60 protein-coding genes and 1 pseudogene are annotated in these 54381 nt (G+C 68.7%); 30 read left to right on the top strand and 31 right to left on the bottom strand.

The genetic code is table 11. The features are described 5' to 3' along the window. Positions 1-134: 134 nt before the first annotated feature. The 3 genes from ACYVIO_RS41540 to ACYVIO_RS41530 all read right to left on the bottom strand — a co-directional run bounded on the left by ACYVIO_RS41540 (position 135) and on the right by ACYVIO_RS41530 (position 1393). On the bottom strand, positions 135-434 hold the full coding sequence (locus tag ACYVIO_RS41540; protein WP_460656526.1) for a hypothetical protein: 300 nt from the start codon (positions 432-434) through the stop codon (positions 135-137). Between the two features lie 82 nt (positions 435-516). Further along, positions 517-771: a hypothetical protein gene (locus ACYVIO_RS41535; protein ID WP_460656525.1), complete on the bottom strand. Its 255-nt coding sequence runs from the start codon at positions 769-771 to the stop codon at positions 517-519. 163 nt (positions 772-934) lie between these two features. Continuing rightward, positions 935-1393: an SRPBCC family protein gene (locus ACYVIO_RS41530; RefSeq protein WP_460656524.1), complete on the bottom strand. Its 459-nt coding sequence runs from the start codon at positions 1391-1393 to the stop codon at positions 935-937. Positions 1394-1561: 168 nt separating this feature from the next. Between ACYVIO_RS41530 and ACYVIO_RS41525 the strand changes: the two genes are divergently transcribed. The 4 genes from ACYVIO_RS41525 (at position 1562) to ACYVIO_RS41510 (ending at position 5889) form a co-directional block, all read left to right on the top strand. Then, positions 1562-3763, top strand: coding sequence for an MMPL family transporter (locus ACYVIO_RS41525; protein WP_460656523.1), 2202 nt, complete (start codon positions 1562-1564; stop codon positions 3761-3763). 63 nt (positions 3764-3826) lie between these two features. Then, entirely contained in the window at positions 3827-4081 is a 255-nt protein-coding gene (locus tag ACYVIO_RS41520) for an alpha/beta hydrolase (protein ID WP_460656522.1), read from the top strand. Between the two features lie 1202 nt (positions 4082-5283). Beyond that, on the top strand, positions 5284-5631 hold the full coding sequence (locus ACYVIO_RS41515; protein WP_460656521.1) for a MerR family transcriptional regulator: 348 nt from the start codon (positions 5284-5286) through the stop codon (positions 5629-5631). A gap of 81 nt (positions 5632-5712) precedes the next feature. Further along, on the top strand, positions 5713-5889 hold the full coding sequence (locus ACYVIO_RS41510) for an ANTAR domain-containing protein (protein WP_460656520.1): 177 nt from the start codon (positions 5713-5715) through the stop codon (positions 5887-5889). Here the strand turns inward: ACYVIO_RS41510 and ACYVIO_RS41505 are convergent. From ACYVIO_RS41505 to ACYVIO_RS41495, 3 genes are all read right to left on the bottom strand, one after another. After that, positions 5867-6091 carry a hypothetical protein gene (locus tag ACYVIO_RS41505; RefSeq protein ID WP_460656519.1) on the bottom strand — a complete coding sequence of 75 codons (225 nt, stop codon included), beginning with the start codon at positions 6089-6091 and terminating at the stop codon, positions 5867-5869. The genes ACYVIO_RS41510 and ACYVIO_RS41505 overlap by 23 nt on opposite strands. Positions 6092-6125: 34 nt before the next feature. Further along, the gene (locus ACYVIO_RS41500; protein ID WP_460656518.1) at positions 6126-6323 is read right to left on the bottom strand and encodes a recombinase family protein; all 198 of its coding nucleotides are present in this window, start codon (positions 6321-6323) and stop codon (positions 6126-6128) included. 564 nt (positions 6324-6887) lie between these two features. Beyond that, complete coding sequence (locus tag ACYVIO_RS41495; protein ID WP_460656517.1) at positions 6888-7373, bottom strand: DUF7144 family membrane protein; 486 nt, start codon at positions 7371-7373, stop codon at positions 6888-6890. A 215-nt stretch (positions 7374-7588) separates the two neighbouring features. Here ACYVIO_RS41495 and ACYVIO_RS41490 point away from each other — a divergent pair, with 215 nt between their 5' ends. The 3 genes from ACYVIO_RS41490 to ACYVIO_RS41480 all read left to right on the top strand — a co-directional run bounded on the left by ACYVIO_RS41490 (position 7589) and on the right by ACYVIO_RS41480 (position 11714). Beyond that, on the top strand, positions 7589-8083 hold the full coding sequence (locus ACYVIO_RS41490) for a hypothetical protein (RefSeq protein WP_460656516.1): 495 nt from the start codon (positions 7589-7591) through the stop codon (positions 8081-8083). Positions 8084-8218: 135 nt separating this feature from the next. Then, positions 8219-8740: a c-type cytochrome gene (locus ACYVIO_RS41485; protein ID WP_460656515.1), complete on the top strand. Its 522-nt coding sequence runs from the start codon at positions 8219-8221 to the stop codon at positions 8738-8740. Between the two features lie 271 nt (positions 8741-9011). Continuing rightward, the gene (locus tag ACYVIO_RS41480) at positions 9012-11714 is read left to right on the top strand and encodes a LuxR C-terminal-related transcriptional regulator (RefSeq protein WP_460656514.1); all 2703 of its coding nucleotides are present in this window, start codon (positions 9012-9014) and stop codon (positions 11712-11714) included. Positions 11715-11726: 12 nt separating this feature from the next. Here ACYVIO_RS41480 and ACYVIO_RS41475 read toward each other — a convergent pair whose 3' ends face one another. After that, the gene (locus tag ACYVIO_RS41475) at positions 11727-12014 is read right to left on the bottom strand and encodes a DUF6069 family protein (protein WP_460656513.1); all 288 of its coding nucleotides are present in this window, start codon (positions 12012-12014) and stop codon (positions 11727-11729) included. 47 nt (positions 12015-12061) lie between these two features. Between ACYVIO_RS41475 and ACYVIO_RS41470 the strand changes: the two genes are divergently transcribed. Further along, a complete protein-coding gene (locus tag ACYVIO_RS41470; RefSeq protein WP_460656512.1) occupies positions 12062-12943 on the top strand; it encodes a PPC domain-containing DNA-binding protein in 882 nt (293 codons plus the stop codon). A gap of 1819 nt (positions 12944-14762) precedes the next feature. Here ACYVIO_RS41470 and ACYVIO_RS41465 read toward each other — a convergent pair. From ACYVIO_RS41465 to ACYVIO_RS41420, 10 genes are all read right to left on the bottom strand, one after another. Beyond that, on the bottom strand, positions 14763-15587 hold the full coding sequence (locus ACYVIO_RS41465) for an undecaprenyl-diphosphate phosphatase (protein WP_460656511.1): 825 nt from the start codon (positions 15585-15587) through the stop codon (positions 14763-14765). Positions 15588-15988: 401 nt separating this feature from the next. Next, positions 15989-17242, bottom strand: a complete 1254-nt coding sequence (locus tag ACYVIO_RS41460; RefSeq protein ID WP_460656510.1) for a COG4705 family protein — start codon at positions 17240-17242, stop codon at positions 15989-15991. A gap of 48 nt (positions 17243-17290) precedes the next feature. Continuing rightward, the gene (locus ACYVIO_RS41455) at positions 17291-18547 is read right to left on the bottom strand and encodes a sensor histidine kinase (protein ID WP_460656509.1); all 1257 of its coding nucleotides are present in this window, start codon (positions 18545-18547) and stop codon (positions 17291-17293) included. Then, positions 18538-19194 carry a response regulator transcription factor gene (locus ACYVIO_RS41450; RefSeq protein ID WP_460656508.1) on the bottom strand — a complete coding sequence of 219 codons (657 nt, stop codon included), beginning with the start codon at positions 19192-19194 and terminating at the stop codon, positions 18538-18540. The genes ACYVIO_RS41455 and ACYVIO_RS41450 overlap by 10 nt, the downstream gene beginning before the upstream one ends. Positions 19195-19241: 47 nt before the next feature. Continuing rightward, positions 19242-20024, bottom strand: coding sequence for a GntR family transcriptional regulator (locus ACYVIO_RS41445; RefSeq protein ID WP_460656507.1), 783 nt, complete (start codon positions 20022-20024; stop codon positions 19242-19244). A 101-nt stretch (positions 20025-20125) separates the two neighbouring features. Further along, positions 20126-20767, bottom strand: a complete 642-nt coding sequence (locus tag ACYVIO_RS41440) for a DedA family protein (protein ID WP_460656506.1) — start codon at positions 20765-20767, stop codon at positions 20126-20128. Positions 20768-20809: 42 nt separating this feature from the next. Then, a complete protein-coding gene (locus tag ACYVIO_RS41435; protein WP_460656505.1) occupies positions 20810-21208 on the bottom strand; it encodes a universal stress protein in 399 nt (132 codons plus the stop codon). 2 nt (positions 21209-21210) lie between these two features. Next, the gene (locus ACYVIO_RS41430; protein WP_460656504.1) at positions 21211-22740 is read right to left on the bottom strand and encodes a tripartite tricarboxylate transporter permease; all 1530 of its coding nucleotides are present in this window, start codon (positions 22738-22740) and stop codon (positions 21211-21213) included. After that, positions 22740-23231: a tripartite tricarboxylate transporter TctB family protein gene (locus tag ACYVIO_RS41425; protein WP_460656503.1), complete on the bottom strand. Its 492-nt coding sequence runs from the start codon at positions 23229-23231 to the stop codon at positions 22740-22742. The genes ACYVIO_RS41430 and ACYVIO_RS41425 overlap by 1 nt, the downstream gene beginning before the upstream one ends. Further along, positions 23231-24235 carry a Bug family tripartite tricarboxylate transporter substrate binding protein gene (locus tag ACYVIO_RS41420; protein ID WP_460656502.1) on the bottom strand — a complete coding sequence of 335 codons (1005 nt, stop codon included), beginning with the start codon at positions 24233-24235 and terminating at the stop codon, positions 23231-23233. Before ACYVIO_RS41420 ends, ACYVIO_RS41425 begins: the two co-directional genes overlap by 1 nt. A gap of 148 nt (positions 24236-24383) precedes the next feature. Between ACYVIO_RS41420 and ACYVIO_RS41415 the strand changes: the two genes are divergently transcribed. The 5 genes from ACYVIO_RS41415 to ACYVIO_RS41395 all read left to right on the top strand — a co-directional run bounded on the left by ACYVIO_RS41415 (position 24384) and on the right by ACYVIO_RS41395 (position 29543). Next, positions 24384-26000 (top strand): sensor histidine kinase, encoded by a 1617-nt coding sequence (locus tag ACYVIO_RS41415; protein ID WP_460656501.1) that lies wholly within the window; start codon positions 24384-24386, stop codon positions 25998-26000. Further along, the gene (locus tag ACYVIO_RS41410) at positions 25997-26674 is read left to right on the top strand and encodes a response regulator (RefSeq protein ID WP_460656500.1); all 678 of its coding nucleotides are present in this window, start codon (positions 25997-25999) and stop codon (positions 26672-26674) included. Before ACYVIO_RS41415 ends, ACYVIO_RS41410 begins: the two co-directional genes overlap by 4 nt. A gap of 10 nt (positions 26675-26684) precedes the next feature. Continuing rightward, positions 26685-27722: an Ldh family oxidoreductase gene (locus ACYVIO_RS41405; RefSeq protein ID WP_460656499.1), complete on the top strand. Its 1038-nt coding sequence runs from the start codon at positions 26685-26687 to the stop codon at positions 27720-27722. Further along, positions 27719-28024, top strand: a complete 306-nt coding sequence (locus ACYVIO_RS41400; protein ID WP_460656498.1) for a putative quinol monooxygenase — start codon at positions 27719-27721, stop codon at positions 28022-28024. Before ACYVIO_RS41405 ends, ACYVIO_RS41400 begins: the two co-directional genes overlap by 4 nt. A gap of 121 nt (positions 28025-28145) precedes the next feature. Further along, positions 28146-29543, top strand: coding sequence for a sensor histidine kinase (locus ACYVIO_RS41395; RefSeq protein ID WP_460656497.1), 1398 nt, complete (start codon positions 28146-28148; stop codon positions 29541-29543). Here ACYVIO_RS41395 and ACYVIO_RS41390 read toward each other — a convergent pair. Genes ACYVIO_RS41390 through ACYVIO_RS41375 form a run of 4 tightly spaced genes read right to left on the bottom strand, consistent with a single transcriptional unit; the run spans position 29494 to position 32393 of the window. Further along, positions 29494-30186: a phosphatase PAP2 family protein gene (locus ACYVIO_RS41390; RefSeq protein WP_460656496.1), complete on the bottom strand. Its 693-nt coding sequence runs from the start codon at positions 30184-30186 to the stop codon at positions 29494-29496. The two genes, ACYVIO_RS41395 and ACYVIO_RS41390, sit on opposite strands and share 50 nt — an antisense overlap. Before the next feature lie 5 nt (positions 30187-30191). Beyond that, positions 30192-30869 carry a response regulator transcription factor gene (locus ACYVIO_RS41385; protein WP_460656495.1) on the bottom strand — a complete coding sequence of 226 codons (678 nt, stop codon included), beginning with the start codon at positions 30867-30869 and terminating at the stop codon, positions 30192-30194. A 46-nt stretch (positions 30870-30915) separates the two neighbouring features. Beyond that, positions 30916-31683 (bottom strand): hypothetical protein, encoded by a 768-nt coding sequence (locus tag ACYVIO_RS41380; protein ID WP_460656494.1) that lies wholly within the window; start codon positions 31681-31683, stop codon positions 30916-30918. Further along, positions 31683-32393 carry an ABC transporter ATP-binding protein gene (locus ACYVIO_RS41375; RefSeq protein ID WP_460656493.1) on the bottom strand — a complete coding sequence of 237 codons (711 nt, stop codon included), beginning with the start codon at positions 32391-32393 and terminating at the stop codon, positions 31683-31685. The genes ACYVIO_RS41380 and ACYVIO_RS41375 overlap by 1 nt, the downstream gene beginning before the upstream one ends. A 133-nt stretch (positions 32394-32526) precedes the next feature. Here ACYVIO_RS41375 and ACYVIO_RS41370 point away from each other — a divergent pair, with 133 nt between their 5' ends. Both ACYVIO_RS41370 and ACYVIO_RS41365 read left to right on the top strand, forming a co-directional pair. Then, positions 32527-33603, top strand: coding sequence for a sensor histidine kinase (locus tag ACYVIO_RS41370; RefSeq protein WP_460656492.1), 1077 nt, complete (start codon positions 32527-32529; stop codon positions 33601-33603). After that, complete coding sequence (locus tag ACYVIO_RS41365; protein ID WP_460656491.1) at positions 33600-34256, top strand: response regulator; 657 nt, start codon at positions 33600-33602, stop codon at positions 34254-34256. Before ACYVIO_RS41370 ends, ACYVIO_RS41365 begins: the two co-directional genes overlap by 4 nt. A gap of 6 nt (positions 34257-34262) precedes the next feature. Here the strand turns inward: ACYVIO_RS41365 and ACYVIO_RS41360 are convergent, their stop codons facing one another. Beyond that, a complete protein-coding gene (locus ACYVIO_RS41360) occupies positions 34263-35063 on the bottom strand; it encodes a PIG-L deacetylase family protein (RefSeq protein ID WP_460656490.1) in 801 nt (266 codons plus the stop codon). Positions 35064-35144: 81 nt separating this feature from the next. On the opposite strand from ACYVIO_RS41360, the gene ACYVIO_RS41355 reads away from it, so the two are divergent. The 8 genes from ACYVIO_RS41355 to ACYVIO_RS41320 all read left to right on the top strand — a co-directional run bounded on the left by ACYVIO_RS41355 (position 35145) and on the right by ACYVIO_RS41320 (position 43604). Continuing rightward, positions 35145-36140 (top strand): lysylphosphatidylglycerol synthase transmembrane domain-containing protein, encoded by a 996-nt coding sequence (locus tag ACYVIO_RS41355; protein WP_460656489.1) that lies wholly within the window; start codon positions 35145-35147, stop codon positions 36138-36140. Further along, entirely contained in the window at positions 36137-37267 is a 1131-nt protein-coding gene (locus ACYVIO_RS41350) for a glycosyltransferase family 4 protein (RefSeq protein WP_460656488.1), read from the top strand. The genes ACYVIO_RS41355 and ACYVIO_RS41350 overlap by 4 nt, the downstream gene beginning before the upstream one ends. Continuing rightward, the gene (locus ACYVIO_RS41345) at positions 37264-37866 is read left to right on the top strand and encodes a DedA family protein (RefSeq protein ID WP_460656487.1); all 603 of its coding nucleotides are present in this window, start codon (positions 37264-37266) and stop codon (positions 37864-37866) included. Before ACYVIO_RS41350 ends, ACYVIO_RS41345 begins: the two co-directional genes overlap by 4 nt. Next, a complete protein-coding gene (locus ACYVIO_RS41340; protein ID WP_460656486.1) occupies positions 37863-39236 on the top strand; it encodes an FAD-binding oxidoreductase in 1374 nt (457 codons plus the stop codon). The genes ACYVIO_RS41345 and ACYVIO_RS41340 overlap by 4 nt, the downstream gene beginning before the upstream one ends. Further along, the gene (locus tag ACYVIO_RS41335) at positions 39233-39937 is read left to right on the top strand and encodes an SDR family NAD(P)-dependent oxidoreductase (protein WP_460656485.1); all 705 of its coding nucleotides are present in this window, start codon (positions 39233-39235) and stop codon (positions 39935-39937) included. Before ACYVIO_RS41340 ends, ACYVIO_RS41335 begins: the two co-directional genes overlap by 4 nt. Before the next feature lie 45 nt (positions 39938-39982). After that, positions 39983-41116, top strand: a complete 1134-nt coding sequence (locus ACYVIO_RS41330) for a phosphodiester glycosidase family protein (RefSeq protein ID WP_460656484.1) — start codon at positions 39983-39985, stop codon at positions 41114-41116. Next, on the top strand, positions 41113-42021 hold the full coding sequence (locus tag ACYVIO_RS41325) for a decaprenyl-phosphate phosphoribosyltransferase (RefSeq protein ID WP_460656483.1): 909 nt from the start codon (positions 41113-41115) through the stop codon (positions 42019-42021). Before ACYVIO_RS41330 ends, ACYVIO_RS41325 begins: the two co-directional genes overlap by 4 nt. Positions 42022-42122: 101 nt before the next feature. Then, entirely contained in the window at positions 42123-43604 is a 1482-nt protein-coding gene (locus ACYVIO_RS41320) for a pentapeptide repeat-containing protein (RefSeq protein WP_460656482.1), read from the top strand. Between the two features lie 102 nt (positions 43605-43706). Here the strand turns inward: ACYVIO_RS41320 and ACYVIO_RS41315 are convergent. After that, positions 43707-44270, bottom strand: a pseudogene (locus ACYVIO_RS41315) (phosphatidylglycerol lysyltransferase domain-containing protein); the annotation flags it as partial. A gap of 158 nt (positions 44271-44428) precedes the next feature. On the opposite strand from ACYVIO_RS41315, the gene efeU reads away from it, so the two are divergent. From efeU to ACYVIO_RS41300, 3 genes are read left to right on the top strand one after another with little or no spacing between them, the layout of a single operon-like run. Then, a complete protein-coding gene (gene efeU, locus ACYVIO_RS41310; RefSeq protein WP_460656481.1) occupies positions 44429-45250 on the top strand; it encodes an iron uptake transporter permease EfeU in 822 nt (273 codons plus the stop codon). A 30-nt stretch (positions 45251-45280) separates the two neighbouring features. Further along, positions 45281-45658: a BlaI/MecI/CopY family transcriptional regulator gene (locus ACYVIO_RS41305; protein ID WP_460656480.1), complete on the top strand. Its 378-nt coding sequence runs from the start codon at positions 45281-45283 to the stop codon at positions 45656-45658. Then, positions 45655-46551 (top strand): M56 family metallopeptidase, encoded by an 897-nt coding sequence (locus tag ACYVIO_RS41300; RefSeq protein ID WP_460656479.1) that lies wholly within the window; start codon positions 45655-45657, stop codon positions 46549-46551. The genes ACYVIO_RS41305 and ACYVIO_RS41300 overlap by 4 nt, the downstream gene beginning before the upstream one ends. Before the next feature lie 84 nt (positions 46552-46635). Here ACYVIO_RS41300 and ACYVIO_RS41295 read toward each other — a convergent pair whose 3' ends face one another. Genes ACYVIO_RS41295 through ACYVIO_RS41270 form a run of 6 tightly spaced genes read right to left on the bottom strand, consistent with a single transcriptional unit; the run spans position 46636 to position 51493 of the window. After that, positions 46636-47241, bottom strand: a complete 606-nt coding sequence (locus ACYVIO_RS41295; protein WP_460656478.1) for an ABC transporter ATP-binding protein — start codon at positions 47239-47241, stop codon at positions 46636-46638. Further along, on the bottom strand, positions 47235-47576 hold the full coding sequence (locus ACYVIO_RS41290; protein ID WP_460656477.1) for a hypothetical protein: 342 nt from the start codon (positions 47574-47576) through the stop codon (positions 47235-47237). The genes ACYVIO_RS41295 and ACYVIO_RS41290 overlap by 7 nt, the downstream gene beginning before the upstream one ends. Then, positions 47573-48037, bottom strand: coding sequence for an ATP-binding cassette domain-containing protein (locus ACYVIO_RS41285; protein ID WP_460656476.1), 465 nt, complete (start codon positions 48035-48037; stop codon positions 47573-47575). Before ACYVIO_RS41285 ends, ACYVIO_RS41290 begins: the two co-directional genes overlap by 4 nt. After that, positions 48034-48894, bottom strand: a complete 861-nt coding sequence (locus ACYVIO_RS41280; RefSeq protein ID WP_460656475.1) for an ABC transporter permease — start codon at positions 48892-48894, stop codon at positions 48034-48036. Before ACYVIO_RS41280 ends, ACYVIO_RS41285 begins: the two co-directional genes overlap by 4 nt. Further along, complete coding sequence (locus ACYVIO_RS41275) at positions 48891-49940, bottom strand: ABC transporter permease (RefSeq protein WP_460656474.1); 1050 nt, start codon at positions 49938-49940, stop codon at positions 48891-48893. Before ACYVIO_RS41275 ends, ACYVIO_RS41280 begins: the two co-directional genes overlap by 4 nt. Beyond that, positions 49922-51493 carry an ABC transporter substrate-binding protein gene (locus tag ACYVIO_RS41270; protein ID WP_460656473.1) on the bottom strand — a complete coding sequence of 524 codons (1572 nt, stop codon included), beginning with the start codon at positions 51491-51493 and terminating at the stop codon, positions 49922-49924. The genes ACYVIO_RS41275 and ACYVIO_RS41270 overlap by 19 nt, the downstream gene beginning before the upstream one ends. Before the next feature lie 242 nt (positions 51494-51735). On the opposite strand from ACYVIO_RS41270, the gene ACYVIO_RS41265 reads away from it, so the two are divergent. Genes ACYVIO_RS41265 through ACYVIO_RS41250 form a run of 4 tightly spaced genes read left to right on the top strand, consistent with a single transcriptional unit; the run spans position 51736 to position 53135 of the window. Continuing rightward, a complete protein-coding gene (locus ACYVIO_RS41265) occupies positions 51736-52239 on the top strand; it encodes a hypothetical protein (protein WP_460656472.1) in 504 nt (167 codons plus the stop codon). 58 nt (positions 52240-52297) lie between these two features. Next, positions 52298-52690 carry a hypothetical protein gene (locus tag ACYVIO_RS41260; protein WP_460656471.1) on the top strand — a complete coding sequence of 131 codons (393 nt, stop codon included), beginning with the start codon at positions 52298-52300 and terminating at the stop codon, positions 52688-52690. Continuing rightward, positions 52687-52908 carry a hypothetical protein gene (locus ACYVIO_RS41255; protein WP_460656470.1) on the top strand — a complete coding sequence of 74 codons (222 nt, stop codon included), beginning with the start codon at positions 52687-52689 and terminating at the stop codon, positions 52906-52908. The genes ACYVIO_RS41260 and ACYVIO_RS41255 overlap by 4 nt, the downstream gene beginning before the upstream one ends. Next, complete coding sequence (locus ACYVIO_RS41250) at positions 52854-53135, top strand: hypothetical protein (protein WP_460656469.1); 282 nt, start codon at positions 52854-52856, stop codon at positions 53133-53135. Before ACYVIO_RS41255 ends, ACYVIO_RS41250 begins: the two co-directional genes overlap by 55 nt. Positions 53136-53150: 15 nt before the next feature. Here the strand turns inward: ACYVIO_RS41250 and ACYVIO_RS41245 are convergent, their stop codons facing one another. Both ACYVIO_RS41245 and ACYVIO_RS41240 read right to left on the bottom strand, forming a co-directional pair. Beyond that, complete coding sequence (locus tag ACYVIO_RS41245) at positions 53151-53699, bottom strand: AAA family ATPase (RefSeq protein ID WP_460656468.1); 549 nt, start codon at positions 53697-53699, stop codon at positions 53151-53153. A gap of 2 nt (positions 53700-53701) precedes the next feature. Beyond that, a partial coding sequence (locus ACYVIO_RS41240) for an elongation factor 1-alpha C-terminal domain-related protein (RefSeq protein ID WP_460656467.1) occupies positions 53702-54381 on the bottom strand: 680 nt, incomplete at its 5' end.

Genomic DNA, 54381 nt, shown 5'->3' with positions numbered 1-54381 from the left:
CACTCATCACCAGTGCGCGCCGAGTTCGCCCCATTGTCAATGGACCAGTCAAGAGTTGCCTTCCGATCCCGCAGGGATACCTGGACCTGATGGTCGACGTCTCGCTCCAATCAGGTCCGGCGCCCGTACGGCGGTCAGCGGTCGCCGTTCGGCTCGGCCATCTTGCGGTGCACCGCTGCCTTGAGCTGGTCGGGAAGAACCTTGTTCGCAAGCTCCTGCGCCTTGGTCCGCAGCGATTCCGCGACGACCCGGTTCTTGCCGGCGAGCATCGCCTCGAAGCCCTGCTCAGCGACCTCGGCCGGGCCGTCCTTGTCGGACTGCCCGACGGGGGTGTCGCGTTGAGTGCGGCTGCCGCAAGCGGCCGATCGCCGACCATGGTCCGGAGGCGCTGAACGCCGTCCGACGTGGTGCTCCTGCCACGGCTCCCGCTTCACCCCTGACCGCGGCGTACTCGACGGCCCTGCGACGAATCCGCTGATCGTCCGGAGTAGAGGCGGACAGCTCACCCGGAATGGTTCAGGAGTTGGCTTCGGGCCGGATCGTCTTCGCCGGGGACCGCGAAGGGTACGGACCTGAGGCATAGACGTTGATCTCTTCCAGGCTCCCGTCCGCGGTGCGAACAAGGTGACGTACGCCAGCCCAGCGCGCGACCTCGGCGCCGATCGAGACCTGCCGCAGTCGCGGTCCACCGCGGGAGAACGGCTCGTCGCAGCCGACGCGCCGATTCTTCCAGGCTCCGTCCCAGTAGGTCTCCACATCCCGTTCGTCCATCGCTCTTGCCCTCCCTCAGAGCAGACCAGTACCCCGGGAGGTCTGCTGTACGCGCCCTCCGCCGACATCCATGTGGAGGTGGTCGGATTCCAGGCCGCGCCTTCCAGCATGGGCCGCCGCCAGCGGGGGGATGGCGCCGGCGGCGGCTGCCTGGTGGTGAGGCTCAGCTGTCGTTGCTGACGTCGCCGCGCCAGCTGCCGGTCTCGCTGCCGCGGGCTTCGATGAAGGTCTTGAACCGCTCCATGTCGCCCTTGACCCGGCGAGAAATAACGCCGGTCTTGTCAGCCACCGTCTCGGCGATGCCTTCGGGGTCGACGTCGATCTGCGCGGTCACGCGGGTCTGCTGGTCACTGAGTCGGTGGAACGTGATCACGCCGGCGTGGCTGGTCCCGTCGACCGACTTCCAGGCCACCCGCTCGTCGGGGTGCTGCTCGGTGATGGTGGCGTCGAACTCGCGCGTGACGCCGCCGATGCTCGTCTTCCAGTGCGTGCTGGTCTCGTCGAGCTGACGGATCTCGTCGACGCCGTCCATGAACTGCGGGAAGGACTCGAACTGGGTCCACTGGTTGTACGCGGTGCTCACGTCGACATCAACGTCGACGGACTCGGTGGTGTTGCTCACTTGGTGCTCCTCAAAAAGATGTTCAGAGATAGTTGGCGGTTTCAGCGGTCGAAGCTCCGGTACCCCGAAGGCGCGAAGGACGACGAGCCGAACTTATGCAAAACTCATTCAGGGCCATGCTTTGCCACCTAGGGTCGACAGCGAGTCGGCGCACGGTGAGGAGTCGGGATGCGAGTCTGGACGGCAGCGGTGCTTCGATGGCGCTGGTTGGTCGTGGCGATCTGGATCGGGTTGGCTGTTGCCGGCGGACTGCTGGCGCCGAAGACGATCGATCGACTCGGGTACGACTTCGGGCTCCCGGGACAGCCGGGCTACGAGACGAACGAGCGGATCCTCACAGAGTTCGGTAACGGCGGCGCGAATGATCCGCTGGCGCTGGTGCTCAGCTTGCCGCCGGGGCAGACGGTCGATGCGGCTGAGGTGCGGAGCCAGTACGGCGGGGCGCTGGCCGGGCTGCAGCGGCCGGGCTGGCGGGTGGCGTCGTACCTCGACGTACAGGCTGGACAGAAGTCGGTCCTGGTCAGCGACGATCGACGTACGGCGGTGGCATTGGTGTATCCACCGGTCACGCCCGGCCCGGTCACTTATGCGGCCGCGATGCCTCAACTGGAGCAGGTGATCGCGAAAGCGTCTGTTGCCGGTCAGCAGCTGCAGGTGACCGGAGTCGAGGCCCTCAACGAGAGCGGCGGCGGATCGGACCGGCCGATCATCGTCGAGATCGCGTTCGGCGCCGGGGGAGCGTTGGTGGTGCTTGCGCTGGTGTTCGATTCGCTGCTGGCGATCATTCCGTTGCTGCTGGCAATGGTCGGAATCTCGACCACCTTCCTTCTGGTGCTGGCACTCACCGGTCTGACCGATGTGTCGTTCATCGTGCAGTACCTGGTCGGCCTGATCGGGCTGGGCGTGGCCATCGACTATGTGCTGCTGATCGTGATGCGATGGCGGGAGGAGCGATCGTCGGGCGCTGCCAACGACGACGCGGTGGCGACCGCGATGGCCACGGCCGGGCGGGCGGTGGTCTTCAGCGGAGTGACGGTGGCGATCTCCTTGCTCGCCTTGGTCGTCGTGCCGGTGCCGTTTCTGCGCAGCGTCGGATTCGGCGGCTTGCTGATCCCGCTCGTGAGCGTTGCGGTGGCGTTGACGCTTCTGCCGGTCATCCTGGCCACGATCGGGCCGCGGCTGGAGTGGCCACGGCGACGCTCGCTCGCGGCTGACCGTCAAGCGGGTCAAAGCCGAGCGTGGCGGTGGATCGGGCAGCTTGTCGTACGGCATCGGGTGGTTGCGGCGTTGCTCGCTGCAGGCCTCCTGGCGGTGTTGTTCGTGCCGGCGCTCGGGTTGCGCCTGGGGTCGCCGCAGTTGTCGACGATCGCGGTCGGCGAAGCGCCGCCCGCGCAGGCGTACCGGGCGATGGTCGATGCCGGGCTGAGCCCGGGACTCCTTCGTCCGGTCGAAGTCGTCGTACGGTCCTCGGAGATCGGCGCGACGGTGAGAGCGGTTGGTGAATTGCCTGGCCTGGCTGGTGTTCTGGCGCCAAGCGGGACCGGCTGGAGTGAGGGTGGTCAGCGCGTACTGGCAGCTGTGGCCTCGGCGGATCCGTCGACGAGTGAGGGCGGCGCGACAGTCGACGCGCTCAGAACCCTGGGTCTGGAACGCGGCGGCCTGGAGATCGGTGGAAGCGCGGTGGAGGACAAGGACTCCGTCGCCGCGATCTACGGCCCGATCGGATCGGTCCTGCTGCTGGTCGTCGCGGTCACGTTCGTGCTGCTCGCGGCCGCGCTGCGGTCGATCTGGTTGCCGATCAAGGCGCTGCTGTTCAACATAGTGTCGATCGGTGCGGCGTACGGGCTGACGGTCCTGGTGTGGCAGGACGGGTACGGCGTACAGGCTCTGTTCGGCGCCGAGGCCAGTGGGTCGATCACCTTCTGGGTCCCGCTGGCGGCGTTCTCGTTCCTGTTCGGTCTGTCGATGGACTACGAGCTGTTCATCTTGTCGCGGATCCGGGAAGGTCACCTGGCCGGACTGCCGACGGCCGAGGCAACGGTCCAGGGCATCGCCCACACCGGCAGGCTGGTCACGTCGGCTGCGCTGATCCTGTTCCTGGCATTCGTCGCGCTGTCCACGGTGCCCGTGATCGACGTGAAGATCTTCGCGACCACGCTGGCACTGGGGATCGCGCTGGATGCCACCGTGGTCCGCGGCGTACTGACTCCGGCCTTGGTCGCGCTCTTCGGCAAGGCCAACTGGTGGTGGCCGAACGTCGTGAAGAGCTGGTCCGGCTCGGCGAGCAGCGGTGGGCCGAAGCCGCAGGAGCCCCGACCGAGTACGTCGTCGGTACGCCGCGCACGATCAGCAAAGACTCCCCGGCCGTAGCCAAGGAGTTCTACGACTACTACCGAGCCCCCCCGCGGCCAGCACCCACGCTCCACCACCGAGATGTCATGGCACAGCAACGGCGCGCTGATGCAGTTCTACCCCTTCCACAACCTCAAGTGGATCTCTCCCCGGCCCGCGCTGTTCATCCACGGCGAGAACGCCAACTCGCGCTACTTCAGCGAGGACGCCTACAGCCAGGCCAGTGAGCCCAAGGAGGTCTACCTCGTCCCCAAGGCCGGCCACGTGGACCTCTACGACCGGGTGGAGATGATCCCGTGGGCCAAGCTCGATTCCTTCTTCACCGAGAACCCCTGAAGACGCCGACACCGCGACGTTCGAGCTGTCCGTGACCCGTGCGTCGCTTCCGTGGCCAGAGACGACGTCCCACAAACGGGTTCGCAACGACGATTCCGGGCCTGTTCACAGTGCGCTGTCCGATCTGCAACACGGCAGTAATGCCGCGCTCCGATACTGGCTCGTGAAAACCCCTGAGTTCTGGAGGAAAGCAATGTTCGAAGCGAAGTTCGGTCTACGGTCGGCACTGCTCGAGCTCACGCGTCGGCTGGACGCGTACACCCTGCGGACGTTCAACCCTCAGCCCGAATTGTCACACCGCTCGCGCTAGGCACCGCGAGGGAGCTGTGGCCGTGCGCTCCTCCCCCCGGGCGGGGATGGTTCCTTGTCCGCGACGACAGGTCGTCCAGCATGCTGTTGTGCGGCTCGGGCTGCGATCAGTGAACGTCGTGGGCCGTGCCTGGCATGTCTCGCCACTCGGGGTTGATCGTGTCGGCCACCTTCGCGCCACCGGCTGGAGCGCGGACGCTGTGGTGTGTAGGTGCTCTGGTGCCGCCAGGTCCCGGGAGCCGGCCCCTGGGCGTGATCCGAAGCTCCTTCAGGCCGTACCCAATATCTGTGGTGGCGGGATTAGACATTGCCCCTTGGCCTGTGTAGTGTTCCTCGTGTCGACAGAGAAGAACAGCGAAGCTGACGTGGACAGCTAACGATCTGTCCAAGAGTGTGATTGTGAAGTACGCACGACGGCGGACTCCGCCGGGCCGATCAGTGGAAGGGCTCGGGTTTCGCGCCAACGTCAGAGTCTGTGGAGCCGGTGGTTGAGAAGGGTTCCAGGCTTGACGGAACAAGTAGTTGTTGCAGTTCGCAGTGAGCAGTTCCTGTAGTTGCAGTAGGTAGTTAGCAGTTCCGTACCCGCAATGCGCAGTTGTAGTAGCTGTCGGTAGTTGAGGTAGCAGTAGGTAGTTGCTGTTCGCGAGAGAAGAAGGGAAGGGATTACACCGTCGGATCGCCCGCCAGTGCCAGTACTTCGCCGGGCGGGTGCCGTAGTTCCATCAGGTAGGAAGGTGGTCTTCGGTTACGCATTCAGCGATCCCCGCAGTGACGGCCTTCACGTGGCGTGCTGCGGACATGCAAGGCCGGCCTCACAGCCGGTAGATGGTGACAATCCAACAACCCCTGGGCCCCGGTGCTTCGGCACCGGGGCCCTTCGGCATGGAGGTGCGATGACCCCAGACCTGCACTCGGAGACCCTGATGAGTTCAACCCCGGCGCCCGGCCCGGCCAATTTCGACGACGACGACTATCCCGCGTTCACGATGGGCGGGGCCGCGGAGATGCTCGGCACCACGCCAGGGTTCCTGCGGAGCCTGGACGAGGCGAAGCTGATCACCCCGCAGCGCTCCGAGGGAGGCCATCGCCGCTACTCCCGCTACCAGCTCCGCATCGCCGCCCGCGCCCGTGAGCTCGTCGACGAGGGCATCGCCCTGGAGGCCGCGTGCCGGATCATCATCTTGGAAGACCAGCTCGCTGAAGCCTTGCGTATCAACGAGCAGCGGGGGAAACAGGGTTAGCGACCGACGAGGGTCCGCCGGCACCACCGCCCCGGGATGCTCTGCGGACCGAACAGCCTTCGCCCAGGAGAAGTTCGCCCGATGGACCTCGAGGACGCTCAAACCACGATCGCTATCGCCGAAGGCATTCTCGCGGAGCGCCACCGCATCCCACCGGCCGAGGCCGCCCAGCTGCTGGCCGGCCTCGCCCGCACCGATGACCTGTCCCTCCTCGAAGCCGCCGACCTGGTCATCCTCATGCGCCGGCCGCTGACGTAGCGAAGGCCTCGTTGGGGCCGCAGTGTGCTGACATCCGCGGGACGTGCCCAAGCTCCCTGGTCTTCCTCGCGATGTCGCGTCGCCGGTCTTCGGCCGGCGCGAGGGCCAGCTCAAGAATCAGCGACCGCTCTACGTGCTCGCCAGCGGCGATGCCTCCGAGTACCTTGACCGTCACGCCACGCTGGAACGGGTCGTTGAGCACGATCAGTCCCCCGAGCAGGTTGCGACTGAGCCGGTCAAACCTCCTGCACGGTCAGCATGTCGCCCTCGCGCAAGTAGTCCAACGCCGCGGTCAGCTCGGGCCGGTCCTCGGTGCGCAGCGTGCCCGACGCCTTCTCTTCGAAGACCTTCACACAGATCGGGTCGAGCGCATCGTTCTGCCGGGCAACCTCCTGCGCTCCGGTGCTGACCCGAACCAGTCCGACGAGAGCCATCCACACTCCCTTGCCCTCGGCAACGTGTTCATTTGGCAGTTCGGACACTAACCGTTTCCGAACACCATCGCCGGGCCGGCGGGTTCGGACCATCGCGTGCCGCGCGCGTGTTAGGTGAGGGCGCGGTGCTGTGCGTCAGCGCCTGGAGCACGCACTACGCCGGAGTCAGGCTGGAGTTCTGGTCAGGTGAGCCGGGCGAGGACGCCGCCTGGGAACTGCGCAGGCGGTGCAACTTCGCCCGGTGACGAAGCAGCGGCGGCCAACGGCTTGCTGGCGCCGCCGGGAACTGGAACGGTACGGCGGTCGGGTCACCCGGGTGGGACGAGCGCTGAGGTTTCGCCGTTCAGACCAGCATCGGTGGAGCCGCCTGCTGGTCACACTGTTGGGCAGAGTGATGCTGATGCCGATTGTCTCGCGAATGTTCGCAGTCGACGCCGTTCCCAGTGTCGTCGCACAACAGATCCGAGATCGCCGGCCTCAGCTGCCCGGTACCCAAGGTGACAGCTCCGCGTCAGTGGTCGTCCGGGAGCCGGGAAATTGGCCGTCCGAGTCTGTCGGCCGCCCTCAGCGGTGGGTTTCGGTGGTGTCGGCGTGCCGGGCGGGGGCCGTGTGGCGGGGGCGGGTCAGGGACCAGATGACCCAGACGTCGAGGGCGATCAGGAGCAAGGCCCAGAACGGGGCGTAGGGGATGAAGAAGAAGTTGTCGATGGCACTGAACCAGGCCACCACGAGGGCGAACGCCTCTGCCCATCGGGCCCTGGAGAACAGAGCGATGCCGGCTGCCACGGCGATCAGCCCAAAGGCCACGTGCATCCAGCCCCAGGCTCTGACGTCGAGGTCGTAGGTGTAGGCCCGGACGGCCGTGAAGAACTCGCTGTTGATGATCGCGACGAGCCCGGCGATCAGGTGGAAGGTGCCGATCATCAGCAGCATCGCTGCCGCGAACGCGACACCACCGCTCGCCCAGTCCGACGCGGTGCCTGACTCTGCGCGGTGCTCAGTCGCGACGTACGGCCGGGCACGCTCGTCGTCGGTTCGACCGTGGGCCATCGGGGTTCACCCTCCTGCTCGGCACTCGGCGGACGCCGGGCGCGCATTGACCGTAGGTCCGTCCGGGCAGCTCTCGCGTCACCCTTGGTGGGCGACCTCCGCGCGGCTGGCGGCGCGGCCTCATCTTCTCGGGGTGATCTGAGCCGGCCCGATCGGGACGAGCATGCGGGTGTGCATCGGGGACAGAGGCTGTGACCGGCTGCTAGGAGACTGCGATGAACCAAGCGCTGCTGAACTCGCTGACCGAGGCCGAGCGTCTGCTGGTGGCCGAGGCCGAACGCGACGCGGTCAAGAGTCTCGACGAGGACGAACTGCTGGAGTTGCACCAGCGGATCCGGCGGGCGCGGACGAAGTACGTGAAGAACTACCGTCGCGCTGCCGGGGCGGCGGTCGCCGAGGCTGGTGGACGCGGCCGGTCCTATCCCAGGAACCAGCGGGACCGGGACAAGGCGGAGCTGTTCGAGACGGTGCTGGCGCGGGTGAGCCGGGAGGTCGCCGGGGCCGCCAGGCAGGCCGCGACGGAACTGCGCAAGGAACGGATCGCGGCGGCCCGACCCGCCGCGCGGGAGGGCCGCCCGGCGCTGGCGGAGCAGGATCCCGGTCCGGACGGCGTACGGCGACGGGCGACCAAGACCACCGGCGGTCTGAAGCGCGACGCTTCGTCCCGCGCCGCCGGTGCCCGCCGCCAGGCCGCCCGCGACGCCCGCTGACCTGCGACCCCGCGGCCGCTCCGGGTCTCGCCGCGGCTCCGGTCACCGCTGCTTACCCCAGGCCTTGCGGATCACCCGGTTCGGGTGATTTCTGCATTCCGGAGGGCGGGTTGCTGTTGGGGCGTGAGCCGGGAGATGCGCGATGCGGACAGGACGGCCGCCCGGCCGTGGCGCAGAGGCAGGCTCGCCAAGGCGCTGGTCGTCTGTTCCGCGCTGGTGACGGTCGGGCTGGCGTACACCGTACTGCTGCGGCACAGTGCGACGCGTGCGGAGCGGCCGCAGTCGCAGCAGATCGAGGAGGGCCGGCGGCGCCGAGCCCCCGGTGTACTCGACTGCGGAGATCGCGGCGCTGTCGGCGTACGTCGCATCGCTCGTCCGGGCCCAGCGGTCCCGGCGGAGGAGTCCTACGACGTCGCCAACGCCACGCAGGAGGAGATCGTGCGGGGCGGCGAGCTGTTCCGGACGAACTGCACGGCTTGCCGCAACTTCGCCGGCCGCGGCGGCGCGTTGCCGCACGGCCGCTACGCGCCCTCGTTGATGCAGACGAGGCCCAGGAACATGTACCAGACGATGCCGACTGGCCCTCAGCAGATGCCGGTGTTCTCCGACCAGGTGCTGCTCCCGCAGGACAACGTGCGGTGCTCGCCTGCATCGTGACCTGCAGCAGTCCGAGGGGCGGCTTCGCGCTGGGCCGTCTGGGACCGGTGTCGGAACGCCTGTGGGGGTGGTCGGTCGGGATCGGCTCACTGGTCGCCGTCGCGGTGTGGATCGGAGCGAAGGTGCCCAGGGTCGGCCGCCGGCGAACGGAGGTTTGAAACGCGATCTCCCTTCCCGGAACCGTCGCGAACCGGTTAGTGTCGATATTTTGCAGGCCGATGAGCGGAGACCACACAGAGTTCACGGGTACGTCGGCCGGGGAGGGGCGACGATGACGAGCACCTCGACGCCGCACCACGGCGAGCCGGGCTTCCGCCTGCGGACCGGCGACCGGGTTCCTCAGCCGCCGTTGACACTGGTCACCCGTGAACGGCTCCACACCGCTCTCGAACTCGGCGCACGGGGTCCGCTGACGTTGCTGGTGGCACCGGCCGGCACCGGTAAGACGGTTCTGCTGTCGGACTGGGTCGCCCGTCGAAGACAAGCGGGGCAATCCGTGGCCTGGTTACCCGGCCAATCGCCTGACCTGCTTCGGGAGACCCTGCAGGACCTGGTCGGCGCCGAACCGCCGACCTGTCCCGACCCGGTCGTCGTCGACGACGCCCATCTGCTGCCGCCCGCGCTGGTCGCGGACCTGTCGCAGCTGCTGAAGCACTCCTCGTACGCCGTCCGGCTGGTGCTGGCGACGCGGTACGATCTGCCGCTGCCCGTGGCGGAGCTCGAGCTGCGGGGACTCGCGCTGACTCTGCGCTCCGAAGACCTTCGTTTCAACGACGTCGAGGCCACCGCACTCGTGCGGGCGCACGCCCACGATGCCACCGGGGACGATGTTCGCTCGTTCCAGGCCCACGCGGCCGGCTGGGCGGCCGCGCTGGTGCTCGCCGCCCGGACCTTCGCGTCGTCTGGCGCCGGGTGGCCGCTGGTGAGCAAGCGTCCGGTGCTCGATCTCCTGCTCGGCGAGAGTGTGGGCACGCTCGACGACCGGGTGCAGGCGATGCTGCTCAGCACCTTCGGAGTCGGCACCGTCACCGGGCCGCTGGCGGTGATGCTCAGCGGGGACGCCGACGCCGGTTCGATGCTCGCGGATCTGGCCGGCAACGGCTTGCTGGTGACGGCGTATCTCGACGGTGAGGACGGCGAGCCGCTGTTCCGGTACCACCCGTTGATGATCGAGCTGCTCCGGCGCAGGGTCGCCGGCAGTGCCGAAGACAGCCAGACGGTCGCCGCGGCGCACCGGCGATCGGCGCTGCACTACGAGAACCGCGGCGACGGGCAGACAGCACTGCGCCGGGCGCTCGGGGCCGACGACCCGGTCATGATGGCCCGGCTCCTGCTCGGGCACGGACCGGAGATCCTTGCCGCGGGGGAGCACGAGCTCGTGGCTGCCGGCTTCGAGACGCTCCCGGAGGGCTTCCTGGCGTCCCACCCGCACCTGTTCGGTGTTCGCGGCCTGCTGCGGCGGGTCTGCGGGGACGCGGCCGGCGCGGTGATGGACGCGGCCTCGGCCGACGATGTCGTCGGCGCGATGGAGGCGGGCCCTTCGACGGCCGATGACGATGCCCTGCACGCGGACACGATGCTGCTGCGGTTGTGGGAGGCACGCTACGGCTGGTGCGATGTACGATCCGCGATCGACCGGGCCAGGTCCCTGCTGGCGTTCGACGGGGCCGGGAACGGCGGCGGCCGGAGGAGAGCCGTCCTCTCGCCTGAGCGGATGGCCTGGCTGCTGATCGATATCGCGGCCGCCGAGACCTGGGCCGACGAACTCGACGCGGCGCTGATCCACCTGGACGAGGCCGTGGTCACGGCGCGGGTGGCCCATCATGCCCGGCTGGTCGCCGGTGGGCTCGCGCACCGCGCGGTCGTGCAGTACGTCCGCGGCAACGTCCAGACTGCGGCGGAGTCGGCGCAGGCCGCTCTTGACGCAGTGGACCAGGACGAACTGCCGCACGAGTACGCCGTCCGCGCGCAGCTGGTGCTGGGGCTGGCGGCGATGAGTCAGCTCGATCCCGCCCTCGGCCGGCGCTGGAACGAGTCCGTGGTGGCCGCCGGCCCGGCCGATTCCGACACTCTGGTGATGACCCTGCACACGGTTCTGCGTGCGCTGCTGCTGATCGAGGAGGGCCGCCTGGACGAGGCGTCCAGAGAGCTCGTCGGCGATCCGGGCGCCGCCGGGCCGTTGCCTTCGTTCCTGGCCCGGGACCTGGCACTGATGCGGTTGTGGCTTGCCGTCCTGGTGGGCGACCGGACCAGGGCCGACGCGCAACTCGACGACCTCGACCGGACCGGGAACAGCTCCGTGGCGGAACTGGTCCGGACGATGCTCTCGATCGGCGAGAAGGACCTGGAGTCGACGGTGAGGTCGATCGACCGGATCCTCGACCAGCCGCAGCTGCATCCACCGATCGCGGCGGCCGCCGCGTCGTTCCGTACCGTGCTGCTCGTCCAGCTGGGTGACGAGCCGGCCGCGGAGGCGTCGCTGGTCGACGCGCTGAACCGGGCTACCCCGCAGCTGAACCTTCACGCCCTGGTCCCGGCCGGAGGCGAGTCGGTGTTCATGGACCGGCTGCGCAGCCACCTGGCCGGCCCGAACCCGCATCCGTTCGCGGCCGTCGGGCTGGAGAAGCTGTCGGGCTACCTGAGCGCGTCGATCCGCGCGGGCGGCATGACGCCGCTGGCGGGGACGAGCCGCAACCCCGTGGCCGCGCCGCTGCGTTGCCTCGAGGCGGTGGTGAACGGCGCGCGGATCCGGCTGACGGCCCGCGAGGCCGACGTACTCGACCAGCTCGCGCTCGGCAGCTCGTACACCGAGATCGGTCAGGCGCTGTACATCACCGACAACACTGTCAAGACGCACCTGATGTCGCTCTACCGCAAGCTGGGCGTGGAGAAGCGGTCGGCGGCGCTGCGGGTCGCGCGAACCGTCGGCCTGACCGAGCAGCTCAGCGAGCCCCGTGGCTCGGGACCGCTTTGACCGCCACCTCGGTCAGCAGCATCCCGGTCGCGGCTCCGACGGTGAGGTTGATGATCGCGGTCGCGCGACCTTCGATGTCATCGGGCTGTCGACGACGAACGGCGCGGCCGCGGCCACCAGCGTGGCCAGGACGACGATCCAGCCGAAGTATCTCAGTGGACGTGGCGTGGTCACCAGCAGCAGGTGCAACAGGCCGGTGGCCACCAGTGCGGCGAGGGCGCACGACAGCGCGTAGGTCACAGTGTCCGCGTCGCCCAATGCTCCGGCGCCCTTCGGGGCGAGCATCGGCACGTCGAACACACCTCGCGCGAGAGGTGGCCAAGTCCCCGCGGTACGAGCGCATCCTCATGCTCCTCGCCGTCGCTCTGATGGAGGCGTTCCAGATCACCGTCGACGTCACCACCGACCCTGACCACGGTCAGGTCGAGGGCTTCGTCCTCGGCGGCGAAGCCGTCGTGGCGAACTGGCTCCGCGCTCCTGGGCTCTGGTACGTCGACGCCAGCGCCCCGCCGTCACGCCGCGCGGTGTACCGAGACATCGCCGCGGCTGCCACTAGCCGCTCAATCATCGATCAACCGACAGCGGCCCGCCGTCTTGAAGCGCTCGCCGGCTATCTCGACATCTCATGGCGCTGGTTTCGCAAACGCTGCACCGAGCTGTCGGTGGTCGGCGCCAGCGGGATCGCCCAGCCTCGCAGCCGGCTGCTTTCCACTATGGGCCTCGATCTCCCCTCAGCTACGTCGCCCGCCTCGACCGCAACCAAGAAGCATGACTTGCACGCCGCCGAACTGACCATGGGCCGTACCTTCGCCGTCCGCTTCGACCACGGCGAGGACTTCATTTCCTCATTGGCTGACTTCTGTCGCCAGCACGACCTGCGGCAGGGATTCGTGCCGATGCTCATCGCGGGACTGCGTGCGGTTGAGTTAGTAGGCACCTGCGCCAAGGCCGACGATCCTGAGGCGCCGGTTTGGTCTTCTGTTCACCTAGAGAGCGTCGAGGCTCTGGGTGGCGGCACTCTGGTGTACGACCCTCAAGCACAGCGCATCCTGCCCCATATCCACGTCGCTGTTGGTCTCAAGCACCAATCCGCCACCGCGTATACCAGTCACCTGCTGGGAGCAGAAATGCAATTCCTCACGGAGATGTACGTGGTCGAGGTTGCCGGCCCCACGATGTCCCGGCTGCACCTAGCGGATCTGTACGACGTTCCGCAGCTCCAATTCTGAGCCACGAGATCCCTTCACGAGGAGAATTGGCTTGGCACCTGTCGGTGAGAGTTGCTCGGCGATGACAGAAGACACAGGCACACTGTCACGGGTGGGAACTTCAGAGGCCTCGAACGCTGTAGGCGGTCTACGGGCCCTTGGCCCACGTCAACGTGGCGGCCGACCAGGCGCAGCGCCGTCTCAACGGTTCGGCGCTGGTTTCAAGACAGGTGCTGGTCAGGAGCAGATGCAGCTGTCGCCGGCCAACCTGCAAGGTGTCGGAGGTGACGACACGGAGCCCGACCCACCTCTACAACCTGAGACGGGCTCGTGGCCTGGGCGACTGGTTGCGCGTACCAGTGAGTTCGGATCCACGCAGACGTGGAGTCTATTGACGAGTCACCGAAGCTCGGAGGTCAGGCTGTTCGCCAGTCGCCGACTCGCGCTCGACGTTCTCGATCTACGACTCGGCGAAACGTGAGTGGCTGTCAGGCCGTTGACAGAGATCTGAAAGCGCGCGCGTCGATGCTTCGGGGAACAGATCCTGGCACGTTGAGCAGAAGGGCTCGATCTTGAAGAAGCGACTTCAGAGAACGGTGTTGATGGCGTTGACAGGGGTAGCCGCGGCGGGTGTTCTGACGACGCCCGCGCAGGCAGCCGGCGGCACGAAGTTCTGTCCCTCGGGCACGTCGCAGCAACCGTGGTGCACGATGTACTTGTACCCGACGCGTTTCCCGGGCGGGACGATGTCAATCGATGTCGATGTGTCCGGACGCAGTAGCCAGACCGGGGTCTGGAACCTCTACATCGACGGCGGCAGGGTCTGCAGCGGCACTTACCGCTACAGCGACCCTGCTCGTTCCTGGACCTGTTCGAACGTTCCGGCGGGGGTGCCCTCGTTGGACGCGTCGAGGGGCTACCAGGCGAGCGCCCGGATCGGGCTCCGCTGGTGAGCGAGCGATGGAGAATCTGGGCTCGCCCGCTGTTCCCTCATGGAGAATCGATGGCACGAGTCGCGAGCCTGTCTGTGGTGGCAGCCGGCGGACTACTTCTCGCGGGTTCGGCGTGGGGGGCCGCGGACCGTGCGTCGGCGGTTGAGCTCAACGAGTCCGTTGTCGCGGCGGACTGCGTCATCACTCCGCACGCTGATTGGATCCCGCCGGAGGTCCATGTTCGATGCGCGACAACCGGGCCGTACAAGGCCATCGCGTTGTGTTCGTCCGGCTCTCAGAGGAACGTGACCTTCGCGTCTCCGTGGACAAGAGCCGGGTCCACAGCGCAGGTGGAGTGTCCGCTGAGATGGTCATTGACGGGATGGGGCAAGCAGGGTGGCGGGAGCGCCTGACCCAGCCTGCATGACCACATCGCCGCGCCACCGGTAAACGGCGAAGGCTGGGCGAGGATGACGCTCCTGCAGACAAGCGTCCAGACGAGCATAGTCTCCCAGGCGAGGCAGCGCCCGGCATGAGCTCCAGATACGGTCATCACTGGGACGTCTCTTCGCGCGCACCTGGACCCAACAGGTGGTTGGCGAGCTCGGTGCCGGAGCTGACCGAGACATTTCGGGTAGACCCTGGTCAGGTTGGCTTCGACGGTCTTGACGGACAAGAACAGCTCGGCGGTTGCCTCCCGGTTCGAGCGGACCGCGGCGACCAGGGCCGGCGCCCGGCATTCTGTTGCTGTGAGCAACTGTAAGCTGGGTGCAGGCCCGGTCCGGTCGGCGTCGTCGCGCGGCGGCCAAGGCGCAGGCGGCCGCGATCAACAGCCGGCGGGTCCGGCTCGGGTGAGCAGAGCCATCCGATCACCGTAGCGACCTCCTCCTGTGGAACAGCTGAGAGCCCTAGGTGGCCGACATGGCGCCGGATGCCAGCAGTACGACGAGCAGAATGCCGAGGGCGACCCGGTAGATTACGAAGACCTCGATCGAGTGCTTGCTGACGAAGCGCAGAAGCCAGGCGACCGACGCGTAGGCGACGACGAAGCTGACGACCGTCCCGACGACCAGAGCGGTCGCGCCGACGGTGCCGCTGGTGGCGTCCTTGAGCTCGTACAGGCCGGCACCGGCGAGAGCGGGGATGCCGAGCAGAAAGGCGATCCTGGTCGCGGCCACCCGATCCAGATCACGGAACAGCCCAGCCGAGATCGTGGCGCCTGAGCGGGAGACACCCGGGATCAGGGCCAGACACTGGACCAGTCCCATCACGACCGCGTCCCGGAACGTGAAGGCGGTGAACGGACGCGACTTGCTGCCGAGCCGCTCGGCGGCGATCATCACGAACGACCAGACGATCAGCGCTCCGGCAACCCACCACAGGCTGCGCAGGGAGCCCGAGATGACGTCGCGGGCGAGGAAGCCGACGACACCGATCGGCAGCGAGCCGACGAGCACGTACCAGCCCAGCCGGTAGTCGTCGGTACGACGTTCAGGCCGGGCCAGCCCGCGGACCCAGGCGACGACGATGCGGCGGATGTCGCCCCAGAAGTACAGCACCACGGCCGCGATCGCGCCCACCTGGATGACCGCGGTGTACCCGGTGATCGACGGATCGTTGATCCGGAGCCCCAGCAGCTTCGACACGATCGTGAGGTGCCCGGTGCTGGACACCGGGAGGAACTCGGTCAGACCTTCGACGATGCCGAGGACGACGGACTGCCAGAGCGTCATCGCGCACCACCCTGGTCCCAAGGACTCTGCTTCACGTTCTCTCCCGGATCGACGACGGTTGCGGGGAGCAACGTATTCGCCCGGAGCTGAGGATCCGCTGAGAGCGCGGGCCGGGGGGACCACCGCGAGCGGACAAGGGGGTGATGCTGTCCGCCCGCGGTGGCGGCTGGGGGCTGGTGCGCCGTGGGTCCAGCCTGCGGATCGGCGGCACGGCGCGGAACGGTCATGGCGGGGCTGTCATCGAACTGTCAGCGAGTCGACGGCGAACGGCCGGGATCTGGTACCGGGCGGCGGGTGTGTCGGGATCCTGGGCAAGGCCAGCTCGACGAGTGCGCCGCCCTGGTCGTAGCGGTCGCGGTGATGTGGCCGTGGCGGGCGTGCGATGACGGTGACCTGGTTGCTCAGCCCAGGGTCTTGAGCAGGGCTTCGATCGCCGGCTTCTCCGTCGCTGGGTCCTTGGAGTCTCGGACCGAGGTGAACAGGGCGTCGTTCTGGTTGTCGATGAACGACCAGGCCTTCTCGTCGAGGGGCTCGAGCTTGGACTGGTCGTCGTCCCAGGCCTTCTCGTAGTCGTCGACCGCGCCGTTCAGTGCGCTCTGGTCGTTCTTGGCGAGGTCGGCCCGCATGGTCTGGACGAGGGTTCGGTAGCGGGCCACGTCGGTCGCCGGGAAATGCGCGACTGCTTCGGCCGGGCTCAGCTTCACGTTGGCGCCGGGGTTCGGGCCGTCCTTCTCGGCGGCCAGGTTCGCGTGCGGTTGTGTGGACGCCCAGCTCAGCAGTACGCCGGCCAGGACGGCCGACGCCGCCATCACGCCGACCAGTGGCCACTCGCGGCCCGGGCGGTGGTATTTGGCGGCGTGGTTGAGGCTGCGGCGGTCCTCGATCACATCGGTCCTGGTGAGGGTGAGGTAGACGACGGTCGCGAGGATGGCGGCCAGGAAGATGATGCTGGTGACCAGGGTGCCCAGACCCAGGCCCTGGTCAGGCACTCTCGGGGCCGCGAGCCAGTCGCCGAGGTTGGCGCCGAGCGGGCGGGTCAGGATGTAGGCGAGCCAGAAGGCCAGAACGGGGTTGGCGCCGGCTCGCCAGCAGGCAGCGATGATCGCTATCAGCGCCAGCGGGAGCAGGACGGAGACACCGGGGCTCCAGCCGGTCAGCTCGAGAGTCCAGTCGCCGGCCGCCGTACCGAGTGCGAAGGTGACCAGAACCGCCAGCCAGTAGAAGGCTTCCCGGGGCAGCGTAACGATGCTGTGGATGGACAGGGTGCGCTCCCGGCTCCACCAGATCCCGAACACGACCGCGAGGGCGACGCTGAACACGGAGGTGCTGATCCACAGCGGCACGCCGACCTGGTCGGTGAGGATGTCGGTGTAGAGCGTGCCGGTCACGCTCACGACGACGACCGTCAGCCAGTACGCCGCCGGCTCGTAGCGGGACCTGGCGAGCTGCCAGGCCAGGGCCAGCGCGAAGACGACGGTGAAGATGACGGCGGTGGCGACCAGCCCGACGCCGAGCTGGAGGTTGATCCAGTCGGCGAAACTCTCACCCACCGTCGTGCAGAGGATCTTGATCAGCCAGAACCAGGCGGTGACCTCGGGCACCTTGTTCAGAAAAGCCCGGGACGTCCCGGTGCGCGAAGCGGCTTCTGTAGTCATGCCGCCACAGTCGCGCAGGGAACCTGCACACCACCTGACTACGCCGGGTCAGGCTCGAGGCAGACTGACCTCGACGTGTCCGATGCCCTCAGCAACGGCTCGGACGCCGGCTCCGGCCGCGGTCGCGATGCGGCGGACGACGGCCAGGCCCAGCCCGTGGCCACCCGTGCCTGTGTGCCCGGGCTCGAAAACCCGCTCGAGGTCGTGCGGGCTGAAACCCGGTCCGTCGTCGAAGACATGGATCAGGACGTCGCTCGCGAGACGTTCGACCCGGAGCGAGACGGTCTCCCGCGCGTGCCGGGCGGCGTTGTCGAGCAGAGGAGCGAGCAGGGCCACGACGATCTCGGCGGGCACATCCACCCGGAGGTCTTCCACGGCCTCGAGGTCGACCGCCCGGCCTTTGGTTGCCTGCCGCAACACTGGGCCGAGCTGGCAGGCCGCTTGCCGACGGTCACGCAGCCGGGCGGCGTCGAGAATCGTGCTCACCGCCGCACCGAGGCGGTCGGTCTCGGTGAGAACGAGCTGAGGATCGACGGTGGCGTTGCCGAGCTGGGCGAGCTGGGCTTCGCCGCGTAGTACCGAGATCGGGGTCCGCAGCTCGTGGGCGATCTCGTCGGTCAGCCGCCGCTCGTCGGCGAGAGTGTCCGACACCCGGTCGAGGAGCCGGTCGAAGGTCTGGGCCAGCTCGCCGAGTTCGTCACGGGGCGGCCCGAGTCCGAAACGGCGGCCGGGGTCGTGATCACTCCACTCGTCGGCCAGGGCGGACATCCGCCGTACCACTCGCAGAGCCCGGCTCACGCCGAGACAGGCGAGAGTTCCCGAGAGGAGGACGGCGAGCGCACCGAGGACCAGGGACATCACCAGGCCGTGCTGCTCGGCAGCCTCGTACGGCGCGAGGTCCACCTCGACGACCACCGTCAGCCGATGCCCATGGACCGGCAGAGGCTGGGCGTACAACAGGTTGTCGGTCGTCGTTGCGAACTCGTTCCGCCCGGACGCGCCGAGCCGGTCGACCGCGTCGGCGAGGGCTGAATGGTGGACTCCGTCGATCAGCCGGCCGTCGGAGTAGACCCAAGCGACGGCGTCGAAGGCATCGCTGCTGCCCTCGACCATCCGGACCTGTCCTCCGCGCACCTCGACGGTCGCCGCGACGGCGTCGGCCCGGGTACGGGCCAGCGTTCGGGCGTCGGTGTCGGTCGCACGCGCGGCGAGGACGTGACCGAGGACGACGAGTACGGCGACGACCAGCGTCGCGGTGAGGACCGCGAGCGAGACGATCCGCCCGCGGAACCCGGTCAGTCCCATCGGTAGCCGACTCCACGCACAGTCGCGACGCGATCGTTGATTCCCAGGTGGTCGAGCTTAACCCGAAGACGACGCAGGTAGGAGTCCAGTGTGTTCTCGCTGACGTAGGCGCCGTGCGGCCAGCCGGCGGCGATCAAGGCATGGCGACGTACGACTTCGCCCGGCACGGAGACGAGCCGACCGAGCAGGCGGAACTCGGTGGGGGTCAGTGCGGCGCTGTCGGCACCGCACCGGATCTCGTGGCCGGCTGGATCCAGCACCACGGTGTCGGCTGCGACGGCGGTGGTGGTGGTCCGGCGCAGCAAGGCCCGCATCCGCACCAGCAGCTCCGGAACGTCGAACGGTTTGGTCAGGTAGTCGTCCGCGCCCGCCTCGAAACCGCTCACCTTGTGGTGCATCCCGCTCAGCGCGGTGAGCATCAGCACCGGAGCATCGATACCCCGGGCGCGGAGCGCGAGACACACGTCCCGCCCGTCAGCGTCCGGCAGACCGAGGTCGAGGATCACGGCCTGCGGTCCCGGGTCGAGTTTCGACAGCAGTTCGGTCGCAGTCGCCGTGGCCACCACCGAGTACCCATCGCCTTCGAGTGCTCTTCGCAGGACCCCGCGCAACGCGGCGTCGTCCTCGCACACAGCGACCCTGGCCATGCCGGGCAACGTACTCGCCCAGCCCTGAGGATCCGCTGAGAACAGGTTCAGTCCTTCGGGATGGCCGGAATCCGGTAGCTGAGGCGGTTGTCGTCGGCGCCGCGGAGGGTCTCCTCCAACGCCACGACAGCGCCGTCCTGGCCTGCGGTGGTCCGGCGGGTGATGAGGATCGGCCGGGTGCGCGGTACGGCGAGCGACTGGGCCTCGTCGGGGTCCGGGTGTCTGGCCATGACGTCCTCGACCCACTCCGGCCGCATTCCGTCGTCGATCAGGCGTTGGTAGAAGTGGCCGCCGGTAGGTGCGGACGAAGGTGGTCCTGGCAGCAGATCCACTGGGAAGTAGAGGTGGTGGATCACTCGGCTGTTCGTCGGGCGGCGAAGCACTCGCATGACGTGGATGACCTCGGTGCCGGGCGACAGGTCGAGTGCGGCGAGAACATGGTGCGGAGGCAGCTGTCGTTCGGCGACACGGCGAAGCTCGGCCAGTGAGTCGTCGTCGGTGTCCGGATCGTGGGGATCGGTGCCTTCAGGCAGCTCGACCGTACGACGGCCGACCACGTCCGCGGCGACCCCGAGGTCCGGCCGGACGAAGCTGCCGCGGCCGTTGACCACGGAGACCAGCCCCTCAGTGCGGAGCAGGTCGACGGCGCTCCGCACAGTCGACCGCGAGACGTCGTACTTCTGCTGCAGCTCCTGGACCGACGGCAGGTTCGCGTTCGGCCGCAGCCGTCCGTCCTCGATCTGCTGCCGGAGCTCCTGCGCGATGTAGGCGAAGGCGGACAGTCCGTAGATCTTCCACGGCCGACGGCGCCTCGGCTTGGGCTCGTTCATGAACGGTTGCTGCGGCTCTCCTGGAACGGCGGTCTGGTCCGGTGCGGCAAACCTAACCTAAGTTCGCGTGTTCTCCTACATCGTGTAGGCCAAGTTTCGGATCATTCGCGGCCGCGGCGCGACCGCACTTTGGCGACCACGAACCAGGTCACCGCGGCGACCGCGGCGGCCACCACGACCCATTGGAAGACGCCGACCGACGACTGCACGACCTGCCAGTTCTGGCCGAGGAAGTACCCGGCGACGATCAGCGCGGAGTTCCAGACCAGGCTGCCGCCGGCGGTCAGCAGCAGGAACCGTGCTGGTGGCATCCGCTCGACTCCGGCGGGGATCGAGATCAGGCTGCGCACGACCGGGACCACTCGTCCGATCAGTACGGCTTTCTGGCCGTGGCGGTGGAACCACTGCTCGGCCTTGTCGAAGTCCTCCAGCTTCACCAGCGGGATCTTCCCGGCCAGTGCGCGGGTGCGGTCGCGCCCGAGGGCGGCGCCGACGGCGTACAGGAGTGCGGCGCCGACGACCGAGCCCACCGTGGTGAAGACAATCGCGTTGATCAGGCCGAGATCGCCGCGACTTGCGGCGAAGCCGGCGAGCGGGAGGATCACCTCGCTCGGGAGTGGTGGGAACAGGTTCTCCAGCGCGACCGCGATCCCCGCGCCAGGCGCGCCGAGCTGCTCCATCAGGTGCACGGCCCACCCGGCTACTCCGCCGGTAGGCTCCGCGGCTGCCATCGAGAGTGCCACGAAATTGAGTGTACCTACGGCGTGTAGGAGGTTCCTGGGAACTTATTCAGGTCTGTTCTTCACGGCCAGGACCGGGCAGTCGGCGTGCAGGAGGATGGTTTGGGCCTGGCTGCCGAGGATGAGTTTGCCGACCGGCGTACGGCGGCGTAGGCCGATCACGATGAGTTCGGCGTTGAGGTCGTGGGCGAGGGTGAGGATCTGTTGCGCGGCGTCCTTGCTCTCCACGAGCTGGGTGAGTTCGTGGTCGACGCCGGCCTCGGTGAGTTGGTGTTCGACGGAGTCCCAGGTGGTACCGGAGGCGAAGCGGGTGTCGACGAGGGACTCACCGCGGCTGGTGTTGACCACGACGAGTCGCTGATCGCGGCGCTTGGCCTCGCCGATCGCGGCCGCCAAAGCGGCCTGGCCTTCGGAGGTCGGCACGTACCCGACGATGATCGCCATGCTCAGTCTCCCGATCGGTCGGAGGGTTCGAGTTCGCGGTCCTCGGTCTGCCGGCGCTTGCGCAGGGCGGTCACGAGCGGCGGCACGACCAGGACCAGCAGGATCACGGCGTACACGATCTTTGCGAACCAGGTGTTCCAGAGCCCGCCGAGCTCGCCGTCGCTGATCTGCAGTGCGCGACGCATCTGTTCCTCGGCGGTCGGGCCGAGGATGATGCCGATGATCGCCGGTACGACGGGCAGCCCGAACCGGCGCATGGCGAAGCCGAGCCCGCCGAGCAGCAGCAGGAGCCACAGGTCGAAGGTCGACAGGTTGGCGGCGTACGCGCCGATGCTGGCGAAGAACAGGATCCCGGCGTACAGGTAGGGCCGCGGGATCCGGAGCAGCTTGGCCCACAGCGGTGCCAGCGGCAGGTTCAGCGCCAGCAGGATCACGTTGCCGATGAACAGGCTGGCCACCAGGCCCCAGACCAGCTCGGGCTGGGTCTCCAACAGGCGCGGACCCGGCTGGATGCCGTAGCTCTGGAAGGCGCCGAGCATCACCGCGGCGGTCGCGGTGGTCGGGATCCCCAGCGTGAGCAGGGGAACCAGACCACCGGCGGCCGACGCGTTGTTCGTCGCCTCGGGACCGGCGACGCCCTCGACAGCACCGTGGCCGAACTCCTCCGGGTGCTTGCTCAGTTTCTTCTCGGTGACGTACGACAGGAAGGTCGGGATCTCGGCGCCACCGGCCGGGATCGCGCCGAACGGGAAACCGATCGCGGTGCCGCGCAGCCAGGGCTTCCAGGACCGGCGCCAGTCCTCGCGCGTCATCCGCGCGGCCCCGACGGTGATGATCTCGGCCGGCGTACGGCGGAGGTGCGCGGCGATCCAGAGGGCCTCGCCGACGGCGAAGAGGCCGACGGCGACCACGACGACATCGATGCCGTCGGCAAGCTCCGGCAGGCCGAGCGTGAGTCGCTGCTGTCCGGATGTCGGGTCGATCCCGATCAGGCCGATCAGCAGACCGATCGCCAGCGCGGCGAGGCCGCGGACCTTGGACGAGCCGAGCACGGTCGTGACGGCGATGAACGCGAGCACCATCACCGCGAAGTAGTCCGGTGCGCCCATCTTCACGGCCAGCTTGACGATCGCGGGGGCGAGCAGGGCCAGGCAGAGCGTTCCGATGGTGCCGGCGATGAACGACCCGATCGCGGCGGTCGCCAGGGCGGCCGCGGCTCTGCCCTTGCGGGCCATCTTGTTGCCCTCGATCGCGGTCACGACCGAGGCGCTCTCGCCGGGGGTGTTCAGCAGGATCGAGGTGGTCGAGCCGCCGTACATGCCGCCGTAGTAGATCCCGGCGAACATGATGAAGGCCTGGGTCGGTTCGAGCGAGTAGGTGAGCGGCAGCAGCAGCGCGATCGCCATCGCGGGGCCGATGCCGGGCAGGACACCGATCGCCGTACCGAGCAGGACGCCGACGAACGCGTACAGCAGGTTGGTCGGGTGGGCGGCCGTGGTGAACCCGTTGAGCAGTTCGGAGAGCGCGTCCATCACAGGATTCCCTTGAGGATCCCGACCGGCAGCGGGATGCCGAGGCCGAGGTTGAACAGGTACCAGGTGCCGACCGAGAGCGCGATCGAGATGATCGCGTTGCGGATCAGGTGGCGGCTGCCGAGCGCGAAGGTGGTGCCGAAGAACAGCACCGCGCCGGAGACGGGCCAGCCGAGCCGCTCGATCAGCAGGATGTTGGCGACGAAGGCGACGACGAGCAGGCCGAGCGTCTTCCAGTCGCTGCCGTGGGCCAGATCGACGTCCTCACCGGCTTCCTGCTCGCCACGACCTCCCCGCAGTACGTCGATCGCGAGCAGTACGGCGGTCAGCACGAGCAGCAGGGCGACGGCGAGCGGGACGGTCTTCGGACCGACGGGACCGCGCGTCTCGACGGCCGGGAGTTGCAGGGCGTCGATCGTTGCCCATGCTCCGAGGAGCAGGAGGAGGAGGGCCACTCCGAGTTCGGAGCGGCCCTGCTTCACGGTGCTCATCAGGCGACGAGGCCAAGTTCTCGAAGGACGCCGGCGACGCGGTCGTTCTCGGAGGTGAGGAAGGTCTTGAACTCCTCGCCCTTCTGGAACGCGTCGGTCCAGCCTTGGTCGGCGAGCGTCTGCTTCCACTGCGCCGACTCGTGCATCTTGGTGAGCAGCTCGTCGTACTGCTTCTGCTTGGCGTCGGACAGGCCGGGCGGGCCGACGATGCCGCGCCAGTTGGTGAACACGAGGTCGACGTTCAGGCTCTTCAGCGTGGGCGCGTCCAGGCCGGGCACCGGCTGCTCGCTGGTGACGGCGAGGATCTTCACGTCGCCGGTCTTCGCCTGCTCGGCGACCTCACCGACGCCGGTGGCGGCGAAGGCGACCTTCTTGCCGAGGATCGCGGTCAGCAGTTCGCCGCCGCCGTCGTACGGGACGTAGTTGACGGTCTTCGGCGACACCCCGACGGCCTTGGCGACCAGCATCGGGGTCAGGTGATCGGGCCCGCCGGCGTTGGACGCGCCGCCGACCGGCATCTTGCCCGGATCGGCTTTCCAGGCGGCGACGAGCTGGTCCAGTGTCGTGTACGGCGAACCCTTCGGTACGACGATCGCCTCGGCCTCCTCGACCAGCTTCGCGATCGGGACCGTGTCCTGCAGCGTGGCCTTCGACTTGTTGGTGAAGACCGCGCCGACGACACCGAGGCCCATCTGCATCAGCAGGTCCTCCTGGCCCTTCTCGTTCACCAGGCGCTGCAGGCCGACCGTGCCACCGGCGCCGGCGGTGTTGAACACCTCGACGGTGTCGCTCAGCTTCGCGTCCTGCATCGCCTTGGCGGCGGCCCGGGCGGTGGTGTCGTACCCGCTGCCGGGGGAGTTCGGGACGAGGATCCGCAGACCCTTGACCGGGCCCGAATCGGTGGTTCCGGCCGCGTTGTCGTCGGCGCTGACGCCGCAGCCGGCCGCGGCGACGGCAAGCCCCAGTACGGCGGTGAAACTGGTGAACAACGTCCGTGCTCGCACGGCGGCCTCCTCGGTGCTCGGTGGTGCGGGTGCCGTCAGCGTGGCGTGGGCCGGAGGCGCTGTCACCGTTGTGATCGCAAACACTGTTGTGCTCATTGTGCTCACCCGATGGTTGGCGTGATCGGGTGGCGCACCGCACAATCGAGCGGTGAGCGCGAGGTGGAGACTGTTTCCGGGACGGCGTCGCTGGACGCTGGCCGGTCGCATGCTCGCGGTGCAGCTGCTGATCGTTCTCGTCGTCCTGGTCGGCGTCGCAGCCGTCTCGCTGGCGCAGTCGAACGCCCGCTTCCGGGAGACCGAGGGTCGCCGGGCGCTGGCCGTCGCGGAGTGGCTGGCGGTCAGCGCGGGCGTGCGTGAGGCGGCCGCGTCGGACGGCGCGCCGAACTACGTGAGCCAGGCGCAGTCGGTGGCCGAGTCCGGGCGGACCTTCTCCGGCTCGAGCTACGTGGTGATCGCGGTGAAGGACCGCCGGATCATCGCCTCCACCGACCCGGTACCGAAGATGTCGGTGACCCGGTTGCAGGACACCAATGCTTTCCTCGGCCGCTCGTGGGTGGGCGAGGACGACGTGACCGGTGCCGCGCTGGCGATGGCGCCGATCATCAACGAGCGGACGCGGGAGACTGACGGCGTGGTCGCCGTCGGGCGGCAGTACCCGTCGCTGCTCGCGAACCTCGCCGCCGCACTGCCGAACCTGCTGACGTACCTCGGGATCGCGAGCCTGCTGGGAGTGATCGGCTCGTTGCTGCTGGCAAGGACGGTGAAACGACAGACGCTGGGTCTGGAACCGCGCGAGATCACCGGCCTGGTCGAGCAACGAGAGGCTTTGCTGCACGGGATCAAGGAAGGCGTGCTGGCGATCGACCTGGAACGCCGGATCACGATGGTGAACGACGAAGCGGCTCACCTGCTCGGGATCCCGCTGACGTCGGCCGGGCGGTCGCTGGCCGAGGTCGACGACACCGGCCGCCTGCTGGAGATGTTCGACGGGCCTCCGGCCACCGATCAGATCCTGCCGCTGCACGGCCGGGTGCTCACGCTGAACCGGATGCCGGTGCGCAGCCACGGCCGGCACATCGGCTGGGTTGGTACGTTCCGTGACCGGACCGAGCTGCTGGAGCTCCAGCGGGAGCTCGACGTCACGCGCAACACGACGGACACGCTGCGCGCCCAGGCCCACGAGTTCAGCAACCGGATGCACATCATCAGCGGCTTGATCGAGCTGGGTGAGTACGGCGACGTCCGGAGCTACATCCGGCAGGTGACCGCGGACCAGACCGAGCTCACCGCGGGGATCACCGCTCGGGTGGCGGATCCGGCCGTCGCCGCGTTGCTGATCGCCAAGTCCAGCCAGGCGGCCGAGCGGGGCGTGAGCTTCGTCGTCGAGCACGCGACGTTGCTGGCGCGTCTCGACGAGCGGCTGGCGACCGATGTGTCGACGGTGCTGGGGAACCTGGTCGACAACGCGTTGGATGCCGCGGCCCGCGGTCTTGATCCGCATGTGGCGGTCGAGGTGAGCGAGGTCGACGGCGCGGTACGGATCACCGTGCACGACTCCGGGCCGGGCGTGGACACCGCGATGCGGGACCGGGTGTTCAGCCCTGGTTTCAGCACGAAGGTGGACGAGTCCGGTGACGATCACGGGATCGGGCTGGCACTCGTCCGGGTGATCTGCCGCCAGCGTGGCGGTGAGGTCTCCGTGCACAACGACCGCGGAGCGGTGTTCGTGGCAACGCTCCCGGTCCTGCAGGTGGCGCCGGCATGATCCGGGTGCTGGTGGTCGACGACGACTTCATGGTCGCGCGGCTGCACTCGAACGTGGTCGCCCGGCATCCTGGGTTCGAGATCGTCGGCGCGGCGCGGACCGGTGGGGACGCGCTGTCCGCCGTACGGGCGCTGCGGCCCGATCTCGTGCTGCTCGACATCTACCTGCCGGACATGAGTGGTCTGGACGTGCTGTGGCGGTTCCGGGAGTCGGCGGTGGACTACCCCGTGGACGTGATCGTGATCAGTGCGGCGCGTGACCTGGAGACGTTGCGGACGGCCTTGCGGGGTGGGGTTTTCCAGTACCTGGTGAAGCCGTTCGAGGTGGAGTCGCTGCGCGCTCGGCTGGACGACTACGCGGCGCACTTCGCCGAGCTGCATCATTTGACCGAGGTACACCAGGAGGAAGTGGATCGGGTCTTCCGGACGCAGAGCGGGCGGATCGCGGCGCCGAAGGGAATCAGTCCGGAGACCACCGGGCTGGTGCTGAAGGCGCTCGACGATGCGCCGGACGACGGCGTCTCGGCGTCGGAGTGCGCCGAGGTCACCGGGCTGTCGCGCAGCAGCACTCGTCGCTACCTGGAGCACCTCGTGACCGTCGGCCGGGCTGAGATGAAGCCGCGGTACGGCGTCGCGGGCCGGCCCGAGCGGCGCTATCGCCCGTTGTCGCGTTGATCGGAGATCTGTGACTCGTCGTCTGCCGCCCGAGGTGCTGTGCGCCTTCATGGCCGAGGTTCTGTGTGTTGAGGGTGTTCCTCGGGTGGATGCGGACCTGCTCGCCGACTCGCTGGTGATGGCGGAGCGGTGGGGACATGCATCGCACGGAGCGCTGCGGTTGCCCTGGTACGTGGCCAAGTTGCGTTCCGGGGCGATGCGGAAAGTGACTCAGGTCAAGACCGTGCGGGACTCCGGGGCGGTCGTCGTACTGGATGGTGGGGACGGCATCGGCCAGGTCGTTGCCCAGCGGGCTGTTGCTGTCGGCATCGAACGAGCTCGTGCGTGCGGCGTGAGCGCGGTCGGCGTACGGCGGTCAGGGCATTTCGGGACCGCGGCGTACTTCACCCGTCAGGCGGCCGAGGCGGGCTGCGTCGCGTTGCTGTCGACCAACGCGAGCCCGGCGATGGCGCCGTGGGGCGGTCGGCGAAAGAGCATCGGGACGAACCCGTGGTCGATCGCCGCGCCGGGCGGGCGGCACGGGACCGTGGTGATGGATCTCGCGAACACGGCCGTTGCCCGCGGCAAGGTTTACCTCGCCGCCGAGCGCGGGACCCCGATCCCGGCCGACTGGGCCTCCGATGCCGAGGGCAACCCGACGACCGACCCGCAGGCGGCGATCGAGGGACTGATCCTGCCGATGGCGGGGCCGAAGGGGTACGTGATCTCGTTCATGTTCGACGTGCTGGCCGGCGTACTGACCGGAAGTGCGTTCGGGGATGCTGTCGCCGGCCCGTACGACGCGAACAAGGTGAGCGGTGCCGGGCATCTTCTACTCACCATCGACGTCGCCGCGATGGCCGACCCCGACGAGTACGCCGCCCGCGTGGAGACCCTCGTCGAGTCCACCCGTACGGCGGAGAAGGCTGCGTGGGCCGACGAGATCCTGGTCCCCGGCGAACTCGAGGACCGGCAGGCGGAGCGATCAGCCGAGGTCACGCTGCCGCCGAAGACCTGGCAGACCCTTCTCCAACTCAGCCAGGAAACCGGGGTAGAGCTCGTCGGATGATCACGCTCACCGTCTCCCTCCAGGTCCTGCCCGGCCACCTGGACGCCTTCGTCGAGGCGATCCGGACCAACGCCGAACGCTCCTTCACCGACGAGCCCGGCTGCCACCACTTCGACGTCTGCCAGGACGTTGCCGACGACCACCATTTCGTCCTGTACGAGGTCTACACGGACCAGGCGGCGGTCGAGGCACATCGTGCGGCGCCGCACTTCGCGACCTGGCGGTCCGCGGTCGCCGAACATGTGGTCCCGGGGAGTCAGCGGAACGTGCTCGCCGACAGACGCTTCCATCACGCCCGGTGAGTCCGCCTGCGCTCAGCTCCTTCTCAGCAGCCCGGGCCTACCGTCCCTCAGCATGACGTCTGATCCCACGCCAGGCGGGATCGGTGAACTAGATTCGGGCGGAGACGGCTGAGGAGGCGTGGTGCGGGTACTGCGGCGGTTCGGGGTGCGCGGGCGGTCGACGGCTGCGGCCATCGTCGTCGTGGCCGTTGCACTGGCCGTGGGCGCTGCCGTTCTGCTGCTGCTTCTTCAGCGGGCGTTGATCACCAGCGTCGCCGATCAGGCCGGTTCGCGGGCGTTCGACGTGGCGAGTCAGGTGGAGGAGGAAGGACAGAGCGGGCTGGAGCGGGAGCTGGTGGAGAACACCAGGCCGAGTCAGCTGATTCAGGTGGTCGACCAGTCCGGGAAGGTTGTCGCGAGCTCGTCGCCGCAGGCGGGCGGTACGCCGCTGAGTGCGCTGCGGCCGGCGGTCGGGGTCTCGCAGCGGGACGACGTCGGCCGGATGCCGTTGCTGGACGACGACAACCCGTACGTGATCATTGCCCGGGGCGCCGAGTCCGGCGACGTCCGGTACACGGTGATCGTGGCGTCGTCGGTGGAGACGCAGCGCGAGACGGTCACCACCGTGACGACGTACCTGCTGATCGGCTACCCGTTGCTGGTGCTGCTGGTCGGCGCCGCGACCTGGGTGCTGGTAGGGCGGGCGCTGCGGCCGGTGGAGCAGATCCGGGCTCGCGTGCACGGCATCGGTGTCGAGCAGCTCGCCGAGCGGGTTCCGGTGCCGCCGGCCGACGACGAGATCGGGCGGCTCGCGGTCACGATGAACGAGATGCTGGACCGGCTGCAGTCCGGCCAAGAGACGCAGCGGCGGTTCGTCGCCGATGCCAGCCACGAGTTGCGCTCGCCGATCGCGAGCCTGATGGCGGCGCTCGATGTGGTGGCGGCCGATCCGACCGGTCGCTCCGAGCCGGAGCTGCACGAGGTGATGCGCGCGGAGACGGACCGGATGCGTCGCCTGGTCGAGGACCTGCTGTTGCTCGCCAAGGCCGATGACAGTGGGCTGCAGCTGCAGCGCACCGACGTCGACCTGGACGATCTCGTCGGCAGCGAGCTGCGCCGGCTGCGCTCGGCCGGCGGCGTCGAGGTCGAGGGCGTCGTACCGGCTGTGCGGGTGTCCGGCGATGCCGCCAAGTTGAGCCAGGTGATCCGCAACCTCGCCGACAACGCGGTGCAGGCGGCTCGTGGCCGGGTCCGGATCACGTTGTCGTCGGACGACGATACGGCGACTGTCGTGGTCGAGGACGACGGTGACGGCGTGCCCGAGGCCGAGCGGGACCGGGTGTTCGAGCGTTTCGTCCGGCTGGACGCGAGCCGGGATCGCCGTAGCGGCGGCTCGGGCCTCGGGCTGTCGATCGTCCGGGAGGTGGTCCGCGGCCATGGCGGCACGGTCGAGATCACCGACTCATCGCTCGGCGGTGCCCGGTTCGTGGTCAGGCTTCCGTTGACTTCGGTACCCAGTGCCACAGGTGCGCGGCACTGAGCACGATCGCCAGCCAGGCCACCGCAATGGTCCAGCCGGCCAGGACGTCGGTTGCCCAGTGGTAGCCGAGGTAGACCCGGCTGATACCGATGCCGGCACTGAGCAGCAGCGCCGCAAGGGCGATGCCTGCCTTGGCCGTGGCCGATCGGAGCCCGAGCCAGATCAAGGCCGTGAGAGCTCCGAAGAACACCGTGGAGTTCAAGGTGTGCCCGGACGGAAAGGCGTAGCCGGTGCTGACCGGCCCGAGCACGAAGTCGATCCCGGGCCGGTGACGGCCGACGGCGAGTTTCAGGACGACGGTGAGCGCGGCTGAGCCGGCCATCGCGACCACGAGCAACCCTGGTGCACGCCAGGACCGGGTGACCCGGTAGAGGAGGACTGCCGCGAGGATCGTCAGGATCACCAGCACGGGAGTGTTGCCGATGAAGGTGAGCGATCGGGCCAGCGCGGTGAGCGGTGCTGTTCGGGCCGCGACGGCATCGGTGCTGAAGTCCGGGTCGAACGCGGCGAGGCCGTCGGACTCGGTTGCGCTGTCGGCCAGGGCGATCGCTCCGAGCGTGCCTGCGATCGCGAGGGCTGCGCCTGCGAGCGGTACGGCGTACCGGCCCGTCGTTCGTCCTGGGTGCTGCTCGGTCGTGGTCATCGCGGTCACCCGCCGTCGGCGTCGAGGCGGTAGCCCATGCCGCGGACGGTTTCGATCGCGTGCCGGCCGAACGGGGCGTCGAGTTTGAGGCGCAGGTAGCGGATGTAGACCTCGACGACGTTCGGGTCGCCGTCGAAGGCGGGGTCCCAGACGCTCTCCAGGATCTCCATCTTGCTGACGGTGTCGCCGCGGTGCCGCATCAGGAACTCGAGCAGGCCGTACTCGCGCGGCGTCAGCACGATCTCCTGACCGCCTCTTTCGACCCGGCGCCGAGCGGGATCCAGGATGAGGTCGCCGGCTACCAGCACGACCGGCCGCTCCGGCCCGCCGCGCCGAATCAACGCCCGCAGCCGAGCGACCAGGACGAGGAAGCTGAACGGCTTGGTCAGGTAGTCGTCGGCGCCGAGATCGAACGCGTCGGTCTGGTCGTACTCGCCGTCCTTGGCGGTCAGCATCAGCACCGGCGTCCACACCCCACGCTCCCGGAGCTGCTCGAGCACCTTGTACCCGTTCAGCTTCGGCAACATGATGTCGAGGACGATCACGTCGTAGCTGTGCTCGGTCGCGGCCCACACGGCGTCCTCGCCGTTGTGCACCAGCTCGACCACGAACCCGGCGTCGGTCAGCCCCCGCCGTACCGTCTCGGCCAGCCGGACCTCGTCCTCCACCATCAGCACCCGCATACCCACAGTCTCGCCCCGTCCCGCTGAGAATCCGCTGAGTGACGCCTCACGCGTCTCTTCGCGTGATCAGCACCAGCGCCAGAGCCAGCGGTACGACGGCGCACGCCGCGCAGATCAGTAGGCCCTGGGCCGGCGACGGAGCGTCCGGCCCCAGCGGCCGGGTCGCGATGAGGGCGTTGCCCGCAGACCACAGGTTCCACTTGGCGGGCCAGGTGGTCCAGCTGGAGAGGTTGGCGGCGACGACAGGGAGGACGAAGACGAGGGCGAACAGGGCGCTGATCGCGCCCGCGGTGTGGCGGATGAGCGCGCCGAGACCGACTCCCAGCAGCGTGAGGGTGATCAGGTACAGGCTCGCTCCCAGGACAGCGCGCAGGGCGCCGGGCGACCCGAGCCTGACTCCGACGTGCGCGCTCCGCAGGCCGGCCTGGGCGACGAAGAAGCAGACGAACGCGAGAACCGTGCCGACGACGAGCGCCACCACCGACGTGATGGAGACCTTGGCCAGAAGGACTCTCGTCCGCCGGGGTACGGCCGTGAACGTCGTACGGATCTGTCCTGTCGTGTACTCCGGGCTGATCGCCAGCACCCCCAGTACGCCGAACGCCAGCTGGGCGAAGGCGAGACCGTCGAAGCTGAGGTTCACCGGGTCGAACGCCAACCGGTCGGCGTTCGACAGGCCCGCATAGTCCGCGGCGCGCCCGGTCGCGGAGAAGAAAGCACCGGCGACGGACACCGCAGCTGCGAACAGCAGGCTCAGCGGCGTCGACCGGACAGAGCGGAGCTTGGTCCACTCGGAGGTGAGTACGGGCAGCATCAGTTGCTCCTGAAGTCTGAGTCGGCGAGGTCGAGGTACACGTCTTCCAGTGAGCGGCCCTCGCGGGTGAAGTCGGTGAGCGGGCCGTCGGCGATCAGCCGGCCGCGGCTGATCACGACCAGGTGGTCGGCGACCAGCGCCATCTCGGTCATCAGGTGGCTCGAGACGAAGACGGTCCGGCCCTCGTCGGCGAGTCCGCGCAGCAGCCCGCGGGTCCAGCGGATGCCTTCGGGATCGAGTCCGTTCATCGGTTCGTCGAGCAGCAGGACGGAGGGATCGCCGAGCAGCGCCGCCGCGACCCCGAGCCGTTGCCGCATCCCGAGCGAGAACCCGCCCACCCGGCGCCGGGCCACAGGCATGAGCCCGGTCTGGTCGAGGACCTCGCCGACCCGGCTTCGCGGGATGCGGCCGGCCCGAGCGATGCAGAGCAGGTGGTGGTACGCCGACCGACCGCCGTGGACGCCGTTGGCATCGAGCAGTGCGCCGACCGCGCGGAGGGGATCGGTCAGCTCGGCGTACCGGGAACCGTTGACCTGAGCGGTCCCGGAGTCCGGTCGGTCGAGCCCGAGCAGGAGCCGGAACGTCGTCGACTTGCCGGCGCCGTTGGGCCCGAGGAAGGCGGTCACGCGGCCCGGACGCACGGTCACGGTGAGGTCGTCGACCGCCCGGACCGATCGGTAGTGCTTACTGAGGTTGCGAAGTTCGATCATGGGTTCACTGTCCGATCGGCGACCCGGTGCAGGCGTCCGGCCGCGGACAGATCTTCGGCCCCCGACTTCCGTCGGGAGACATCTGTCTGGAGGATGATGACCGGCCGCCGTCGGGCGGCCTACTGTCGTCGCTATGGCAGTCCAGGTCACCCGTCTGCGGCCCGCCCAGCTCGTCGCGGCCGAGTGCGCATTCGCCGCGGTCTACGGCCTCGTCGCGTGGGGCCTGTTCACCCACAAGGGCCAGCTGCTGCCTGCCTTGGTCGGCACGGCGTTCGCCGGGCTCGCGATCGCGCTCGTACGGCGGCGGCCGGCCTGGTCCGCGATCTGTTGCCTCGTCCCGCTGGTCCTGACGCCGTTCCAGTCGTCGCTCGCGTTCGTCGCCGTACCGGTGGTCTGCCTGGCGCTCTTCCGCGTCGCGGATCGACCGAGGTCGCCGGTGCTGCTGGCGGCGGCCGAGGCGGCGGTGATTGCCACCGCCCTGCCCGACTTCAGGCACACCGGCGCGGTCGTCCCTTTCGGGATCATGGTGCTCGCTGCGTGGATCGCGGGTCGCGTGGCGGCGCAGTACCGTCGGCAGTCGGCCGAGCTCGCACTGCAGCAGGAGCGGATCAGGATCGCCCGGGAACTGCACGACATCGTCGCGCACAGCCTGGGGGTGATCACCGTTCAGGCCGGCTACGGCGGTCTCGTGATCGACCAGCGGCCGGGCGAGGCGCGCGATGCGCTGGCCACGATCGAGCACACCGGGCGGCAGACGCTCGTCGAGCTGCGCCGGCTGCTCGGGGTCCTCCGCTCCGACGAGGAGACTCAACTCGCTCCGTCGCCGGGGCTCGCCCAGCTCGACGAGTTGGTCGCCCAGACAGGCAAGGCCGGCGTACGAGTGGAGCTGGCGGTGACCGGCATACCGGTCGGGCTCCCGGCGGGCGTCGAGCTGTCGGCGTACCGGATCGTTCAGGAGGCGCTGACGAATGTGGTGAAGCACGCCGCGGTCACCGAGGCCCAGGCGGTCGTCGGCTACCAGCCGAACGAACTGTCCGTGCGGATCGTCGACCGAGGCGCCGGCTGCACTGGCGCGCCACGCCCTGGCCACGGGCTCACCGGCTTGCGCGAGCGCGTCACGCTTTACGGCGGAACACTGCAGGCGGGACCACTTCCGGACCGGGGATTCGAGGTCCTCGCGCGCATCCCGTTGCGGGCGGAGACGGTATGAGGATCCGGGTGGTGATCGCTGAGGATCAGGCCCTGGTGCGCGCTGGGTTGCACGGCATCGTGTCCACGGCGACCGACCTGGTGGTGGTCGGCGAGGCAGAGGACGGCGCCGCGGCCATCGAGGTCGCGGCGCGGACCCGGCCGGACGTGGTGCTGATGGACATCCGGATGCCTGGAACCGACGGGTTGCAGGCGACCCGGGTGATCACGAGTTCGTCCACGACCAAGGTCCTTATCCTGACCACGTTCGATCTCGACGACTACGTGTACGCGGCGCTGCGCGGTGGCGCGAGCGGATTCCTCCTGAAGGACACTCCACCGGCCGAGTTGCTGGCCGCGATCCGCATCGTCGCCGCCGGTGATGCGTTGCTCGGGCCGTCGATCACGCGCCGTCTGATCGACGAGTTCGCGCGGCGGCCCGAGTCACCGGCGGCTTCCGGCGTACGGCGTTTGCCGGCGATCACCGGCCGCGAACGCGAGGTTCTGCTGCTGGTCGCCGAAGGCCTGTCAAACGCAGAGATCGCCGCGGCGCTGCACATCGAGGTCGGCACCGTGAAGACCCATGTGGCTCACCTGCTGACCAAGCTGGACGCTCGCGACCGGGTCCAGCTGGTGATCCTCGCCTTCCGGGCCGGGTTGGTCACGACCGGGTGAGCCTTGCTACCGGAGGCTGGCGAGCAGGTCGTCGAGGGGTGGGCCGGGCGGGCGGCCGTGTTCGACGAACCACTCGTGGCCGAGAGCCTGCCGGAAGAGCCAGGGTGGGAGTCTGAGGAGGAGGGCGAGAGTGCGGGTACCTTCGTCGGACGTGGCCTGGCTGGTGTGGGCTTCGAAGGCTCGGCGTTTGGCGTCGGCGTACTGGCGTACGTCGACGCGGTGGGTGATGGACTCGGCGGGGGAGTAGGCGGTGGCGTAGTCGGCGGCGTGGACATCGGGGAGTACGCCGGGGACGGCCTCGACGAGGCGGATCAGGCGGCGGATGACGGTGCGGTTGATGGTTGCTTCCAGCACCAACTTGGTGCAGGCCTGGCGGGCGGCTTCGAGGCCGGCCCGGTAGACCTGTTGGTGGTCGGGGTGGCCGTAGCCGCCGGCTGGGTCGTAGATGGTGAGGGCGTCGGCCTGTTCTTCGTGGAGGAGGTCGACGAGCGGGGCGGCGGCTTCGGCCGGTGGTAGTTGGCTGAAGGCGCCGGGCGCGGGTTGCTCGGTGCGGCTCCAGCCTGAGTCCGGGAAGGCGAAGCGGACCACGCGGGCGCAGCCGAGCGCTTCGGCGGAGCGTTCGAGCTCGGCTCGGCGGTGGTCGGCGAGGGCATCGCGGTACGACGCGGAGGCGGCGCCTGCTTCGCCTTCGGTGGCGACGGCGAGCACGACGCGGTGGCCCTCCGCTGCGAGGCGCGCGAGGGTGCCGCCCGTCAGGAGGACCTCGTCGTCGGGATGGGCGTGGAACGACACCAAGGTGAACGCCATACGCCGAGCATCGCACCCGCGGCCCCGGCGTACGAGCTGCTCTCAGCGGCTGCTCAGCGGGCGTTTTCCACGATGAGCCGTATGACGACAGGACGACGGGTGGTGACGTCGGCGCTGACCGGTCTCGCGACGGTCGCGCTGCTCGGGTTGTTGCCCAAGGCAGTGGGTACGACGTGGTCGACGGTCGGCGTGGTGCTCGCGCGCGTCTCGTGGCCGGGGCTGCTGGCGCTGACGGTGGTGTGGATCGCAGGACTGTGGGCGCATTCGTTCGTCCTGGCGGCGTCGCTGCCGGGACTGACGAAGCGGCGCGGACTGACACTCAGCCTGACCGGGAGCGCGGTGTCGAACGTGCTCCCGCTCGGCGGTGCCGCAGGGACGGGACTGAACTTCGCGATGACGCGCCGGTGGGGCTTCACCTCCGGAGCCTTCGCGGGGTTCCTGGCGGTGACGACGCTGCTCAACGTGCTCGCGAAGCTCGGCGTCGTCGCTGTCGCCCTGGCGCTCATCCCGTTGGCGCACAGCAGCGCTGCCCTGCCGCTGGGCCGGACGAGCCTGCTGACGCTTCCGGTCGTGGCCGCGTTGGCTGGAGTCGCGTGGTTCCTCGCGAGCCCGAGTGCCGCTGCGTCGGCAGGGCGCGGCCTGGAACGGGCGGCCCGGCTGGTGCGGCTGAAGGCGACGCCGGCGGAGGCGATGCCTCGGTTGAGGGAGTCCGTACTGCGGGTGTTCCGTCGCGGCTGGCGACCGATGACCGTGGGCATGACGGCGTACTTGCTGCTTCAGCTCGCTCTGCTGTGGTTGTGTTACGCCGTACTCGGGACCTCGTTGAGCGTTCCGGTGCTGATCACCGGGCTGGCCGTCGAGCGGTTGCTGACGCTGATCCCGATCACACCAGGCGGTGCCGGAGTCGTCGAGGTCGGTACGACGGCAGCGCTCGTGGCGCTCGGCGGGGATCCGGCGGCGGTTGCCGCGGGCCTGTTGTTGTACCGCGGCTTCACGTACCTGCTGGAGATCCCGGTCGGCGGCGTCACGCTCGCCCTCTGGACGCTGCACCACCGGCGCCGGGCGGTGACGGCATGAGGATCGCCGTCGTCAGCGACGTGTACCTGCCGCGGCTCGGCGGGATCGAGCTGCACGTCCACGATCTCGCGGTCGGGTTGATCGGCGCCGGTCACGACATCACGGTGTTCACCCTCACCGAGGCGGAGAGTCCGGTCAGCGACGTACCGCTGATTCGGTTGCCCGCGGTCGGTGGGTTGCCGACGGCAACGGACGTGCTCGATCGGCGGCTGCAGGCGGGCGAGTTCGACCTCGTGCACGCGCATTCGTCGTTGCTCTCGCCACTGGCCTGGAACGCGGCGCGAGTCGCCGCGCGGTTCGGCGTGCCGGTGGTGCTCACGATGCACTCGCTGCCCGCGGCCGGGGGCGTAGTGGTGCCCTGGATGCTGGCCACCTTGGACCGCGGATTCGGGCGGCTGGTCCAGTGGACCGCGGTCAGCGAAGTGGTGGCCGACGCTCTGCGATCTGCGCTACCCGGCCGGACGGTCGAGGTCCTGCACAACGGGATCGATCCCGGCCCCTGGCGTCAGCCCGTACGCCGGGACCACCCGCTCACCGTGGTGAGCACGATGCGACTGACCCACCGCAAGAGGCCGATGGCGTTGCTCCGGATCTTGCAGGAGCTCAGGTCGCACGTGCCGATCCGAGCCGTTGTCGTCGGCACCGGTCCGCAGGCGAAGGCCCTGGCACGAGCAGCCCGCCGTGACGAGATGGACTGGCTCGAGCTGCCGGGTCGCCTGACCCGGTACGAGATTCAGCAGCTCTATGCGGCGGCCGACGTGTACCTCGCGCCGGCCCGGCTCGAGTCCTTCGGGGTCGCGGCGCTGGAGGCTCGGTCCGCTGGGCTCGCGGTGGTCGCGATGGCCTCCGGGGGCGTCGGGGAGTTCATCCGGCCGGGAATCGAAGGCTTTCTGGTCGACAGCGATCGGGAGATGGCCTCCGTCGCGGCCGAGCTGCTCGGCGACGCCGGCCGGCTGCGCGCCGTACAGGAGCACAACCGGTCGACCGATCCGCTGATGACGTGGTCCGCGGTGCTCGGTGAGCACCTGCGGACGTACCGGAGAGCGCTCGCTCAGCCTGCTCTCAGCGACGAGTTCCTACCGTCGAAGCTGCTGGACATCCCGACGATCGTGGAGTTGGACCGATGAATCTGCTCGACCCGCACAGCCTGCTGTCCCACTTCGGACCGTGGGCCGTGCTGCTGGTGATGTTCGCCGAGACCGGCCTGCTGGTCGGGTTCTTCCTGCCGGGAGACTCGTTGCTCTTCACCGCCGGACTGCTGACCACGACCGGGATCGGGCTCTCGCTCCCGGTGACGATGGTCTTCGCGGCGATCGGCGCACTCGCCGGGGCCCAGGTGGGCTACCTGATCGGGCGGCGGTTCGGCCCGTCCCTGCTGAACCGGCCGCGCCTCGCCGTGGCGTCGGATCGCGCCCGTGAGCACTTGGAGTCGTACGGCGTGGGCCGTGCGGTCGTGCTCGCCCGCTTCATCCCCGGCGTCCGCACGGTGATGAACCCGCTCGCCGGTGCGCTGCGGATCGACGCCGGCAAGTTCACCCGCTGGCAGATGGCCGGCGGCCTGGTCTGGACGGTTGGACTGGTGCTCGCCGGACACCTGCTCGGCGCGCAGATCCCGGGCATCGACAAGTACCTGCTGCCGATCATCGGTGTCATCGTGATCGTCTCGGTGATCCCGGTCGGGCTCGAGATCCTGCGCAGCCGTCGCGGTGCCAAGCAGGCCGGATGAACCCGGACGAGTCGCTGACCGCGCTCTCCGGCTGGGGCCGCGCGAACCACCGGCAGGCCGTCGTACGGCGGCCCGCATCAGACGACGAGCTGATCCGGGTCGTCACCGCGTCCTCGCGGCTCACCGTGCGCGGCGCCGGACGCAGCTACGGCGACGCGGCGCTGCCCGACCGCGGGACCGTACTGGACATGACCGCGCACGACCACGTGCTCTCCTTCGACCAGGGCAAAGGGATCCTCGTCGTCGAGGCCGGGGCGCTGCTGAGTGACCTGATCACGCAGACATTGCCGCTCGGGTGGATGCTGCCCGTCGTACCGGGCACTGAGCTGATCACGGTCGGCGGAGCGATCGCGAGCGATGTGCACGGGAAGAACCACCCGGGCGCGGGGTCGTTCGGTCACCACGTGCTGTGGATGTCGTTGCTGCGCTCGGACGGACGGATCGACCGGCTGTCGGCGGGGCAGGACTCGGACGGGTTCTGGGCGACGATCGGTGGGATGGGGCTCACCGGGGTGATCCTGCAGGCCGCCGTCCAGCTGCAACGGGTCGAGACAGGCTGGGTACGGCGACGGCGCCGCCGGACTCGTTCGCTCGAGGAGACGCTCGGGGTGATGAGGTCGCTCGCGGAAGAGCAGGAGCTCGATCCGGATCTGCACGTGGTCGCCTGGCTCGACACCCATCGGGCTGGAGCGCGGTCGGGGCGCGGGGTCGTCGACGAGTGCCGGCCCGCCCGGACCCGTGACCTCCCGCCTGCCGTGCCGCCGTTCCCGGACCGGCGGGGTGGGGGCGCGGGCCGATCGATCCGGTCGTTGCCCGGGCCCGGGGTGATGCTTCGGCCGGCGATCGCGGCGGCGTCCTCGGCGCGATGGAGGCTGTCCCCGGCCCGTGAGAACCAGTTGTTGCCGTTGACAACGGCCTTGTTTCCGCTGGATCGGGCGGAGTCGTGGCCGGCCGCGTTCGGCCGGGCTGGTCTGGTGCAGTACCAGTTCGCCGTACCGGTCAGTGCGTCCGCCGTCGTGGGGGAGATCCTCGGGCTGCTGGTCGAGCACCGGTTGTTCCCGGCCCTGACGACGGTGAAGAACCTCGGCTTCGGGACGGCCGGACCGCTCTCGTTCCCGATCCCAGGGCTGACGCTCGCGCTCGACCTGCCGGCCCGCGGGCTGGGGGACGGCTCGGTGCTCCGGACGGTCGGCGAGATCGTCGCGACCGCGGGCGGCCGGGTCTATCTGGCAAAGGACGCGGTGACCGACCCCGCGCTGATCCCGACGATGTACCCGCGCCTGGAGACCTGGCAACGCACGCGCCGACGGCTGGATCCATCCGGGCGCCTTGCGTCGGCGCTCGCCGTACGGCTGGAGCTGCTGTCATGACGGCGCTGCTGGTCGGTGGCTCGTCGGAGATCGGGCTGGCGGTGCTGAAGGAGATCCTCGGACCGCCGCCGCGCCGGGTCGTGCTCGCCGGGCGTCCGAGCGGAGAGCTTTGGGCGAACGCGGAGGAGGTCCGGCAGTACGGGTACTACGTGACCACGGTCCAGTACGACGCGGCGCTGGACGCCGAGGAGATCGACGGGCTGCTCGGCCACCTGACCGCCGAGGACGACCTGGATCTCGCGGTCATTGCCGTGGGCACCATGGCGGAGAGGTCGTTCAACGACGGGCTCGTGGTCAACGGGGTCGCGGTGGCACTACTTGTTCGTGCACTGGTCCGACGGCTGCGTAGTCCTGGGCAGCTCGTGCTGCTCTCCTCGGCGGCTGCCGCGCGGCCGCGACGGTCGATCGCGGCGTACTCGCTGGGCAAGCAGCTCGCGGATTCCACCGCGGTGTTGCTGGCGCCGGAGGCCACGGCGGCCGGCGTACGGGTTCTGGTGGTGCGGCCCGGGTTCGTGCGGACCCGGATGACCGCCGACTTGCCGCGGCCGCCGCTGTCGACGACGCCGGAGAAGGTGGCTCGCCGCGTCGCCCGGGCGCTACGAGGTCGGCGCGTGGTGGTCTGGGCACCACCTTCGATGGCGCTTGCAGTGCGGGTGTTGCGGCTGGTGCCGTCGCGGTTGCTACCCGCGAGTCTGCGCTGAATCGCTCTCCGGATCCTCTCAGCGAGTAGTCGTTGTACTGGTGGCATGAAGCAGAATCTTCCCTTGCCGGCCAAGAAGCTCCGTCGTCGTCGCCGGCGGCGGGTGATCGCTCTGGTGGTCTGTGTGCTGATGATCGCCCCCGCAGTTTCGTACGCACGGGCGCTGCTCTATCCGGGCAACGCGAGCTTCGCCGTACGGACGGTGGAGTGGGTCCGTGACCACGGTGGCGGTGGTGTGATCGACGCCGTTGAGACGTGGAAGTACTCGCGGCAGGCGCCGCCGGCGAGTGGTGCGCCGCAGGACATGCCGTCTGTCCCGGCGCCGACTCCGGTCAGTGGTGGTTCAGCTGGGCTGCCGACCGTGCGAACACTCCGAGGGGTGAGCGCGTTGCCGCACGAGGGTCTGTGGACGGCCGCGCGAACGGACGCGCACGGGCGGCCGCTGGTGTGGACGTCGTGGTTCCGGCCGGATTCCGCGCACCTGCCGGTGATCGCAGCTGCGGCTTTGTTGCCAAGGGCGACGGACGGCCTGCGGCTGATGCCCGGGACGCGCGAACCTGTGGTGGGGATGGCGTCCAAGAACGGGTACTCGATTCCTTCCGGCGACCGCTCGCGGTTGGTGGCGGCGTTCAACGCGGGCTTCAAGATGGCCGACTCGCATGGTGGGTGGTGGACTGCCGAGTCGTCCGCCGTACCGCTGGTGGACGGGCGGGCGTCGGCGGTGATCTACCGCAACGGCACCGCGCGGATCGCTGAGTGGAACCGGGACGTGAAGATGTCGTCCGACGTGGTCGCCGTACGGCAGAACCTCGACATGGTCGTCACCGGTGGACGGCTGGTCGACGGGCTGACGCTGAACGCGCAGGGGCGGTGGGGGAGTGTGCGGAGCCAGTTCCAGTACACCTGGCGGTCCGGGCTCGGGACCGATGCCAAGGGCAACCTCATCTACGTCGCCGGCCAGGGCCTGACGCTGGCGAGCCTGGCGTCGGCGATGCAGCAGGCCGGCATCCAGCAGGGAATGGAGCTCGACATCCACGCGGCGATGGTCAGCTTCACCGTCGAGCAGCCCGCCGCGGACGGGACCGTGTCCGGACGACGGCTGTTCCCATCGATGCAGTCGCCGATCGACCGCTACCTGATCGACGACCAACGCGACTTCTTCTACGTGATCACCCGATGACCGACCTCCGCACGCCGCCGACTGTTGTTTCGTCTGTCGACTCTGTTCGGGCCTTGCTCCACCTGAGCCGCCCGCAGCAGTGGCACAAGGCCGTCATGCTGTACGCCGCACCCGCCGCGGCAGGAGTCATCGACCAGCCCCAGTCGTTGCTCCGAGCCACGGTCGCGGCCGTCGCCTTCGTCCTGCTGTCGATCGCGATCTACGCCGTCAACGACGTCCGCGACGCCCCTGACGACCGTCGCCATCCCCGCAAGCAGCACCGCCCCGTCGCCTCCGGTGCTGTCTCTCCACCCGTCGCCTACACCTGGGCAGCGGCCGCTGCCGTCGCTGGCCTCGCCGCCGCCGGCATCCTCGGCGTACCGACCGTTCTCCTCGGCCTCGCCTACCTCACCGCCCAGCTCGCCTACGTCTTCGGCCTCAAACACGTAGCCGTCGTCGACGTCGTCCTCGTAGCCCTCGGCTTCGTCCTCCGCGCTGCCGCCGGAGCCACCGCAACCGGCGTCGCCGTTTCGAACTGGTTCCTGCTCGTCTCCCTCTTCGGCGCACTCTTCCTCGTCGCCGGCAAACGCCGAGCCGAACGCGGCTCCACCACCAGCGACGCCCGCAGCCGCCCCGTCCTGGCGGCGTACTCCACAGCCTGGCTCGACCAACTCACCACAGTCGCCCTTCTAGGCACGACCCTCTCCTACGGCCTCTGGGCCTTCCAGTACCTGGGGCACGACGCCATCCGCCAACTCCTCGCGCTGTCCTTCCTCCCCTTCCTCACAGCCCTCCTCCGCTACGCCCTCCTCATCTCCACCGGCCGAGGCGAACTCCCCGAACACGAACTCTTCCGCGACCGGGTCCTGCTGGTGGCCGGCGGAGCGTGGTGCGTCCTGGTCGGTGCAGGCCTCTACCTGGCCTGACCAGTCGAGTAGCTCCCGAGTGGACGTTAGGTTCGGGCGTCCGACACTGTGTCTCCTCCGAGCAGTACGTACGGCCGTGATGAGCCAAGAGGAGAACGCTGATGAACTCGCCCGAGCGCCGGCGGCTACCACGCCGCGGCCGCGGTGACCGTGATCCTGCCCGCACGCCTTCGATGAGCCCGCTCGTCCTGCAAGCAACGGGTGCCGTTGCGGCGGCCGTGGGCGGCGCGGTGGCGTTGTACTTCCTCCTCGCCTGGCTGCTCGGGGTCGAACCGCGGCCGAAGCTGCCAACCGCCGACCAGCAGAAGCTGCTGGCCGACATGGTGAAGATCGCTCTCGGACTCGCGGCCGGTGTCGGCGCCGCTGTCGCTCTCATCGTGGGGTATCGGCGAGCGAAGGTCGAGGAATCCTCCAGTCACCGGGACGACAGGAGGCTGTTCAGCAGTCGGTACCAAGACGCGGCAGAACTGATCGGCCACGACAAGGCCGCGGTGCGACTTGCCGGCATCTACGCGATGTCGCGGCTCGCTGACGATTGGGAAGAGCAACGGCAACAGTGCATCGACGTTCTCTGCGCGTACCTACGGTTGCCGTACACTCCCGGTCGCGGAAATCTGGGCGAGCGCGAAGTACGGCTCACTGTCATCAGGCTGATTTCGACGCATCTGCGGATAGCTGCCACGCACTCGTGGCGTGGTCACAGCTTTGACTTCACCGGCGCGACGTTCGATGGTGGCGACTTCAGCGGATCCATGTTCACCGGTGGTGTAGTCAGTTTCTCTGGAGCCAGATTCGCCGGCGGTCGAGTCGACTTCTCTGGCATCAAATGCGGCGGTTCGGATGTCCACTTCACCGGCGCGGACTTCATGGCCGGCGATGTGAACTTCTACGAAGCCTGGTTCAGCTCCGGTGACGTCAGCTTCGCTGGGGCGAAGTTCTCGGGTGCCAACGTCAACCTATCGCGCTCGACATTCTCCGAATGCTCCGTCGACTTCGTTGCGGCGGAGTTCTCGGCCGGCGCCGTTTGGTTCGATGCTGCGGAGTTGCTGGGTGGCGAGATCAACTTTGCGGCCGCGAAGTTCATGGGGAGCGAGGTTAGATTTGCCCGCGATACTGCGCTATCGCGTGAGATCCGGTTCGCCGGAACGACTGTGAACTTCAGCGCCGCCGAGATCGCTGCCGGGGAGATCAATTTTCTGGGGGTGCAGTTCCTTCGCGGCAAGATCGATTTCGTCATCGCCGACATCTCCGGGGGACTGATCGACTTCAGCCGGTCAGATCTCACGGGAGGTGCCATTTCGTTCAACGGTGCAAGGATCTCTGGCGGCACGATCGACTTCTCAGGCGCTCGTCTGTCTGGTGCCGAGATCAATCTGACGGCCGCGGAGCTCTCAGGCGGCGCGGTGACTTTCGGCGAGATGAAATTCGCTGGAGGAAGCGTCAACCTGCGCGGGGTGCAGTATCTCGGCGGGTCCGTCGACCTTGCGGCTACCCGGGTGGGGTCTGGAGGTCATCCGTTGACTGGCCTTCCCAAGGGCCCGGTCGAAGGACTCGAGCTGCCGCACTGGGTGCCGAACGCTTGATCGGGTTCTGATGCTGGGTAGGGAAGCGCGGACAGGCTTCGGCTCGGAAGGCTGCTGTCGTGATTTGGGGGAGTTTGCGGGCTTGGGGGAGCAGCGGTAGCGGGGGAGCCAGGTGGGGTGGAACTTGGCGTTGGCTTGGTAGAGGGACTCGATCTGCGAGAAGCGGCTGAGGAGGACGAGGGTTCGGTACCAGAGGCGGAGGGCCGGGCCGGCGCCTAGTTTGCCGCCGCGTTCGAAGACTGCACGAGAGACGGCGAGGCTGAGGGAGATGCGGTGGACTCCCAGGGCCGGGGCCTCTTGGGGGAGGTGGGTGAGCATGAGTTCTACGGCGCGCTGTCTGCGTTGGAGGATCTGGTCATCAGGCCGAGGGCGAGGCCGTTGTTGTTCCAGGGGCCAGGGCGAGGACGGCTGCGGTGGTGTGCCGGAAGAGTTGTGGCACTGGACGATGACTATGGCGTGGTCTCGGTCGTCGGCGAAGCGGCGTAGGCCCATCGAGAAGCCTTGTTCTGCTTGGCCGTCGCGCCAGGTGCGGGCTAGGGCTTCGAGATCGGTGGGGGCGAGGTTTGCGGGTCGGCTGACGGTGGCTTGGTAGCCGCGGCGTTTGGCTTCGGCGACGGCTTGGCGGACCGAGCGCATGGCTCGGGAGTCGAGGTGAAGTCGGCGAGGTTCGAGGACGAGTTGCTCGGGGCGGGGTCGGGACCAGCGGACCCGGGTTGGGAGTTAGGCAAGCCACGCCTCACATCGGCGTGACATGATCACCCCCTACAACGTGTAGGAGATCTCAAGACTGAGGCAAGCCTCATCACCCGAACGGAGAGCCGCCCATGCTCGCGAACTTCCTGATCGGCCTGCGCGAGGGCCTCGAGGCCTCGTTGGTGGTCAGCATCCTGGCCACGTTCCTGGTCAAGTCAGGCCATCGAGAGCGGCTGAGGCAGGTGTGGATCGGAGTGGCCGCCGCGGTCGTGGCCGCGTTGGCCGGCTGGGCGCTGCTGCAGTTCATCACCTCGCTGACCGCGAAGTCGTTCACCGCCAAGGAGACGATCGGTGGGGTGATGTCGATTGTCTCGGTCGCGTTCGTCACCGCGATGATCTTCTGGATGCGCAAGGCCTCCCGATCGATCGCGGGCGAGCTGCGGGAGCGGCTCGGCGAGGCCCTGCAGGTCGGGCCGGGGGCGGTGACCCTGCTCGCGTTCCTCGCCGTGTTCCGGGAGGGCATCGAGACGTCGTTCATCGTCTACGCGTCCGCGGCGACCGCGACCACGGCGGGACCGTTCGTCGGGGTGCTGCTCGGCCTGCTCGCGTCGGTCGGGGGCGGCATCGCGATCTACCGCGGCGCGGTCAAGGTCAACCTGGCCAAGTTCTTCCGCTGGACCGGCGCACTGCTCGTGGTCGTGGCGGCGGGCATTCTCGCGTACGGGTTCCACGACCTGCAGGAGGCGAACATCCTGCCCGGACTGCAGACGCTGGCGTTCGACATCTCACACGTGATCCCGCCCGACAGCTGGTACGGCGTACTGCTGAAGGGCATCTTCAACTTCAACCCGGCCCCGACAGTGATCGAGGCGACTGTCTGGCTGGTCTACCTCGTCCCGGTGCTGGTGCTGTACTTCCGGCCGGTGAACGTCAAGCAGCCGGTCACGGCCTGACCTGGGCAGCTGCGAGTTAGGCTGCCCTTTGTGACGGGAAAGAGCGCGCGCCGCGGTGCCGGTGAGCTGGAGGCGCAGGTGATGGCCGCGCTGTGGGCGTCGAGTACGCCGTTGACCGCGTCCGGTGTTCAGGCTCAGATCGCCGACGGGCTGGCGTACAACACCGTGCAGACCATCCTGACCCGGCTGACTGCCAAGGGTGTGGTCGCGCGCGCTGAGCAAGGTCGCGCGCACGTGTACTGGCCGACGAAGGACGAGGCGGCGTCCGTGGCGGCGCAGCTGCGGACGACGTTGAGCGGCGTCGACGACCGCGAGCGGGTGCTGCGCGAGTTCGCCGCCGTACTGGACGACGACGAGGCGCAGATCCTGCAGCAGTGGTTGTCGAGCAGGTCCGAGGGGGAGTCGTGAGGGTCTGGGTCTACCTGCCGCTCGTGCTGAGCATGTTGTTCCCGCTGGCGGCTGGGAAGATGGCGGTGATGCTGCGGCCGACCGCGGCGGCGCGGGTGGCGGCCGGCGGAGCGGCGGTCGCGGCTTTGGCTTTCACGTGCAGTCTGACCTTGATCTCGCTGACGCTCTTCGACGACCTGCCGCCGTTGTCGGCGTTCGACGAGCGGCCTGAGCTCGGGTTGCCCACGCCGGTGCCGGGGTGGCTGGCGTCGATCGCGGCGCTGATCTTGCTCGGCGGGACGATTCGGTTCGTCCGGGAGGTCGTACGGCGGCACCGGACGGTCCGCGAGTTGCGGGCGATCGGCGTACCGCACGGTGGGTTGGCTGTTGCTGATCTGCCGGAGCCGTTCGCGGTGGCGATTCCTGGCCGGCCGGGGCATGTGCTGGTGACGTCGGGGATGCTGCGGCTGTTCGACGGGATCGAGCGGCAGGTACTGCTCGCCCACGAGCACTCGCACCTCGATCGGAGGCACCACCGGCTCGTCGCGATCGCCGTACTGGCCGCGGCGATGAACCCGTTGCTGATGAAGCTCTCGAGCTTGGTCGCCTTCCTGGTTGAGCGGGCCGCCGACGAGGACGCCGCCGATGAGGTCGGCAACCGCGAGGTGGTTGCGCGAGCGGTCGCGAAGGCATCGCTGGCTGGGTCCGGCCGGGGGCTGGCGCCCGCGCTCGGGCTGAACGGGTCGAAGGCGGTCGAGCGGGTCGCGGCGATCGCCGGGCCGCAGCCGACGAGCCGGTGGCACGGTCTCGCGGGCATGGTCGCGCTCGGCGTCGGGATGGTCCTGGTGACGGCGGTTGCCGTCGTCGAGTTCGTCGCCGTCGCGGAGGCCTGGCTAGGGATGCTGTTCCGCTAGCGAAAGACCCGGCTGCGGGTGAGCGTGGTCTTGCCCGTTCCGGACGCGCCGATCACTGCGGTCGAGCCGGGGTCAGTGATCCCATCATCTGGCGGAAGGCGCCGGCTGTTGTTCGACAGCGAGTGTGCGCTGGGCGATCGCGGCCAGCAGGTCGTCGTCGTGGGAGATGGCGAGTACGCCGATGTCGTCGGTGCGGGCGTGTTCGAGGAGGAGCTGCCAGACGCGGGCCTGGGTGACGGCGTCGAGGCTGGCGGTGATCTCGTCGGCGATGATGTACCGCGGCCGGCTGAGCAGGGCGCGGGTGAGGTTGACGCGTTGGAGCTCGCCGCCGCTGATCTCGTGCGGGAAGCGGTCGAGCCATTCCGGCCGGATGAGCGATGGATCGGGCTCGGAGGGTTGTCCGCCGGCCTCGGCGAGGATGTCGCGGACGCGCCAGTGCGGGTTCATGGCTCGTTCCGGGTGCTGGAGGACGAGTTGGACGGGGTGGGCGCCGCTGCTCGGGTCGAGCAGGATCTCGCCGCGGTCCGGGGTGAGGAGTCCGGCGAGCAGGCGGCCGACGGTGCTCTTGCCGGAACCGCTGGGGCCGCGGAGCCCGACGACCTCACCGGGAGCGACGGACAACGACGTACCGCGCACGACCCACGGGCCGCGACGCTCGTACCGGTACCAGATGTCCTTGGCGATCAGCACGGCTGCTCCTCGGGAACCTTGAAGCCGTTGACAGGAAGGGCTTGCCACAGCGCCTTGGTGTAGGGGTGCTCGAGCCGGTCTTCGGTGAAGGCCGACGGTGTCGTGGTCTCGATCGTGCGGCCGTCCTGGCAGATGACGACGGTGTCGGCGACCTCGAGTGCGCCACCGAGCTCGTGGGTGATCAGGACGACGGCCCGCCCGTCGTCCGCGAGAGTGCGAAACTCACGCAGTACGCCGGTGACGTCGGCCTTCGGCAGGCCGGGCGTCGGTTCGTCGGCGAGGATCAGGTGTGGTTCGCCCATGGTCGCCATCGTGACCAGGACGCGGCGGATCATTCCGCCGGACAGTTCGGGGGGGGGTAGCGCTTGAGGACCTCGGCTCCGAGGCCGCGTTCGGCCAGAGCGTTGGCTGCGACGCGTTCCGGTTCAGCGCGGCCGGCGAGTTGGGCGGATCGTCGGACTTGGCGGCCGATCGTCGCGAGCGGATCCAGGTAGTCGACCGACTGGGGCAGCAGCGCGATGTCGCGGCCGGCCAGGTGCCGGCGGGTGGTCGCGTCGACCGGGCGGCCGTCGTACGTGATCTTGCCGGACTGGGTGGCGTTCGGGGGGAGCATGCCGAGGACGGCGTGGGCGAGCAGCGTTTTGCCGGCGCCGGACGCGCCGACGAGGGCGACGACCTGGCCGCGGTCGGCAGTGAGGTCCATGCCCGACAATGCAACGATCTCGCGGCGCCGCAGTCCGCGCTCGTACTGGACGAAGCTCACCGTCAGTTTCTCGATCTCCAGCAGTGGGCTCACAGGTGGTGGCTCCTCGGGTCGAGCAGGGCGCGGGTGTTCTCGCCGATCGCGTCGACCAGCTTGACGACGACGAGCAGGCACAGACCAGGCAGTACGGCGAGCCACCAGGCTCCGGCGGACAGGAATCGCATCGACTCGGCCAGCAGTACGCCGATCGACGGGTCGGCCGGGTCGACGCCCAGGCCGAGAAACGAGAGCGCGGCCTCGTGCAGGATCGCGTGCGGGAACAGCAGCACGGTGCCTACCAGGAAGTGGCCGACGAGCTGCGGAGCGACGTGGCGGCGGGCGATCCACCAACGGCCGCGGCCGAGCTGGCGCGAGATCATCACGTAGTCCGACGACATCACCTGGCGGGCGTGGCCGCGGAGTACGCGGGTGAGAGTCGGCCAGTGGGTGACGGCGACCGCGATGATCACCGCGCGGGTACCGCCGCCGAGGGCGAAGGCCAGCAGGATCAGCAGGACGAGGTGGGGAAGTGCGAGGAAGAGGTCGACGAGCCAGGTGACGGCCCGGTCGACCAGGCGTCCGCCGACTGCGGCGGCACACGCCATCAGTAGCGCGAGTACGCCGGACACGAGCGCGGCGCTGACGCCGACGACCAGGCTGAGGCGCAGGCCGGACAGGACGCGGGCGAGCATGTCGCGCCCTAGCCGGTCGGTGCCGAACAGATGGTCCCAGGACGGGCCGAGATTGCGGTCGGTCAGGTGGGTCGTACCGGCGGCGTCGACCGAGATAGTGCCGGAGACAACGACTCCGACAACGACGAGCAGTGACACCACGAGGTACGCGATCGTACGGCGGCGCCGGTCAACCAGCCTGCCGGGCACGAGCTTGGTCTTGGCCACGAGATCTGTCACCGGGCCGCCTCCAGCCGTCGGGTTCTCGGGTCGAGCCAGGTGTGCAGGAGGTCGCCGAGCTGATTGCCGGTGTAGACGAACAGCGTGGTGAACAAGGCGATTCCGAGCAGGAGCGGGACGTCCTGGCCGAGAGCCGCCGCAGTGGTCGCGGCGCCGAGTCCGGGGTAGGAGAAGACCTGCTCGGCGAGGAGCGAGCCGCCGAAGAGTTCACCGAGCGAGCTGAACTGCAGCAGCAGCGCCGGACCGGCCGCGTTGCGTAGTACACGATGAATGACCAGGCCGGTCGTGCGTTCACCTTGCGCGCGGGCGAACGCGACGTAGTCGCTCGCCATCGCGACGGCGACGGCCTGCCGGGTGTGCAGGACGACGGGCGCGATGCCGACGAGGCTCAGGGTGACTGCGGGCAGGAGGAGGTGGTGCAGGCGGTCGAGCAGGCCGACCTCGCTCGCGACCTGGCCGACCGGTACGGCGCAGCAGACCGGGGTCCATTGGAGGGAGACCGAGAACGCGTAGAGGAGCAGCAGGCCGACCCAGAACGTCGGCGCGGACGCCAATGTGTAGGCCCACCAGGTGATCACGCGATCAGCAAGGCGGCCGCGCTTGAGTCCGGCGATCAGCCCGAGGCCGAAGCCGATCACGCCGGACAGGCTCCACGCCACGGCCATCAGTGCGAGGCTGGTCAGGAACTTGCCGGCGATGACGTCGGCGACGGGCTGGTTGAAGGTGTGCGACTGACCGAGATCTCCGCGGACGATGTGCGACAGCCAGTTGGCGAAGCGCTCGACCGGCGGATCGTTCAGGCCCCAGCGCTCGGCGATCTGCGCTCGCTGCTCGGGGCCGATCGCGGCGATGTCGGCCCCGACGTACGCGTCGACCGGGTCCACCGGTGAACCGAGCATCAACGCGAACGACGCCACTGCCACGGCGACGAGCAGCAGGACGAGCCGCACCAGCCTGCTGACGACAGTGGCTGCCAAGCCTGTCCCGCGACCGCGGATGGAGTCGTCGACAGGGTCCTCGGTCGTGCTCAACAACTCCAGCGCCATCCGGTGATGCCGGCCGTGATCGGCCAGCCGTGCCCGTGGGGCTCGATCTGCGGCTTGCCGATGTCGAGGCAGTTGCTGACGAAGTACGTGTGCTCGAGGTTCACCAGCCACGCCCAGGCGGCGTCGTCGGACGGTCCGAAGCCGTTGCCGCCGGCATCACGTTGCGCGGCCTTCCAGTATTTCGTCGCCTCGTCCTGGTCGGTGGCGCTGAGCGCGGCGTCGAGATTCTTCTGCACGGCCGGGTTCGAGTAGTAGCCGGCGTTCCAGTACCCCGTGCCCGCCTGGGTGGAGGAGTAGAGGTTGTACATCTCCGTCGGGTCGTGGCTGCCCCAGCCGAACAGCACGGCGTCGACGTGCTTGCGCTTGTCGATCACGTCCCAGCTGACGCCCTTGGCGACGATCTGGACTCCGATCGGCTTCAGCATGTCGACCACGCTGAGCGCGAGCCCTTGCCGCAGGGTGTCGTCGGCCGGGTACAGCAGGTTGAACGAGGCCTTGACGCCGTTGCGCTCTCGGATGCCGTCACCGGTGCCGTCGGTCCAGCCGGCCGAGTCGAGGATCGCCTTCGCCTTGGCGGCGTCGTTGCTCTGGATCGCCGAGGACGGCTCGTACCAGGGCAGGCCGTCGACCGGCCCGGTCGCGGGGGAGCCGAACCCTTCCAGTACGCCGTCCACGAGCGCGTCGCCGTTCACGGCGTAGTTGACCGCCTGCCGGATCGTCTTGTCGGCGGTCACGTCGTTGCCGATCGGCAATCCGTCCGTCGACTTCTTGCCGGTGTCGGTGACGTACGGGAACAGGATGCCGCGGTTGTCCACCGACTTCACCGGCACGAGCTTCATGCCGTTGACCGTGGTCTTCGCCAGACCGGATGGGACCGCCGCCATCGACACCTGCCCGGCCTTGGCGGCGGCCAGCGTCGAGTCCTCACCGGTGAAGGTGAACACCACCCGCTCGAAGGCCGGTTTGGTCCCGTAGTAGTTCTCGTTGCGCTGGACAATCAGCTGCTGTCCCTCGTCCCACTGAACGAGCGTGAAGGGCCCTGAACCGATTGGCTTGCGCGCGTAGTCCTTGCCGTGCGCATGCTTCGGTACGATCCCGAGCGACACGAGCCGGTTGACGAACGTGCTCTGTGGCTTGGTGAGCTGCAGCTCCACGGTGTCCTTGTCGACGGCAACGGCCTTCTCGAGCGCCGTCACATCGGTCAGTCCACCGCTCTTGCTCGCCGTCGTGAAGGTGTACGCGACATCCTCGGCGGTCACCGGCTTACCGTCGCTGAACTTCGCGTCGGCCCGCAGGTCAACCGTCCACATCCGGCCGTCCGCGCTCACCGAGTGCTTGGTCGCCAGGTCGTTGACGACCTTCAGATCCGAGTCCCGGGCCAGCAAGGTCGACTGGGACAACGGCGACCCGTACCGCCCCCACCCCAGCGTCGGGTCGTATCCGTCCTCGGACTCTCCACCGATCGCAAGCCGCAACTCCTTGGGCGCGGCACCTCCGGAAGAGGTGTTCGCCGAGTCGACACCCGCCGTACAGCCGGCCAACACCGCTGCCACCGAAACAGCCGCCACCGCGGCCAAAGACGCCCTCAACCTCACCGGTTCCTCCAGCTCTACCTGCGACACGATCGCAGTTGTCGCCCCGAAACCTATGCTTCGTTCCTGCAGGAAAGCAACTGCCACGTCAGGCTCTGGACGGGTCGGGTGACTCGTACGAGATCGCCTCGCCACTCATCCTCTTCGTCCTGAGATCGTCAGGCCGGATCTTCAGGGCCGTGCGCGTCGGCGAGGATGTGCTGGTGAACGAGGATGAGGAACTGGTTGAGCGGGCGCGTGCTCTGGAGGTTGAACAGGAGGTGGAGCGGGCTGCTGCTGATCCGGCGGTGCAGGGGGAGTGGATTCGGCAGTCCAATCTGACGTACGGCGGGTTGGCGGCGGCTGGGTTGGTGGTGGTGCAGCCGTTTCTGACCGAATCGGAGCTGGATACGTCCGCGACGGTGTGTGTGGTCGCGTTCGCGGTGTCGATTCCGTTGCTGGCCGCGTTGCTGGTGCTGAATCGGCAGGAGCAGTTTCGGCATCGGGTCAGTGGGTCGCGGCTGGTCGGGGTGGCCAAGGCGGTCGCGCAGGGGTCGGCGTTCGCCGGGATGACGGCGGCGTTCTGGCACATCTCGCTGGTCGCGGGGATTGTGTTCCTGGCGGTGGGTGTTGTTGCGGTGGGCGTGCATTCCTCGGGGTACGTGAGCCTGGAGTACGACGCGAAGTTCCGGCCGCGGTTCCGGTCTCGCAAGGCGCCGCGGGGTTAGTGGTCGCCACTGCTGATCGAGATCAGCGTCGCCGGTAGCCCTTCTGGCGGTGACGGTGATGATCGCGCGTTCCTTGGCGGTACGGCGTGATGTCGGGGCGGGACTGGTTCCCGCGCGGCTCGGGAGGGCGGATGCGACGGCGTGGTTGTCGGCGCCGTTCGGGCTCGCCGTACGGCAGCAGCGGGCTTCGGTGATCGGCTGGGCCGCCGGCTTGTTCGTGTTCGCGGTGGCCACCGGCTCGTTGAGCGACTCGGTGACCGACGCGGTGGCGGAGAACCCGACGATGGGGGAGATGTTCGCCCGCAACGGTCTCGATCCCACCGATGGCTTCTACTCCACGATGGCGCTGTTCTTCGCGCTGATGATCGCTGCCTTTGCGTCACCTCGGTGCTCCGGCTGCGGTCCGAGGAACGGACCGGGCACACCGAAGCAGTGCTCGCGACCGCGGTGAGCCGCCGCCGGTGGATCTCGGCCTGGATCGGCTTCACGGTCCTCGCCTCGATCGTCCTGCTGGTGGTCGGCGGTTTCGGCGTCGGCCTGGGTGCGGTCAGCGGAGCGGCCGGCCCGGCCGTCGTCGGCGAGGTACTGCTCGCGACGCTTGCCTTCCTGCCCCCGTGCTGGTGGTCGTCGGGCTGGCCGCAGCCCTGTTCGGCCTCCGGCCTGGCCTGACGGTGTGGGCCTGGCTGCTCGTCGGCTACGCGTTCGTCTTCGGCATGTTCGGCGCACTGCTCGACCTGCCGTCACTGGTCGTAGACCTGTCGCCGTTCAGCCATCTGACGGTGATGCCGCTGGCCCGGCTGGAGGCGACGCCGCTGATCGCCCTGACCGTGATCGCCGCATCCCTGGCCTTGATCGGCCGAACGCGCTTCCAGCGCCGCGACCTCGACGCACCCTGAGCCTGCGCAACCCGATCAGGTCACGACCGCACGGCTGCTCCCTTCGCGGACGATGAGGTCGGCGGCCTGATCGGGAGTGAGCGATGCGGTGTCCAGCCACCAGCCGGCATCGCCGAGCTCACGTTTCATCGTGGCCTCGAGAGCTTCGTATCCGTCGAAGTCGAACCGGTCAGCGGGATCCCTGATGGTGTTGCGGTACCGGCAGACGTCGATGCCCGGCGCGAGGACCACGAATTGCACCCGGGGTGTGAGGCGTTCGAGGAAGAAGTCCAGGGTCGCGCGGGACGGGATCATCGCGTCGATCAGGGGAGTGAAGCCGGCGTCGGCGAAGTTGTTCGCCAGCGCGCACAGGTTGCGATGCAGGAGTTCCACCTGGCGCGTGGCTTCGTCGGCGGGCTCGCCCAGCGCCCACACAAAACCCTTGACGATCATCGCGTTCAGCTCGTCGCCGTCCAGCCGAGCCGAACGCTCCAGCCGCTGGGCGACCGACTTGGTCACAGTCGACTTCCCGGCGCCCGGCATCCCGGTCACCAGCAGACAGTCCGGTCCAACAACGCTGCTCATGCTCAGAATCGTGCCGCTGACTGGCGACTCTCGTCCAACGGAGCGGCTTCGGTCTCGTCGTCGATCATGCCGGCTGCGAGTGTCCATCCGTCGTGGGCGTCGATGAGCAGGAACGATCCTGTGGTGTTGTTGTTGGAGTACGGGTCCGTGGCCAGCGGTGCGGCGATTTTGAGGTGGACCTTGCCGATGTCGTTGAGGGCGAGTTCGGTGGCGTCGATGACTCCGAGTCTCTCCAGGTCGAGTGCGCCGTTGATCTTGGTGACGATGGCCTGGGCGGTGGTGGTGGTGTGCTTGATCAGCACGCGGGTCCCGACGGTGAGCGGCCGGTCGGACAACCAGCAGACAGTGGCGGTCAGCTCGCGCCGGATGGTGGGGGAGGCCTCGGCGGGCACGATCACCGTGCCGCGGGCGACGTCGAGGTCGTCGGCCAGCCGGATGGTGACGGCCTCTCCGGCGACCGCAGATGGCCGCTCGACGACCGCGGTGCCGGTCGCCGTGACCACCGGCCGGTCGATGCCGGCGATCGACGTACGGCGTCCGGCTGGGAGCACGATGACCTGGTCGCCGACCGAGACGGTGCCGGAGGCAACTGTTCCGGTGTAGCCGCGGTAGTCGCGGTACTGGTCGTCGGTCTGCGGGCGGATCACGTACTGGACCGGGAACCGCAGCGGCTGGCCGGAGG

Source organism: Kribbella endophytica (assembly GCF_054781295.1).
Note: the sequence above shows the minus strand (reverse complement) of the source record. Positions and strands in the feature narration are given on the sequence as shown.

Excerpts from the sequence above, each read along its gene's own strand:
- ACYVIO_RS41500 (WP_460656518.1), bottom strand. The coding sequence starts at position 6,323 with ATGGCTCTCGTCGGACTGGTTCGGGTCAGCACCGGAGCGCAGGAGGTT.
- ACYVIO_RS41380 (WP_460656494.1), bottom strand. The coding sequence starts at position 31,683 with ATGCTGCCCGTACTCACCTCCGAGTGGACCAAGCTCCGCTCTGTCCGG.
- ACYVIO_RS41275 (WP_460656474.1), bottom strand. The coding sequence starts at position 49,940 with ATGGCGCTGGAGTTGTTGAGCACGACCGAGGACCCTGTCGACGACTCC.
- ACYVIO_RS41535 (WP_460656525.1), bottom strand. The coding sequence starts at position 771 with ATGGACGAACGGGATGTGGAGACCTACTGGGACGGAGCCTGGAAGAAT.
- ACYVIO_RS41465 (WP_460656511.1), bottom strand. The coding sequence starts at position 15,587 with ATGACGCTCTGGCAGTCCGTCGTCCTCGGCATCGTCGAAGGTCTGACC.
- ACYVIO_RS41325 (WP_460656483.1), top strand. The coding sequence starts at position 41,113 with ATGACCGACCTCCGCACGCCGCCGACTGTTGTTTCGTCTGTCGACTCT.
- ACYVIO_RS41490 (WP_460656516.1), top strand. The coding sequence starts at position 7,589 with ATGAACCAAGCGCTGCTGAACTCGCTGACCGAGGCCGAGCGTCTGCTG.
- ACYVIO_RS41350 (WP_460656488.1), top strand. The coding sequence starts at position 36,137 with ATGAGGATCGCCGTCGTCAGCGACGTGTACCTGCCGCGGCTCGGCGGG.
- ACYVIO_RS41320 (WP_460656482.1), top strand. The coding sequence starts at position 42,123 with ATGAACTCGCCCGAGCGCCGGCGGCTACCACGCCGCGGCCGCGGTGAC.
- ACYVIO_RS41460 (WP_460656510.1), bottom strand. The coding sequence starts at position 17,242 with ATGACTACAGAAGCCGCTTCGCGCACCGGGACGTCCCGGGCTTTTCTG.
- ACYVIO_RS41385 (WP_460656495.1), bottom strand. The coding sequence starts at position 30,869 with ATGCGGGTGCTGATGGTGGAGGACGAGGTCCGGCTGGCCGAGACGGTA.
- ACYVIO_RS41345 (WP_460656487.1), top strand. The coding sequence starts at position 37,264 with ATGAATCTGCTCGACCCGCACAGCCTGCTGTCCCACTTCGGACCGTGG.
- ACYVIO_RS41430 (WP_460656504.1), bottom strand. The coding sequence starts at position 22,740 with ATGGACGCGCTCTCCGAACTGCTCAACGGGTTCACCACGGCCGCCCAC.
- ACYVIO_RS41355 (WP_460656489.1), top strand. The coding sequence starts at position 35,145 with ATGACGACAGGACGACGGGTGGTGACGTCGGCGCTGACCGGTCTCGCG.
- ACYVIO_RS41340 (WP_460656486.1), top strand. The coding sequence starts at position 37,863 with ATGAACCCGGACGAGTCGCTGACCGCGCTCTCCGGCTGGGGCCGCGCG.
- ACYVIO_RS41515 (WP_460656521.1), top strand. The coding sequence starts at position 5,284 with ATGACCCCAGACCTGCACTCGGAGACCCTGATGAGTTCAACCCCGGCG.
- ACYVIO_RS41335 (WP_460656485.1), top strand. The coding sequence starts at position 39,233 with ATGACGGCGCTGCTGGTCGGTGGCTCGTCGGAGATCGGGCTGGCGGTG.
- ACYVIO_RS41365 (WP_460656491.1), top strand. The coding sequence starts at position 33,600 with ATGAGGATCCGGGTGGTGATCGCTGAGGATCAGGCCCTGGTGCGCGCT.
- ACYVIO_RS41245 (WP_460656468.1), bottom strand. The coding sequence starts at position 53,699 with ATGAGCAGCGTTGTTGGACCGGACTGTCTGCTGGTGACCGGGATGCCG.
- ACYVIO_RS41470 (WP_460656512.1), top strand. The coding sequence starts at position 12,062 with ATGCTCCTCGCCGTCGCTCTGATGGAGGCGTTCCAGATCACCGTCGAC.
- ACYVIO_RS41370 (WP_460656492.1), top strand. The coding sequence starts at position 32,527 with ATGGCAGTCCAGGTCACCCGTCTGCGGCCCGCCCAGCTCGTCGCGGCC.
- ACYVIO_RS41330 (WP_460656484.1), top strand. The coding sequence starts at position 39,983 with ATGAAGCAGAATCTTCCCTTGCCGGCCAAGAAGCTCCGTCGTCGTCGC.
- ACYVIO_RS41425 (WP_460656503.1), bottom strand. The coding sequence starts at position 23,231 with ATGAGCACCGTGAAGCAGGGCCGCTCCGAACTCGGAGTGGCCCTCCTC.
- ACYVIO_RS41485 (WP_460656515.1), top strand. The coding sequence starts at position 8,219 with ATGCGCGATGCGGACAGGACGGCCGCCCGGCCGTGGCGCAGAGGCAGG.
- ACYVIO_RS41450 (WP_460656508.1), bottom strand. The coding sequence starts at position 19,194 with ATGGCCAGGGTCGCTGTGTGCGAGGACGACGCCGCGTTGCGCGGGGTC.
- ACYVIO_RS41455 (WP_460656509.1), bottom strand. The coding sequence starts at position 18,547 with ATGGGACTGACCGGGTTCCGCGGGCGGATCGTCTCGCTCGCGGTCCTC.
- ACYVIO_RS41445 (WP_460656507.1), bottom strand. The coding sequence starts at position 20,024 with ATGAACGAGCCCAAGCCGAGGCGCCGTCGGCCGTGGAAGATCTACGGA.
- ACYVIO_RS41435 (WP_460656505.1), bottom strand. The coding sequence starts at position 21,208 with ATGGCGATCATCGTCGGGTACGTGCCGACCTCCGAAGGCCAGGCCGCT.
- ACYVIO_RS41525 (WP_460656523.1), top strand. The coding sequence starts at position 1,562 with ATGCGAGTCTGGACGGCAGCGGTGCTTCGATGGCGCTGGTTGGTCGTG.
- ACYVIO_RS41390 (WP_460656496.1), bottom strand. The coding sequence starts at position 30,186 with ATGACCACGACCGAGCAGCACCCAGGACGAACGACGGGCCGGTACGCC.
- ACYVIO_RS41290 (WP_460656477.1), bottom strand. The coding sequence starts at position 47,576 with ATGATCCGCCGCGTCCTGGTCACGATGGCGACCATGGGCGAACCACAC.
- ACYVIO_RS41360 (WP_460656490.1), bottom strand. The coding sequence starts at position 35,063 with ATGGCGTTCACCTTGGTGTCGTTCCACGCCCATCCCGACGACGAGGTC.
- ACYVIO_RS41375 (WP_460656493.1), bottom strand. The coding sequence starts at position 32,393 with ATGATCGAACTTCGCAACCTCAGTAAGCACTACCGATCGGTCCGGGCG.
- ACYVIO_RS41495 (WP_460656517.1), bottom strand. The coding sequence starts at position 7,373 with ATGGCCCACGGTCGAACCGACGACGAGCGTGCCCGGCCGTACGTCGCG.
- efeU (WP_460656481.1), top strand. The coding sequence starts at position 44,429 with ATGCTCGCGAACTTCCTGATCGGCCTGCGCGAGGGCCTCGAGGCCTCG.
- ACYVIO_RS41510 (WP_460656520.1), top strand. The coding sequence starts at position 5,713 with ATGGACCTCGAGGACGCTCAAACCACGATCGCTATCGCCGAAGGCATT.
- ACYVIO_RS41400 (WP_460656498.1), top strand. The coding sequence starts at position 27,719 with ATGATCACGCTCACCGTCTCCCTCCAGGTCCTGCCCGGCCACCTGGAC.
- ACYVIO_RS41480 (WP_460656514.1), top strand. The coding sequence starts at position 9,012 with ATGACGAGCACCTCGACGCCGCACCACGGCGAGCCGGGCTTCCGCCTG.
- ACYVIO_RS41410 (WP_460656500.1), top strand. The coding sequence starts at position 25,997 with ATGATCCGGGTGCTGGTGGTCGACGACGACTTCATGGTCGCGCGGCTG.
- ACYVIO_RS41520 (WP_460656522.1), top strand. The coding sequence starts at position 3,827 with ATGTCATGGCACAGCAACGGCGCGCTGATGCAGTTCTACCCCTTCCAC.
- ACYVIO_RS41260 (WP_460656471.1), top strand. The coding sequence starts at position 52,298 with ATGATCGCGCGTTCCTTGGCGGTACGGCGTGATGTCGGGGCGGGACTG.